Raw genomic sequence first — 57,671 nt, 5'->3', positions numbered from 1 at the left:
GGATCTGCCCGTCCGAAGATTAGGCGCTCGCCCTCTGAACGCAGCCACACGCCACTCTCCAGATCGAAGACCATCGGCACCCGGCGCGGCGGATGCAGGGGCCCGGTCGTGAACACCATCCGCCGCGCGGGGCGCACTGGAATGTCCAGTCCGGCCAGAGCGCCCACCTGGCCGGCCCAGGCTCCAGCAGCATTCAGAACCTGCGTGGCCCGCACGTCCCCCCGGCTGGTCTCCAGGCACCAGCCGGCCCCACCTGAAGCGCCAGGCCGAATGGCGGTGACCGGTGTCTCCGTCCACACGGTCACCCCTGCGTCACGGGCCAGCCGAACGTACTCGAAGGTCAGCGAATGGGCGTCCACGAACCCATCCGTGGGACAGAAACTGCACCCACCCAACCCCGATGGCTCGAAAGGCAGGTGGCCCTGCGCTGCCTGCGGCGTCAGGAGTTCGCTGGGCACGCCCAGCTGCTGCTGGAGCGCCACACCCGCCTGGTGCTCCACCCAGTGGTGTTCGGGTACCAGCATCAGGTAGCCTCCTGGCTGATACCCGGACTGAGGCATCGCGGCATACTCAGAGATACTTTCCTGTGACAGGCGGATGTTGGGTTCACTGGCGAACTGTGCCCGGACGCCCGCCGCGCTCTTTCCCGTGCTGCCACTGGCGGGCTGATCGCGTTCCAGAACCAGAACGTTCAACCCACGCTGCGCGAGCCGCCACGCGCACGCGGCGCCGACGATGCCTGCTCCAATCACGGCAACATCTACATCGGCCGCGCTCACGCGAGATCCGCCGGGATGACCGGAAAGCCCTCGACGGGGAAGGTGTCCACATTCGCGCTGCGCTGCTGCACGAGCACACCGCCATCCACCGCGATGAACTGCCCCGTGATGAATGCCGCGTCATCCGACGCCAGGAACAGGGCCGCGCCCACCATGTCCTCGGCCACGCCGTACCGCCCCATCGGAACCGTCTTCTCCCGGATACGCAACTGCTCCTCGGTCAGACCGTAGGTGTTGATGAAGCCTGGCACCACTCCGTTTACCCGGATGCCGTACGGAGCGAGATCAAGGGCCATCGCCCGCGTCATCGCCTCAATGCCGCCCTTGGTGGCGTCGTAAGCCACATTGCCGCGGTGGGAACGGGTGGCGCCCCCCGATGACGTGCTGATGATCACGCCCCGGCGCCGCCGCGCCATCACCGTTGCGGCGCGGTGCGAGCACAGGAAGACGCTCCGCAGGTTGACCTGAATGATGCGGTCCCACCACGCTTCGTCACCCTGAAGAAAATGCCGGGCGGTGTCGATCAGACCCGCGTTGTTGTACAGCACGTCCACATACCCAAAGTGATCCTCAGTGTGCTGGAACATGGCCCCGACCTGCGCGGCGTCCGACACGTCGGCAGGAACCGCCAGGGCCGCGCCGCCAGCGGCCGTGATGGCGGCGACGACGGCCTCAACCATGTCGGCTTTGATATCGTTCACGGCGACTTTTGCACCCTGGGCGGCAAAACGCTCAGCGACGGCGCGGCCAATGCCACCTCCCGCGCCGGTGACCAGAACCACACGGCCTTCAAAACGGTGTACGGAGCTGTTCGTCATCAGGTACTCCTCGGCATAGAATCGAAAGAAGCTTGCATGCTCCAGCGGGCGGCCCAGCGGCTCGCCGGCACGCTGACGAAAGGTTGAAACCGCACCCGCTGGTGTGGGCGCAACTGCGCAGCGCGCGGAAGGTCATCCGGGTGCAGCACGGCAGGCTTGTGGTACCCGCCGATGCGCCCGCGGTCGTTCAGCAGCAAGATGGGCTGCCCGGCGGGCGTGACCTGCACCGCTCCATGCGGCGTGGCCTCGCTGATCACCTGACCCCCAGGCACCGGCGGCCCAATGAAGCGGATGCCCATGCGGTCTTGCGTGCCCACCGTGAACACGCCGTCCGCCAGGGCACGCAGCGCCGCCTCGCTGGCCTGCGGTCCCGGCAGGAGGCGCAGCGTGATCACGTCTCCCGACAGGCCACCAGGAGGCATTGGCAACGGCGGCAGGTTCACCTCCAGCCCGGGCTGAGCCTGACCCAGCACATCCCCGCGCGCCAGGGGCCGCCCGATCAATCCGGTTCGGTCGGTGCTGCTGCTGCCCAGGAAGGGCAGGGTCTCCAGTCCGCCGGTAAGGGCCAGGTACGCGCGCACCCCTGTTGCTGATGACGCAAACGAGAGAACCTGTCCCGGCTGCAACGTGAGTCGGTTCCCAGGCTGATGGAGCTGGCCGTCGACCAGAGGCGTCATGCCCTGACCTGCGAACCCCAAGGTCAAGGGGCGCAGGGCGCGCAGGACTGGGCCAAGCAACGTGAATTCCAGGAGCGGCGCGCCGGCCGGGTTGCCCGCCTGCAGGTTCGCCTGCCAGGCGGCCGGAGCGTCCATGGGCCCGCTGCGGGCCATACCCACGTGGGCCTGCAGGAAGCGGCCGTTGTCCACCAGCAGGTCGAGGAGGCCGGGCTTGATCACCTGAATGGCTGGCGTGTGGGGAAGCGCAGGCCAAATCTCGCGCACCGCGGGCAGCACTGGCGTCGCGCCGTCGGCGGGGACGAAGCGCACCGTGTCGCCCGGAGCGAGCAGGAATGGCTCGGCGCGGTGCGGGTCGTAGATGGTGTCGAGCGCCGTGCCCAGCAGGTTCCAGCCGCCTGGAGAGGGCAACACGTACACGCAGGTCTGGGCCTGCGCCATGGCCACAGCGTTGAAGGGCACCAGGGCGCGCGGCGTGTCCCGACGGGGCAGGCGCAGGGGCGGCGCCACCTCACCCAGAAACGGAAACCCAGGTGTAAACCCCACAGCGTACACGAGGTAGTCCGCGCCGCTGTGCCCCGCAATGAGTTCGGCGCGGGTCAGGCCCAATCTCTGTGCAGCGTCATCCAGATCCTCACCGTCGTAGCGCACGGGAAGCTCCACCCGGCGGCCTTCTCCGTCCGGGCCTTCAGGCAGGGTACCCAGGACCTCGCGCACCCAGCCCTGCACCTGCTCGCGGGTGATCCGCCCGGCGTCAAACTCCACGTACAGGTTCACGTACCCGGGGTACAGATCTGTGACGCCCGCCGGCACCTGCTCTCGCAGGCGGTGGTGTAAGGCGTGCAGCCGGCGGTTCTGCACGCGGTTCAGTTCCTGACTGAACTGCACGTAGAGGCCCTCGAGGTGCATACCGATCAGCCGAGCGTGAACGGATCGCGTGTGGCCCCGGTGAGTTCCACCCAGACGGTCTTGGTGTCCAGGTACTCGCCCACGCCCTCGAGGGAGTTCTCCCGCCCGAAGCCGCTGTCCTTGAAGCCGCCAAACGGCGCGTTGAAGCTGACAGCGCGGTAGCTGTTCACCCAGACCGTCCCGGCCCGAATGGCGTGCGCGGCGCGGTGGGCCCGCTGCAGGTCACGCGTCCACACGCCCGCCCCCAGGCCATAGCGGGAATCGTTCGCCATCCGCACGGCGTCGGGCTCATCCTCGAAACTCAGCACCGACAGCACGGGGCCGAAGATCTCCTCGGCGGCGAGCTCCATGTGCGGCTGAACGTCAGTGAAAATGGTGGGCTCCACGAAGTACCCGTCATCGAGTCCCGGCCCGGAGGCCCGCCGTCCCCCGGTCACCAGCGACGCGCCTTCCTGGAGGCCACGTTCACAGCGGCGCAGGATGCCGTCGAGATGCGCCCGGAAGGCCACCGGTCCCATCTCCGTGTCGTGGGCAAGGGGATCACCAAGTTTGATGGTGCGGGCCCGCTCAGTCACGCGCCGGACCAGTTCATCGTGCACGGACGCCTGCACCAGGAGGCGTGAGCCGGCGATGCAGGTCTGTCCACCTGCCGCAAAAATGCCTGCGATCACGCCATTTGCGGCCGCGTCGAGGTCGGCGTCCTCAAAGACGACATTGGGGCTCTTGCCGCCCAGTTCCAGGCTCACCTTCGCCAAGTGGCCCATTGCCGCCTGGCCAACCTTGATGCCGACGGCCGTGCTGCCCGTGAAGGCCACCTTGTCCACCCCCGGATGCGAGGCGAGGGCCGCACCCACCACCGGGCCGCCCGTCACCACATTGAACACGCCGGGCGGGAAGCCAGCCTCCTCCACCCGCCGGGCGAACTCGAGCGCCGAAACGGGCGTCTGGTCAGCGGGCTTGACGACCACCGTGCACCCGGCCGCGAGCAGGGGGGCGAGCTTCCATGTGAGCAGCAGCAGGGGCGAGTTCCAGGGGATGATGGCCGCGACCACACCCACTGGCTCGCGGCGGGTGTAGATGAAGAAGTTCGGCTTGTCACTCGGAATCGTCTCGCCGTGCAGCTTGTCGGCAGCGCCCGCGTAGTACTCGTACCACTCCGGGAGGATGCGGCACTGTCCCTGCATCTCCCGCAGCAGTTTGCCGTTGTCGCGCGTCTCGGCCTCACCGAGCAGGTCGGCGTCGCGGGCGAGGATCTGCGCGAAGTGATGAATCAGCTTCGAACGTTGCCGCCCGGTCATGCGGCCCCAGGGGCCCTCGTCCAGCGCGTGGCGGGCCGCGCGCACCGCCGCGTCCACGTCGCGCCCGTCGGCCTGTGGCACCCGCGCCCACGCCTGACCGGTGTACGGATTGACGGTCTCCTCCTGCTGCCCGGACTGCGCCGGGAGGAACTGGCCACCGATGTACAGTCCGTACTCCGGCAGGGTCATGACGGCTCCTGCAGCACCGGACGTGAGGTGAGGGCCGGTACGTGGCCCCGGCGGTAGACGAGAACCGTCCGCCGGAACACCAGCACGCTCTGGCCATGCTGGTTGTATCCGGTGGTGCGGAAGACCATCACGCCCTGCGTGGGCCGCGAGCGTGATTCGCGCAGCTCCAGCACCTCGCTCTGGGCATAGACGGTGTCGCCCTCGAAGAGGGGGTGGGGAATGCGCACCTCATCCCAGCCGAGATTCACGGCGTTGCGGGACATGTCTGCAACCGACAGGCCTGTCACCAGCGCGATGGTCAGGCAGCTGTTCACCAGCGGGCGGCCGAACTCGGTCTGTGCGGCGTAATGCGCATCGAAGTGGATGGGATTGGTGTTGTTGGTCAGCAGCGTGAACCAGATGTTGTCGTTCTGCGTGACCGTGCGGCCCAGCGGGTGTTCGATCACCTCTCCCACCGCGTAGTCCTCATAGCAACGTCCGGTTTCATGGGCACTCATTCGTCAGCCTCCTTCAGTCCGAGTTCGGCCAGGACGGCCTGCGTGTGTTCTCCCAGCGCCGGCACACGGCCCATCCGCGGCGTGACGCCCAGGAGGTTGTGCGGTGGGAGCAGCGCTGGAATCATTCCGACGGGGCTGTCCACCTGCGTCCAGCGGCCTCGGGCCTGGAGCTGCTCGTGGTGAACCACGTCCGCCACCGTGTTCACCGCCGCGTTGGCGATGCTGGCTGTGTCCAGCAGGGCGAGCACCTCAGCGCGGGTCAGGGACGCGATGGCCGCCTCAATCTCTGCCTCCAGCACTTCGCGGTGTCTGAGACGCTGTTCGTTGCCGCGGTAGCGTTCGTCGGTCGTCAGGTCAGGACGGCGCAGCACCACCTCGCACAGCCGCGCCCACTCGCGCTCGCTTTGCACGGCGAACATCACCTGTCCGTCCGCGCAGCTGTACGCGCCATACGGCACGATCATGTTGTGGCGCAGGCCCGCGCGGACGGGCGGACGCCCCTGCCCCATCTGGACGTACATGGGCGGCGTGACCCACTCGGTCAGGCACTCCAGCATGGAGATGTCGATGCGCTCGCCCTGACCGGTCCGGGCCCGGTTCAGGAGCGCCGCCAGCACGCTGCTATGCGCGTACAGGCCCGCCGCAATGTCCGCCACCGAGATGCCCACCTTCGCCGCCTGCTCAGGTGTTCCCGTCAGCGCCACCACCCCTGCCTCGGCCTGGATGAGCATGTCGTAGGCCTTGCGGTTCACCTGCGGGCCATCCAGACCGTAGCCGCTGATCGACACCCAGATCAGGCTGGGGAAGCGCGTTCGCACCGCTTCCCAGGCAAATCCCAGTCGTTCCACGGCGCCGGGGGCCAGGTTGTGGACGAACACGTCTGCGCCCGCGAGGAGGGCGTCCAGCGCCGCGATACCCGCGTCCCCCTTGAGATCCAGCACTACACTGCGCTTTCCGCGGTTGAGCCAGGCGAAATAGGCCGACACGCCGCCCAGCGCGCCGTCGTAGCCGCGCGCCAGGTCGCCCTCGCCGGGACGCTCAACCTTGATGACGTCCGCGCCCAGATCGGCCAGCTGCCGGGAGCAGAACGGCGCGGACACCGCCTGCTCCAGCGCCACGACCTTTACGCCTTCAAGTGGCAGCATCAGTAGGACCGCGGCATTCCAAGAACCTTTTCTGCCACGAAGGACAGGATCAGGTTTGTGCTGATGGGGGCCACCTGGTACAGCCGCGTTTCCCGGAACTTGCGCTCCACGTCGTACTCGGCAGCGAACCCGAAGCCGCCGTGGGTCTGCAGGCAGGCGTTGGCGGCCTCCCAGGAGGCGTCGGCGGCGAGCAGTTTGGCCATGTTCGCCTCCGCGCCGCAGGGCTGCCCGGCATCAAACCGTCGGGCCGCCTCGAAGCGCATCAGGTCGGCGGCCCTCACGTTCACGTAGGCGCGGGCAATGGGGAACTGCACACCCTGGTTCTGTCCGATGGGACGATCAAACACCACCCGCTCGGAGGCGTAGGCGCTGGCCCGCTCAGTAAACCAGTAGCCGTCCCCCACACACTCGGCGGCGATCAGAATACGCTCGGCGTTCATGCCGTCCAGCACATACCAGAACCCCTGACCCTCTTCGCCGATCAGGCTGCTGGCTGGGATCTCCAGGTCGTCGAAGAACACCTCGTTGGTCTCGTGCCCCACCATGTTCTGGATGGGGCGCACAGTCATTCGCGTGGCGTCGATCGTGCGCAGGTCGATCAGGAAGGTGGAGAGGCCCTCGGTCTTGCGCTTCACCTCGGACAGGGGAGTGGTGCGGGCCAGCAACAGCAGCAGGTCCGAGTGCTGGAGCCGCGACGTCCAGACCTTCTGCCCCTTCACCACGTAGGTGCCGCTCTTTCTCGTCGCCGTGGTCTTGAGCTTGGTCGTGTCCGACCCGGTGGTTGGTTCGGTCACGCCGAATGACTGAAGCCGCAGCTCACCGCTGGCGATGCGCGGCAGGTACTGCGTTTTCTGCTCGGGCGAGCCGTGGCGCAGCAGTGTCCCCATGATGTACATCTGCGCGTGGCATGCGCCCGAATTCCCGCCCGAGTGGTTGATTTCCTCCAGGATGACGCTCGCCTCGGTCAGTCCCAGGCCCGCGCCGCCGTACTCCTCGGGGATGAGTGCCGCGAGCCATCCGGCCTCCGTCAAAGCCTTGACGAAGGCGTCGGGGTAGCCGGCCTTCTCGGCAGCCAGCCAGTAGGCGGTGTCGAATCGGGCACACAGGTCACGTACCGGCTCGCGCAGTTCAGGAAAACTGTTCAGGGTCATGCGGTCTCCGGGACGCTGAAAGGCGCGATCGTGACGCCGCTGGCCTCCAGGGCGGCCCGGACGGCGCGGGCGATCTCCACGGCGTTCGGGTTGTCCCCATGGATGCACAGGGTGTCGGTGCGGCACTCGAAATAGCCGCCGTCGATGGCCTCGATGCGCCCCTCGGTGACGAGCATCACGGCGCGTCGGGCCGCTTCGTGCGGGTCATGGATACTGGATCCTGCCAGCGCGCGCGGCGCGAGGCGGCCGTCGCGCAGGTACGCCCGTTCGGGAAAGGTCTCCAGAACCACTGGGACGCCCAGGGCGCGCGCCTCGGTTTCGAGCAGTGTGGCGGGAAGCACGACCAGTGGGAGCGCGCGGTCGTAATCCCGGACGGCCTGGGCGATCGCCACGGCGGTTGGGGCGTGCGTCCAGGCACGGGTGGAGAGCGCCCCGTGGGCCTTCACGTGTCGGAGTGCCACCCCTGCCGTCCGCGCCATGCCGGACACAGCCGATATCTGGTAGAGCACGTCCGCGTACACCTGTTCGGGCGTGGCCTCCAGAACCCGTCGCCCGAACCCCTGCAGATCCGGGAAGCCCGGGTGCGCCCCGATCCCCAGGTCGTGGTCGCGCGCCAGTCCAAGCGTGCGCTGGATGGTCAGTGGATCGCCCGCGTGGAAGCCGCAGGCCACGTTCACGCTGGTCAGCAGCGCCACCAGCCGCGCGTCATCGCCCAGCGACCACGCCCCGAAGGATTCGCCCACATCGGCGTTGAGATCTACCAGGCGGCTCATTCCAGCACGGCCCTGGCTCCCAGCAGGGCCGTCCGCATACGGTTCTTCAGATAGGTGGCGTCCCTGGGCGGCAGCGTCATGGGATCCGGGGTGAGAGCCACCTTCACCACCGCACACAGAGGGCCATGGTGTTCGTGGAGATCCGTGCGCAGGTCATCCACCTGTTCCATCCCGCGGACGATGACGGCCTTCGGAAACCCGCAGGCCAGGGCCACACCCGCCAGGTCAACGCCGGCCGCGGTATGGGTACGCTGGGATCCCGTCTCTCCGTACCGCTCGTTGTCCAGCACCACGAGGCTCAGGTTCGCCGGGTGCACCGCCGCAATCGTGGATAACGAGCCGAGGGCCATGAGCATCTCACCGTCACCGGTGAACACGACCACGCGGCGATGGAGCTGCGCCAGGGCCAGCCCGAGTCCAAAGGCCGCCGCGCCTCCCATGGCCCCCCACAGCGGGAAATCCAGCGCGCTGTCCGAGATGGACGCCAGATCCCACGCTGAGGCTCCCAGGCCCGTGACGACCAGCAGGTCTCCCCGCTCCCGCAGAAGCTGTCCCATCACCTCCCGCCGCTGCAGGGCGCTCATGGCTGAACTCCAAAGGCCTTGGAACCCAGCAGCTGCTGTGAAATCAGCACGGCCACCGGACTGTAGGTGCTGTACGCCAGCCGCAGCGCAGCCTCTACGGTGCCGGGAAGCTCGTCCGGTTCGGTGCAGCGCTGAACCAGGACGCCCATGGCCTCCAGGACTTTCGGCGTGGCCTGCCCCATCGGCACCTGCCAGGGGTTGAACTCCCCCCATTCGCCTCGCATGGTCACCAGCATCAACAGCGGGAACTGCCCGGTCTTCAGCAGCGAGAGCATGTTGACCGTGTTGCCCACGCCGCTCGACTGCATGAGCATGACGCTGCGCTTGCCGCCCAGCCAGGCTCCCGCTGCCAGGGCAATTCCCTCTTCTTCTGTGCTGAGCGTGATGGCCTGCATGTCCGGGTCGGCCTGACAGTGCTCAATCAGGCCGCGCAACCCACCGTCTGGAACGAACGGCACCAGCTCGATGCCACCTGCTTTCAGGGCCTGATAAACGCCCGCAGACCAGCGGCCACCCGCGTTCTGGAAACTGGATACCGGTTCACTCATGCCCGCTCCTCGCGATGGTTCTCAGTCGAGATCAGGTCGTTCAGCGCCAGGCAGGCGACCCTCATGTCAGGAATGGCGTCCAGCTGCCGGATCAGCTCCAGAGCGGACTCGGCGGCGCCACTGCTCACCTGGGCACCGACCAGGTTCAGAAATTTCGCCTCCAACAGCTCGGTGCTCACCGGGTTCTCCGCGTTCCCCCGAGGAAAGTCCCCGCCCACGCGGAGCACCTCGCCACTGGTGAGTTCCACCTCCAGGCGGTTGGGCCACGCGGCCGGATACCGCGCCGTCAATTCGGACGAGACAGTGGTCTGAACGCGTTTCAACAGCGCTGCCGCGCCGGGCTCCAGGACGCCCGCCGGGCCGAAGCGCTCGGGGGCGAACTGCTCCAGCCCCACCGCTCCTTCCAGCAGGGCGACGCAGACCACGTAGGCCAGACTGAATTTCGCCTGGTACGGGGTGGTGGGATTCGGCTCGCTCACGATGGCCCAGCCTGGCCCGTACGTCTCCAGGCGGATCTCCCGGATGGTCGCGAGCACCTGGCCCGCGTCCCAGTGGCGCGAGGCACGTAAGTCCAGGGCGGCGTCGATGGCTGTATGGGTGTGTCCGCAGCAGGAGTACAGCTTGTATCCGTTCTCGCTGACCTTCCACACCTCACCCAACCGGTCGGTCACGCGACTGGGGTCACTCTCGGCAGCGGTGGCCTGGAAGAACCCGCGTGATCCCTCGAGGATGGCGGGCGCGCCCGAGAATCCCAGACGGGCCAGGTCGGCAGACAGAACGCCGTTCATGGCGGCCTTGCCGGGATGCAGGGTCTTGCTCATGGCCCCGCTGGCATTGAATTCCCACAGCCCCGCCGCCTGTGTGCCCGCGCTGCCCAACGCGTCGAGCATCTGACGCTCGTCCAGACCCAGCAGGGCGCCGGCCGCCACCGCCGCACCAAAGGTGGCGGCCGTGCCGGTGGGGTGCCAGTAGCGGTAGTGGCTGGGATTGACAGCCTCCCCGACCCGCAGGGCCGCCTCGTACCCCAGGGCCACGGCCCGGATGAAGGCCGCGCCGCTCGCCCGCTCACGCTCGGCCACGGCGAGCGCCGCCGGGATGACCGGGGCCGCCGCGTGAATGGTCGAGCCCTTGTGGATGTCGTCCAGTTCCAGCGTGTGGGTCGCCACGCCGTTGGCGAGTGCGGCGCCGGCAGCGCTCGCCCGGCCTGCACTGAAGACGGTCGCCTCGTCACTGTGGCCCAGACTGTGCACCACCTGCTGAACCATGCGCGCCTGGGGCGTGACCGATCCGGCCAGCAGGCAGCCGAGGCCGTCCAGAATGCTGCGCTGGGTGTCCTCCAGGGCGGTCTGGGGAACTTCGGGGGGATGCGCGGCGAACGAGGCGAGGGCGGCACTCACAGCAGGCTGGCTCACTGGTATCTCCTTGAGGTGGCGAAACAGCCCTAATTCTCGGGAGTTGCGTCGCTGAAGTCTTGAGCATTCACCCTGACGTGATGCGGATTTCGGCATAACGCTGGAGCCCGGCGGTACGCTCTCAGGATGACGAGGCTCCCCGATGGGCTGCCAATTGCGCTGGTGGAAGCGTTGCTCGACCACGCGGCAGACACCATGTTTTACGTCAAGGACACGGCCCTGCGGTACGTAAGCGTGAACAGTACCCTGCTGCGCCTCAGCGGACGCCGGGACAAACGTGACGTCCTCGGACAGACGGCCACGCAGGTCTTCGGACGGCCGTACTACACGGCGCAGGATGAGCAGGTCATTCGCACCGGCGTGGCCCTCACCGGACAGCTGGAACTGTACCTGCGCCCCGGGGGACAGACGGGCTGGTGCCTGACCACGAAGCTCCCCCTTCTAGGCCCGTGTGGTTCTGTGATCGGCCTGTGCGGGATCTCACAGGTGCTCCCGGTGACTCGCGATCCGGGCGCCCGGTACCCCCGCCTGGCTGAGGCGTTGGATACAATCCAGCAGCGGTATGCTGAGCCCCTGCGCGTGCGCACCCTGGCCACCAGCGCCGGCCTTTCCGAGGATCAGTTCTCCCGCACCATCCAGCGCCTGTTCGGCCTGACGCCCAAACAACTGCTCATGAAGACGCGTATGGGCGGTGCGTCCACCCTCCTGCTCACCACGAACTTGGATGTCGGCGAGATTGCTACCGCGTGCGGGTACGCCGACCACAGCGCGTTTGCCCGCCAGTTCCAGAAGGTGGCTGGCCTGACGCCCAGTGAGTTCAGGGCGGCCGGCACCGCGGGAGACCGCCGCCCACTCCTTAAACGTCAGGCGTGATTCCAGGACGACATTCGCGCGAAGACCGCACTTTCCTTGGGCTTGGTGTGCGGCCAAGTTCAATCGATAGCACGTCGTTTAGGCCTCCGACGATTCCGCGCTGATGTCCTCTGAGACGACAAAAATGGAGCCGGTATGTGCAGATACCGGCTCCACCACAGTTTAGGCCGTCGTCAGGTGATCCGAACGCTTCACCGATGGGCACGACGACATTTCAGCGACCACAAGCGCTGTGCCCATCAGAAGGTCAGGGTTGTGGCAAGTTGTTTTGGTAGGTTGGCACGGTGTTGAGCAGGCAGAAGCTTCCCGGCTACCGGTTCCCGCTTGAGGTCATCGGGTACGCCATCTGGCTTGACCACCGATTCACGTTGAGCTATCGGGACGTCGAGGAACTCTTACTGGAGCGCGGCATTGCCGTCACCCGCGAATCCATTCGCACGTGGTGCATCAAGTTCAGTGATCTGTTTGCCCAGGGACTGCGCCACCGCGAACCCCGGCGGGGTTCACGGTGGCATCTCGACGTTTAGGCGTGTGGAGGTCGGTGGGGTCACACACTGGCTATGGCGAGCCGTCGATGCGCACGGCATTGTCCTGGACGTGTTCTTGCAGCGTCACCGGACACGGAGGCGGCCACAGCCTTCTTCAGCAGGCTGCTGGGCCAGCACGGCGTCCCTGTCTCCCTGCACACCGACAAGCTGTGGAGGTATGGTGCGGCCCCGCGCAAACTTCCCGTGCTCCACGCCGTGGAGCACGTCCAGGTCGTGTCGACGGCGCGCTGCAATCACCTCGTAGAGCACTCCCATCGGCCCACACGCCGACAAGAGCGCCAGCAGCGCGGTTTCAGATCACGACATCGAGCTCAAGGATTCCTTGACCTGCACGCCCGCATCACGAATCTCCACCACCCGGCCCGCTGCACCGTTCCCGCTCATCACCGTCGTCAGCACCAGAAACAGGCGTTCCATCTCTGGCGCGAAGTGGTGCACCAGGCGGCCTGAAGGTCAGGCCGCCTGCGTCCTTAACGTTTCTTGGCCTCCCTGAAGGCGACAACTTGCCACAACCCTCCTTCAGCAACATCGGGACACAGAAGCTGCGAAGACCTTTCTGACCCGGCTACTGGTTGAGTACGACGTCCCAGAGGTCATTCATACGGATCAGCTCAGGAGTTACGGAGCCGCGATCCGGGAGGTCCCGAGCTTGGCTGACGTCGACCACCAGCAGGTGATCTCCACGGCCCGGTGCAACAACGTCATCGAGCAAGAACATCGCTCTACACGACGTCATGAGTGAAGCCAGCAGGGCTTCAAAAGGAGAAAACGAGCGCAGGAATTCCTGCGCTTGCATGCCCGGATCACCAACCTCCACCGTCATGCCCGGGCCAGCGTTCCCGCAACGATCCGAAGAAGCAACCAAAATCAAGCGTTCCAGACGTGGCTAACGGTCGCGGCAGGGGTGGTTCGAGACTCAGACTACCCCTGCCCTCAGTCTGCCGTGAGATCAGTTAAGGCAACACAACCGCTCAGACTGCTGTGCTGCACGTGCCGCTCCCTCAGACCCGAGCAGCGTCCAGAAGTCTTCCCCGCTGGAGACCCGGCCGCGTTCCCACAGCTGGAGCTGGTGACGGTAGAGCGACTTCCCACCAAGCCAACACTGCCCTTCGCTCACCACGGGCTGGAGTGCATGTAGCCGCGTGAGGGCGGCGCTCACCGATGACCATCCAGTCACCCAGTTGGGGTGGTGTGGTACCGCAGGCTCACCTATCCTCCGTATGTCAGCTCCGTGTCAGGCTTGCCGGGTGGCCCACCGCCGATCCCGGCCTGACGCGTACCACAGGGAGACACCCACACATGACCACCCAGCCCATCCCCCCGACCACCACGCCATCCCTACCCTCCCCCCACACCATCGGCACAGCACGCCCCGCCAGCGACGTGTCGGCTCTGCCCGTGCCGCTCAACATCACCGCCTCAATCCGCGCACTGATCATCGGGACACTCGTCGTGATCGCTCTGGGCATCGTCAGCCGCATCGCGTCCGGCATCAAGACTGACTTCCCGTTCCGTGACCTGATCGTCCCCATGTTCGCCCTCGGCAGTGAAGCCAATATCCCCACGATGTTCTCCAGTTTCCTGCTGGGGACAGCGGCGCTCCTGGCCTTCGTGATCGCGCTGGCCAAACGGCAGCAGCGCGACCACTTCCAGCGGCTGTGGATGACGGTCAGCGCAGTGTTCGTGTACCTGTCTATTGACGAGGTCGCACAGGTGCATGACCGGGCCACCATGGGCGTGCGCAAGATCGTGGGTGATTCTGCCGTGTTGCATTACGCCTGGGTGCTGCCGTACGCGGTGGTGGTGGTGGCGGTGATTGTGCTGTTCGTCCCGTTCCTGCGGCATCTGCCGCGGCGCACGGCCGGCGGGATGATGCTGGCGGGCGCGCTGTACGTTCTGGGTGCGATGGGGCTGGAAGTCATCGAGGGGATGCTGGAGTTCTCTGGCCAGTTCTACAGCGTGGCCATGCCCATCCTGGTCACCCTCGAGGAGTCCCTGGAAATGGGAAGTGTGGTGCTGTTCATCTGGGTGCTGCTGACGTACCTCCGTCAGCACCTGTCCGGAGTGCATCTCGACCTGTTCGTCACGGGTGGCCGCGCGCCCTGACCCGTCATCACGTGCTCGCCATGGCCTCCAGCATGACGGGTCTGACCAGGTAATCACCCGGAAGGAACCACCTCCCGCACCCTGCATTGGGATCTGCTCCGGATCCTTCGCACCGGCCGGGTACCGAACCAGGGGTGTGCTCGCCCAGGTTGTGGCAAGTTGTTGGCGCCAGGGCAATGAAGGAGACCCAGTGAAGCAGGTGGCCTGAAGTTCAGGCCACCTGCTTCACGACGTCGCGCCAGAGCACGAATGCCCGTTGTGGGTGGTGACGACGATGATGCGCGGGAACGGTACAGCGGGCCGAGTGGTGCAGATTCGTGCTTCTGGCGTGTAGGTCAAGGCATCCCTGAGCTCGATGTCGTGACCTGAATCCTCGCTGCTTCTTGGGCAGAATGGACGCCCATGAGGACGCCTGCCCGCTGCCGCTCTTGTCGGCGTGTGGGCCGATGGGAGTGCTCTACGAGGGTACTGCAGTGCGCCGTGGACCCGACCTCAACGTGCTCCACGCTGTGGAGCACGGGAAGCGTGCGAAGGGCTGCCCGGTACCTCCAGAGCGTGTCGGTGTGCACCGTGAGCGGAACACCATGCTCTCCCACCAGCCGGCTGAAGACGGTCTTGGCCGCCTCTGTGTCACGGTGGCGCTGAAGGAAGACGTCCAGCACAGCGCCATGCTCCAGGGCGGCTCGCCACAACCAGGGGTTGACGCCTCCGACATCCACAAGCCCAAACGTCGAGATGCCACCGGGAACCCCGTCGGGGTTCCCGGTGGCGCAGGCCCTGGGCGAACAGGTCACTGAAGGTGATGCACCAGGGGCGGATCGCTTCCCAGGTCACGCAGATCCCACGTTCCAGCAGCAGTTCTTCGACATTCCGGGAGCTCAGCGTGAACCGGTGATACAGCCAGACGGCGTAGCCGATGACCGCGAGGGGGAACCGGTAGCCACGAAGCTTTTGACCGCTCAGCACCGCGTTACCCTACCCCAACAACTTGCCATAACCGTCCGGAGATCTTCGGCAGCGTGGCACTCAGGCCGCTGGCCCTCAGATCCGGCAGCGTGACGCTGAACTTGCCCGTCGTGTCCAGTCGGGTGCCAACCTGAATGACGGATTGGTCATCCAGCCAGTCCATCAGAAGCTGCACGGTGCCGCCCGTACCGGCCGGCCAATCCACAACCGTGCCCGTGAGCGTGCCCTTGATGCCAACTGCATCCGTGGAACCGAGGCATACCAGCAGTACGATCCACTAAACGTGCAGTCTGTCCATGTGCCCTCCAGGATCCGGGTTCTCATGACCCGATCTAACGATTTCTCCGTACCTAGGATGAACGGACACGAGCAGGATCCATCCCTATCGAGCGTTCTCGTCATCTCCGTTCGTCTCCATCGACAACGCCATGAAGACCCAGTGCTCCCGTAGTTCTTCCGGGATCTCGCTCTCTGCATACGGCTCCGTGTCGTGAAAGCCCAGCCGCCGGTACATCCGGTGGGCTTCGTGCATGTACCCAGCACTGTCGAGGCGGATCAGATGACGACCGTCCCGCCGGGCTTCGTCGATGATCCGGGCCACCAGCGCTTCCCCGATGCCGTTGCGGCGCCACGACGGCCGCACATACATTCGCTTCAACTCGGCCGTCCCATCGGCATGCACTTTCATCGACAGCACGCCGACGGGTTGTCCCTTCACGGACGCCAGGAGTAAACGACCGGTAGGCCGCATGAACTGCTCGATGGTCTCGCGGTCATGCTCCAGCGTGGCGTGAAGGTCCCATTCAATGCCGTAGTGGCGAAAGAGCTCGTCCTTATTCCAGTTCAGGTACTCGCGGAAGAGCTCGATCGCGGCCACACGCTGCTGAAGGGTCGACACTTGATCGATGGAAAGCATCATGACCTCCTCAACCATGACGGTCAGGCCACTTCTCCATCAGGGGGAGAGCTGGGACACGCGCAGGTAAGCGAAATGGGCCGGGTACCCGGCGCCGGAGAGTGCGACCAGCCCGACCCTCGCCTTTCCACCCGGGTCGAGCGTCCACGTACCGCCCCGCTCCCAGTTCCGGCTATCCGTGCTCACGTAAGCCGTGTACTGCCCCTCGCCCTTTACCGTCCGCTTCACGATGCGCAACCACGTGGTGGGAGAGGCGGAACCGGCCAGCCCATAGCTGATAGACGGGAACCCCCGGTCTGTTCCAGCTGTGGTCGCCTTGTAGAATGCCGCCACACGTACCGTGCCCAGGGCGCCGACGGTCAGCCGCACGAAATTATGGTCATCCCAGTACACCACCAGGCCAGCCTCGACTCCGTCCGGAGCGGCGCCTTCAGGAAGCGGAAAATTCAGCCGCGTCTCAACCACGTAGTCGCCTGTGGGTGCAGTCTCCAGCAGGGCAGGCGCCGTCCCATCCATGAGGTCACCCGGCGTACTCGTAAGGCTAAATGCCCCTCCGGCCACGCTGAAGCCGGCTGGCGCGGGTGGGCGCACCCACCGCCACTGCGGGCCAAGGCGGGTTCCTGAGAATTCATCCGAGCGCGCGGAGATGGCGGCACCTGGCCGGTCAGGCCGCAGAGGGGCAGAAGCCTGGGTCTCGAGATCTCCCGGCCTGACCACTGGAGCTGGCTGCGGGCCGTCCGAGGGGCCATGCCCGTTCCGCACGGTCGGCCACCCGCCGACCCAGTCCACGGGGTCGAGCATCAGGTGCCGCTTGCTGATCTGTGTCTGCTGCTCAAAGTACGGCTCGCGCTGGTCGATGGCGTGGTAGAGCAACCAGTCGCGCCCGGCAGCGTCACTGAAGACGCTCCCCATCCCGGGGCCGACCCAGCGGCCACCGTTGTTCAGTACGACTGGTGTGCCCCCTGCCCAAGTGGCGTTCAGATCCCGTCCCGTCCTGTCGAGGAAGGGGCCGGTCGGTGAGGTGGAGCGGCCGACAAAGACGCCGTTTCCAGTCATGGGCCCGGCGCAGCAGGGACTGCTCGCCCCGAAGAGGTAGTAGTAGTTCCCGTGCCTCACGACCTCTGGGCCCCCGAATCCGGTTGGGCCGGAGGGGGCGGCCACCCGGATCTGGGTCTTGGGATCACTGCGTAGGCCGTCGGGGGACAACTCGCGGACGGCTATTCCGCTCCGGAAGGAGCCGAAATACAGGGAGTGCCGCCCGCTGCTGCCTGCGACTACCGCCGGATCCAGCACCGCTAATTCTCCCTGAGGCTCCACGACCGGGCGACCGCTATCGACCCAGGGGCCAGTCGGGCTGGCGCTCACGGCGACTCCAATGGCCGAGCCACCGCTCAGCGTCTGGGACACGGCGTAGTAGAGGTGGTACGTGCCGTCCGGCCAGGCGACGATCTCTGGCGCCCAGAGGAACGCCTGGTCTGACGCCCACTTCAGCTTGTCAGGAAGCGCGTCCCCTATCAATTCCCAGTGGGTGAGGTCGGCACTGCGTAACATCGTGATGGGGTGAATGGGGTAATTTCCAATGCCGTTGTTTTCGGCGTCGCTGTGAGGATCACTCGTGCAGTAGGCGTACCAGTGGGTGTCGCCAGGGATACGCGAACCGAGGATGGACGGGTCGGGGCAGCTAACGACCTCTTGCGGGCCGCTGACGTCGAGTGGGTTCGTGTAGGTGCGAGGCCCCGATCCGCCCCCAGCGTGCCCGCTGCCGGGCAGCGTTAGGGTCAGCAGCATCGTGGTGGTGAGGAGGGTGGGAGCGGTGCAGCAGCGTTTCATATGATCCTCCAGATCGGCGGCATAGCTTCGTCCTCTCCCGCAGCTCACCTCGTCACCCCTGCCCCCGCTAGCTGCGCGGCCACCACCGAGATCCTGAGGTGTGTTGGCTCGCCCACGGTATTGAGCAGGCCGAAAGCAATACCTGCAGGAATCACCTGTGTTTCACCCGCGGACATGGTGCGGCGATCTCTGGTGAACACCACGCTGATCTCACCGCTGATGAGCTCAACGCGGTGTTCACCGAGCGCCATGTCCAGCCGGGCCCAGGCTCCTGGTGCCACCAGAACGTCAGTCATTGCCGATGAGGCCGTTGATCGGGCCTCACTGACGCCTGGTTCGAGTACCATCCGCCCGGCGAGCGTGGGCCTCCCCAGGCTTAGGACAAGCACCACACCCATCAGCACGCTCCGTCCGTACCGTCCATGCATCGTCGTTCCCCCTTGCGATCCGTGTCCCAGCGGGCATCGCTGTGGTTCAGACCGGTGTCTGTACGCTAGGTGGCACATTCCCTACGGCGCATCGGGAGCATGCGGGGGGCGGTGCGGCCCCGCATGGGGAGAATCAGGGGGTCACGTGATGATCGACGGCCCAGCGGGTGAGTTCCACGCGGTTGTGCAGCTCCAGTTTGCCAAGCAGGCTGGCCACATGCTTCCCCACGGTACCCGGACTGATGCCCAGTACCTGCGCGATCTTTTTGTCGCTGCTCCCCTCGCTCACCCTAATCAGTACCTCCAGTTCACGGGGAGTCAGGTGATGCGTCGGCAGCGCGCTGGGCACCGCCGCCTGCATGGCGTCGTCGAGATCGGCAGCGACGGTTTCGGGGCCGGCGTGTGTCCCTGCCTCCCACGCCGCCGTGAACTCGGATTCAGAGATTGCGGCGCGCAGGTCGGCCATCAGGGTCGTGCGTTCGCGTTCATAGGGTGTCGGCATTCGAACATCGGAGCGCCGCTGGAGGGCAACACTGGCTGCCGCCAGCCGCACTGACAGGATCAGGTGGCCCCGCCGCTGGGAGAGCAGGGCCGCGATATACAACAAGCGGACGTCAAAGAAGCGGTCATTTAACTCCCGGCCCACCTGCCAGCTGCGCTGCAGGCGGATCCGGCCAGCCTCCAGGTCACCGTTCAGGGCGTGCAGCCGCGCGCTGAGGGCACTGGTGTAGGCCTGACCGAGCGGTTGCTCCAGGGCCGTGTTGATCTCCAAGGCCCGATCGAGGTGTTCTAGGGCGGCGGCGTACTCACCGATCTGGCCGAGCGAGACGGCCACGTTGTGACGCGTCTGGGCCTCCAGGTTCAGGTCGTTGTGCACCTGGGCCAGGGTCAGGGCCTGCAGGAAGTACCGGACGCCTTCAGCGGTCTGTCCCTGACTGGCGAGCATATCGGCGAGCGTGGCGAGGGCGGAGGCTTCCCCAGCTGTATCCCCGAGGGCCTGCCACGTGCAGAGACCTTCCCGAGCCCAGGTCTCCGCCGGGCCGAACTGGTGGTCGCGGATCGCCAGCCACGCGGAGAGCTGGAGTACTTCAGCTCTCCGCGCCGTGTGGCCCTCGCCTGGCAAGGCCAGTACCCGACGGCAGAGGGTCACGGCACTGGACAGACCTCCCTGGCCCGCCCAATGGTTGCTGAGGGCCTGGACGAAGCGCTGCGCCTCCTCAGTCGCACCAGAGGTGATGACGTGTTCCAGCGCGGCGTGCAGATTTGCATCATCTGCCTGCAGGTGCGCCACAGCGTGCGGCGTCAGACCAGTGGTGGTCAAGGTGAGCCGCTCGGCCAGGGCCAGGTAGTAGTGGGCATGTCTGTCAGCCAGCCGTTCAAATTGACCCGAGGCGTGTGCCTCCTCGACGGCGAACTCCCGCACGGGTTCCAGCAGCCGCCAGCGGGGCTCCGGCCCGACCGCGCGCTGCACCAGGCTGTGATCGACCAGCGCGATCAACACGGCCCGGGTTTCGTCAATGCCAGCCACCGCCTCGAGGGCCTCGAGGGTAAATCCACCCAGGAACGCCCCACAGGCCAGGAACACCTCGCGCTCGACCGGGGTCAGCAGGTCGGCACTCCAGCGCACGGCACTCCGCAGGGACTGCCGGCGGGGCGGGTCATCGACGGGGCCGTCTGTCAACACTTCGAGGGGAGCGTTCAGCCAGCCCAGGAGGCCATTCGGATCCACGGCGCGCAAGCGTGCAGCGGCCAGTTCCAGCGCCAGTGGCAGACCCTCCAGCACCCTGCAGATGGCGCTGAGCACCGGGGCGTTCTCGGGGGTCAAGGTAAAGTCGGGATCGACCGCCTGCGCGCGCTCCACGAACAATTGAACCGCGGGACTGTCGGCGGCGCCGGCGACTTCCCTGGGCACGGCGAGCGGGCCTAGGGGCAGTTCCTGCACGCCGCGCAAGTGGAGTACACGCCGACTCGTGATTAGGAACCGCGCGCCAGGCAGGCGTTCTGTCAGGGCGGCGAGGTCTGACTCGGGGCTCGGCAGGTGTTCGAGGTTATCGAGCACCAGCAGGATCGAGTGGTGTCCGATGGCGGCCGCGAGCTGATCCAGGGCTGGGTCTGGTGAGGCCGGCAGGTGGAGGGCCTGCACGATGGCCGGCAGGATCTGGCCCTCGCCACGCCGGATAGACAGGTTCACGAAGCACCCGCCGAGGTCGAAGGTGGGGAAAATCTCCGCCAGCAGGGCCTGGGCCAGGCTGGTCTTGCCCACGCCGCCGGGGCCGCGGAGACTGACCATCCGAAGATCTGGGCGGGTCAGGAGTTCTCGTGCTACCGCGAGCTCGTGCGCCCGTCCGACCAGTGGCGGGGGGGCCACACGGCTGGGATCCGTCCGTGGAAGGATCGTCATGACCCACTGTACACATCGGGGTGAGACGGGCCTTCACCCCGCGTCGCATGGCACGTATTAGTGCGCGGCACAAAACGTGCATAGCACGTCGCGCGCACTACCATCACGACGTGGCTCGCTCAATCACACAAGTCCTCAACGCCCTGCAATCTCTTGATCCCGTTCCTGGACTGTCGGCCGGTGAAACGCCGCTGCCACTTCGACACACGTTGACTGCACCAAGCGACGCGAGCGATCTTGCCGTGATACACCACGTCCCTGCTGCTCTGCATAACTTCTGGCTTCTGGCAGCCAGTGCTCGACTCTTTGAAGACATGCAGTACGGTCAGTGGGGCTTGGTCATCCACGATCCTTGCGCTGCGCGGCACGCCACAGACGCTTACCAACTCGCGCGGTACGATGACGCCCGTGCAGGGGACCTCGTCGTCGGCATGTTTCTCGGCGATTGTGACCTGTTGATCGTCCGTCCTGATCCAAAGGCGGACGACGAGGGTCAAGTGCTGGTCGCGCTGCCGCTCGATGGTCGTGTTGACGGTTGTGTTGCCTTAACTGGCATCACGCCATGGTGAGGGCAGGGGTGGCCTGAGATTCAGGCCACCCCTGCCGTGACCGCTGACCACGTCTGGAACGCTTGTTTTTGGTTATTTCGTCTGATGGAGGCGGGCACGCTCGCTCGTGTGTGGTGGTGGAGGTTCTCGATGCTGGCGTGTAGGCAGAGGAATTCCTGCACTCGTTTTCGTCGCTTGAACCCCTGTTGTTGCCGTTCATGACGCCGTGTGGATCGGTGTGATTGCTCAATCACATTGTTGCAGCGCGCCGTGGAGACAACCTGGACATGCTCCACAGTGTGGAGCACAGGACGTTCCCGCAGGGCAGCGCCGTACCTCCAGAGCTTATCGGTATGAATGACCTCTGGCACATCGTATTCACTCAGAAGGCGCGTCAGGAAGGTCTGTGCCGCCTTGGTATCGCGGTGACGCTGCAGCAAGATGTCGAGCACGAAGCCGTGTTCGTCGACCGCTCTCCACAGCCAGTGTCGAACGCCATTGACCGTCGTACAGACCTCGTCCATCAGCCAGCGGGAACCCCGTCGGGGTTCCCGCTGGCGCAGGTCATCTGCGAACAGGTCGCTGAACGTGATGCACCATTCGCGCAGCGTCTCGTGACTGACCTCGATGCCGCGCTGGTGGAGCAATTCCTGAACGTCTCGATACCTCAACGGGAAACGGTGGTACAGCCAGACGGCGTGCTGGATGATGGTCATCGGGAATCGGTGGCGGTAAGGGGTTGGATCAGTCACAGCGGGTCACACTACCCGGGCCTGATTAAGGCAACACAACCGAGTTGTAGAACATTTCGCTTGAACTCACCGGTATGAATTCTGCGGTTGGTCATGATGGCGCCTGTGTTCGAGGCTTATCTCCATCTACGCCAAATCGGGTCACCCGCAGATCCCAAATGGGTTCTAGCTGCGTTCAAGATCTGGCACGAGACCGTGCAGCACGCGGTGTGAACTTCATGCCGCTTACCTTTGTGACGCTCTGCTGCTTTTTTGGAGCAGACAACTTGCCACAATCCGTTAGGCGTAAGGCAGCGGTGAGAGCACCCCTGTCATGCTGAGCGTGGCATTCATGAAACCTCTTCTGCGCCAGCACTCCTTGCTTCTGCTCCTCATCGGGTGCGCCACCCTCCATCTAATGTGGGTGATGACCGGCGCTGGCCCGGAGTCTCTACGCCCCTATCTTGGCAACCTCATCTATTTCCCCATTTACGCACTTAGTGCTGCGCTCACTCTGCAGACCGCACGGCGGCATACGGGCCCCGAACGCCGGGCCTGGGGGTGGCTGGCTCTTGGGATTTTCAGTTGGGGTCTTGGACAGATGGTGTACACCTGCCTGTACATCGCGACGAAGACCAATCCGTTCCCATCCCTGGCTGACGTGGGGTATCTGGCCCTGATTCCCTGCTTCGTGTTGGGAATCGCGCACTTCCCACGCTTGATTCACGGCAGGCTGCAGAACGCCAGTTTCCTGCTTGACATCATGATCGTCGTGCTGGCGTGCGGGGACTTGCTGTGGGTACTCGATGTCCGGGCGACGGCCGAAGCCTACCAGGGACAGGCGTTCGCACTGTCGATTGCGCTCGCTTATCCGATCACGGATCTGGCCCTGTGCGCGCTGCTGCTCAGCTTGATGCTCTGGCGACCCCGGCACCTGACGGTTCGTCAACTGGGGATGCTGGCTCTGGGTCTCGGGCTTTTCCTCTTGGCGGATCTCCTTTACGCTTACCGCACCAGCAAAAACCTCTACGAACTGGGACAGCTCCTCGACACCCTGTGGTCGTGGGGCGCAGTGTGCTTCGGTATTGCTGCCTTTATGGGCCGGGTGGGCGCGGGTACCACGCATGAGGCCTCTAGGACGCGGACTGGGCCTGTGCGCACGGGCACAGAGCATCTCTTGCTACCCAACGCGGCCATAGTCGTGGTATATGCCGTGTTCTTCATGCTCCATGACCCCAGCTTGAAGAACGGGGTTGAGATCAATCCCACCCTGGCGATCGTCACCCTTCTCGTCCTCCTCCGCCAAGTGCTGGGCCTTGTGGACAATACACGCCTGCACCGCTGCCTGGCTTATCAAGCAGAACATGATCACCTGACGGGGCTGTTCAACCGGGTCAACCTCCAGCGCTACCTAGCCGAGTCAATTAGCACGGCCAGCCACCGTGAACAGCTTGTCGCCGTCCTATTCCTCGATCTTGACCGGATGAAGCTCGTCAACGATTCCCTCGGTCACCCCGCCGGAGACCACGTTCTTAAAGAGATGGCCCACCGGCTGGTTGGCACAGTCGGGGTCGGGGATATCTTGGCCCGCGTCGGTGGAGACGAATTCGTGGTGGTTCTGACGGGGCTGAGGCACGCAGATGAGGCCACACGAGTCGCTGAGCGTATCCTGAAAGCCGTTTCTCTCCCTGTAACGATTGAGGGACAGGAGGTTTTCCTGACAGCGAGCATTGGTCTCACGGTGTGCCCCACGGAGACGCACGACGCTGACATAGCCCTGAAACAGGCGGATATCGCGATGTACCAGGCCAAACGACACGGGAAGGCCACGTGGTGCTGGTACGACGAACAGGACACCCTGACGGCGGTTGAGCAAGTGCGTCTGGACACCCACCTCCGCCTGGCGCTCACCCGGGGTGAGTTTGAGGTTCATTACCAGCCCATTGTTCGACTTGTGGATGGAGTCGTGGTCGGGTACGAGGCGCTCCTGCGCTGGACGTCTCCAGTCCTTGGTGCTGTACCGCCGGCAAAATTTATTCCGGTGGCCGAAGCGCACGGATTGATTGACCCCTTGGGAGACTGGGTCTTGCACACCGCGTTGGCACAGATCAGAACGTGGCGTAACGCTGACTGGCCGACCATCTACGTTACGGTGAACGTCTCGGCCATGCAGTTCCTGCGTGAGGGCTTTGTAGCTAGCCTCGTGGCCATCCTCACCGAACGCGATCTCCCCGGGGACGCACTGGTGCTTGAACTGACGGAGAGCGCATTGATCACGGACATGACCCGTTCAGTGGCCACCTTGCGAGAACTCAGCGCCTTTGGCATCCGCGTGGCCTTGGACGATTTCGGCACGGGATATTCGAGTTTGAGCTACCTGCAACAGCTTCCGGTTCAGGTGTTGAAAGTGGATCGGTCATTCGTCAAGGCGATGGACACTCTCAACGTCACACTCGTGCAAGCCATGGTGACCATGGCACATGGGTTGGGCCTGACCGTAGTGGCCGAAGGCATCGAGGAGACCGGACAGTCCGAAATCCTGCGCACGTTGGGATGCGATATGGGACAGGGATACCTCTTTGGACGGCCACAACCGGCAATGTTGCTTGACCGGCAAAGGAGTGAGAGCGGTCGACCGGAGACCAGCGCCCTGACGCTGATGGTTCCGGTGCACCGCGATGACTGGGCTGGAGACGGCAGGTAGCTTGGCCAAGCCGTCCAGGTAGAACAGGACGGTACCACTGGTTGTGGCAAGTTGGTTTGGTAGGTTGGCGCGGTGTTGAGTGGTCACAAGCTCCCCGGCTACCGGTTCCCGCTTGAGGTCATCGGGTATGCCGTGTGGCTCTACCACCGATTTACGCTGAGTTATCGGGACGTCGAAGAACTCTTGCTGGAACGAGGAATTGCCGTCACCCGCGGATCCATTCGCACGTGGTGCATCAAGTTCAGCGATCTGTTTGCCCAGGGACTGCGCCACCGGGAACCCCGACGGGGTTCCCGGTGGTATCTCGACGAAATGTACATGGACGTCGGGGGCGTTACACACTGGTTGTGGCGAGCCGTCGATGAACACGGTGCAGTGCTGGACGTGTTCCTTCAGCGCCACCGGGACACTGAAGCGGCCAAGTCCTTCTTCGTCCGGCTGCTGGGTGAATATGGCGTCCCCGTCACGGTGCACACCGACAAGCTGTGGAGTTACGGTGCCGCTCTTCGCGAGCTTCCTGTGCTCCACGCTGTGGAGCACGTCCAGGTTGTCACGGCCCGTTGCAACAACCTGATTGAGCAGTCCCATCGTCCCACACGCCGACAGGAGCGTCAGCAATGCGGGTTCAGGTCACGACCACGAGCACAAGGGTTCCTCAACCTGCACGCTCGCATCACGAATCTGCACCATCCGGCCAGTTGCACCGTTCCCGCTCATCATCGTCCTTACCAGCAGAAACAGGCGTTCGACATCTGGCGCACAGTGGTACAGGAAGCGGCCTGAAGTTCAGGCCGCCTGCGTTTCTGACGCTTCTCTGCAGTCTTGAAGCCAACAACTTGCCACAACCCTCAGCGGAACTTGAAGTACGCGACCTGACTGCTGCCATCCTTCAGCGTCACCGTCAGCTTGCGGCACGTGTTCGACCAGCTGGGATCCGTCTTCCACACGTAGATGTACTGCCCGCCACCGGAATACGACAGGATGTAAGGGGGGATGAAAACGCACCCTTACCCCAGCGCCGTGATCAATCGCCCTTGCTCTTGGAACAGGCCAGAGGGGCGCCTGCACGTCCTCCATCACTCGAACAACGACGGCTGCTGTCCTCGGGAACTGGGCGTATTCGACTCACAGGTTCGCCGCTGCTCAGATGACGTCCCGTCTACCGGCGTGGAGCGGTGGACAGAGGAGGCTGTATGATGACACCCACCATTGGGATGATGATCTCCGGTCAGGACGACCTGGCCCGCAGCGTCTTCACCGACGAGAAATACCGGGCGCTGGCCGAAGCACTTGGCGCTGACGGGCTGCGGGTCGAATCCATCGTCTACAACAACGCCCGCGCCGAGGCGTTGCGGGCACCGCTTCAGCACCTCGACGCCCTGCTGGTCTGGGTGAATCCACTTGAAAACGGCGAGGATCGCCGCGTCCTCGATGCGCTGTTGCTGGAGGTGAGCCGGGCCGGGGTCATGGTGAGCACCCACCCCGATACCATTCAGCGCATCGGAACCAAGCGGGTGCTGTACGAAACCCGCGAGATGGACTGGGGTTCCGACGTGGAGCTCTACCCCGACTTCTCAGATTTCGTCACGCGCTTCGCGGATTCCTTCGCAGGCTCGCACAGCCGTGTGCTCAAGCGCTTTCGCGGGGACGGTGGCAACGGGATTTACAAGGTGTCACAGGTGCCGGGAGAAGACGGACTGTCGGTGCTACACGCGCACCGTGGCGCGGAGGTCGAACATCTGAGCGCCGAGGCGTTCTATGCCCGGTTCGAGAACCTGTTCGCCCAGGGTCAGCCGCTGATCAACCAGGCCTGGAATGCCAACATCACCAACGGCATGGTGCGCTGCTACCTGTGCGGCGACCGGGTGGCCGGGTTCGGCTACCAGGAAATCATCGCCCTGTACCCGAGCGGCGCCGTCCCCGTGATGCCCAGCCGGCGCCACTACTATTCTGCGCAGTGTGGCCTGTTCAGCGATTTGAAGCGGCTGATGGAAGAACGCTGGGTGGGTCAGCTCATGCAGCGCTGCGGGGTCGAAGCGGATGCGCTGCCCGTGCTGTGGGACGCTGATTTCTTCATTGATGATCCGTATTCGCGGTATCCTGACAAGTACACCCTGTGCGAGATCAACGTGAGCTGCGTCTCGCCTTTTCCTGACAGCGCCATTCCCGAAATCGGACGCGAGGTGCGGCGGCGCGTTTCCGGCATCTAGGCCCGATCTGCCGCTGGGGAGCTGCGACCGCGCCCCTGCATTATCCGCGCCTACCCATGTGGCAGCGTAGCGCCGGTTCAGTCGCTCACGGATGCCGGCCTGAGGACGAGATCCCCTCTCGTCCGCTCCATGCCCCGGCGTACCGAGGCACTTTGCCTCAGTCCGGTCAGTCTGGCTTGCGGGCCAGGTACATGTACCGGGAGAGCCGCCGTTCAGCGGTCAGGGCGTGGACGCACCACAGGAAGTCCTGAAGGCCAGCAAACTGCCGCTCGCCCTCCATGGCCAGGGTTGTGGCAAGTTATTGCCGCCAGGGCAATGAAGGAGACCCAGTGAAGCAGGTGGCCTGAAGTTCAGGCCACCTGCTTCACGACGTCGCGCCAGAGCACGAATGCCCGTTGTGGGTGGTGACGACGATGATGCGCGGGAACGGTACAGCGGGCCGAGTGGTGCAGATTCGTGCTTCTGGCGTGTAGGTCAAGGCATCCCTGAGCTCGATGTCGTGACCTGAATCCTCGCTGCTTCTTGGGCAGAACGGACGCCCATGAGGACGCCTGCCCGCTGCCGCTCTTGTCGGCGTGTGGGCCGATGGGAGTGCTCTACGAGGGTACTGCAGTGCGCCGTGGACCCGACCTCAACGTGCTCCACGCTGTGGAGCACGGGAAGCGTGCGAAGGGCTGCCCGGTACCTCCAGAGCGTGTCGGTGTGCACCGTGAGCGGAACACCATGCTCTCCCACCAGCCGGCTGAAGACGGTCTTGGCCGCCTCTGTGTCACGGTGGCGCTGAAGGAAGACGTCCAGCACAGCGCCATGCTCCAGGGCGGCTCGCCACAACCAGGGGTTGACGCCTCCGACATCCACAAGCCCAAACGTCGAGATGCCACCGGGAACCCCGTCGGGGTTCCCGGTGGCGCAGGCCCTGGGCGAACAGGTCACTGAAGGTGATGCACCAGGGGCGGATCGCTTCCCGGGTCACGCAGATCCCACGTTCCAGCAGCAGTTCTTCGACATTCCGGGAGCTCAGCGTGAACCGGTGATACAGCCAGACGGCGTAGCCGATGACCGCGAGGGGGAATCGATACCCTGACAACTTCTGATCACTGAGCACCGCGTCACCCTCCTCGAACAACGTGCCATAACCGAGCCGGTGGCACTTGAGTCGCTTTGGACTCGGCGCGAAATTCTCTGAAGTGTGAAGCCCTTCATCGCGGATACCCCGTACAGGAGTCGGCTTTTCGTTCAGGTCACCACTGTTGACTGGTCGTCAGAATGCGAGGAGTCGGCTCCTGGATGCCTTCATACTTTTCGTTCAAATCAAGAATTTTGCAGGATCGTCTGTCGTCCATGATGTAAGGTTGAGCCCAGGAAAGATGATCCCTGCGTCTCCGTTCCTTGGCGCGCCAAAGGAACGTATGAGTCACGCTCAGGCATTTCAGCTTCATCACGCAGCACTCGACGCCGTCCCTTCCGCTCTGGCTGTGCTCGACCATGGCGGTTTGATCGTTGAAGTCAATCAAGCCTGGCACCGGTTTAACCACGACAATGGCCTGTTGCCCCCTCACGCTGCAGTGGGCAGCAATTACCTGCAGGCCTGTGAAACAGGCCAATCAACGGATGGACAAGCGGCAGCGGAGGGCATACGCAAAGTCATTTCCGGCGAGATGGCAGAGTATTTCCAGGTCTATCCCTGCCATTCCACCCACGAACACCGCTGGTTCCGACTGTGTGTCACGCCCTTTACCGATGCCCCCCTGTTAATGCTCATCCATGAAAACATCACTGAACTGCACTGAGCCGATCCCAGAATTGTGGCCAGGTCAGGTTGGCGGGTCTGACGGGCGAAGGGTCGAGGCAATCCTGGCTCGATATGCGCTGGGCGCAAGATTTTCCAGCGAGGAGTGCGGCCTGAGGTCATTATAGTCGCCCCTCCAGGTTTCGATCTTCTCCGCTGCGTCGTCCAGCGACAGAAACCAGTGGATATTCAGGCATTCATCGCGGAAACTCCCGCCCAGCGACTCAATGTGCGCATTATCCTGAGGCAGTCCAGGACGAGAAAAATCTAAGGTCACGCCATTCTGGTAGGCCCAGAGATCAAGCACCTTGCTGATGAATTCGCTGCCGTTGTCGACCTGGATCCGCGCCGGCACCCCGAGGTGCCGGCTGACTTCTCGTACGACCTCGACGACCCGCTCACCTGTCATGTTCGTGTCCACATGAATGGCCAGGCATTCCCGCGTGAACACGTCCAGGAGGGTCAACGTCCGAAACCGCTTCCCGTTAAAGAGCGCATCTGACACGAAGTCCATCGACCACACTTCATTGGGCTGTTGTGGTGGTGGCTGTGCGGCACGACGTGCCGCACTCACATGGCGTCGGGGTCGCTTCATCCGCGCCCCTCAGGCCCGCCAGCTGGTACAGCCGAAAGAAACGCTTGTGGTTGATGTGCCAGCCCTCACGAGCCATCAGTACGTGAATCCGCCGGTACCCATACCGAATTCGGGTGTGCCCGATCTCGGTCATCCTTTTCAGGAGAAGTTGCTCTTCTGGCCGAGGTGTTCCTCGATACCGGTACACGTTGCGCCACCCGTTCAGAACGGCGCATGCGCGCCGTTCACTGCCAGGGTAGCCCGACTGCAGGTGATCGACCAGCACGCGCCGCTGGGCCGGCTTCAGAGCTTTTTTTGAATCACGTCCTGGAGCATGACCTTGTCCAGGCTCAGATCGGCCACCAGCTGCCCCAGCTTGCGGTGTTCCTCTTCGAGCTGTCTCAGCCGGCGTAACTCGCTGACCCCCAGCCCACTGAACTTCCGCTTCCAGTTGTAAAACGTCGACTCGGCGACGCCCATCTTCCGGCAGACGTCCGGGACGGAGACACCAGTTTCGGCTTGTTTCAGGGCGAAAGCGATCTGTTCCTCGGTGAAGCGTTTTCCTCGCATGGCTGGCCTCCAGGGGGGATGCCCCAAGTGTGCCAGACCCTGCATTCTCACGTGGACAGGTTTTCCGGGTTCAGGTCAGCACAACTCTCAACACCAGACACTGACGAACGCCACACTCATCCAGAACATCCTGGAAAGCGTTCAGGAAGCCTGCCTCTCGGTGGACAACGAATGGCGCCTGCTGTATGTCAACTCTCGGATGGCCGCTTTCCTGGGCCAACCCAGTGAAACGCTGCAGGGTCAGAGCCTCTGGACTGTCCTCCCAGAACCGCTAGAGACCCTATTGTCTCCTCACTTTCATGCGGCAGTACGTGAACAGCAAGCTGCGTCCATAGAGATATTTGGCGAAGTCCAACGGGAATGGTTCGAGATTCGGTTCTATCCTTACGCTGCTGGCCTCACCGTGTATTCGTACAACATCAACGCCAAAAAAGTGGAAGAGCAGGCCCAGAGTGACCGCAACGAAATCCTGGAGATGACAGTCCAGGGAAAAGACCTGAATGCCATTTTGCAGCAGACCGCCGCGATGCTCGAACGGCAGTGGCCCACCTATGCCTGCACCATCCTCCTCAATGACAAAGGGCGGCTCTACACCTGTGCCGCTCCCAGCCTTCCGGCTGCGTTTCGGCAGGCCATCGATGGCCTCGACATCAGCGGGGGCGAAGGCATCTGTGGGACAGCCGCCTTGCACGCCGAACTGGTGGTCGTCGAGGACGTGACGACGAATCCCAGTTGCGCCGACCACCTCAACCTGCTGATCACCAACAATTTACGCGCCTGCGCTTCGCTTCCCATCATCGACGGCGCCAACATCGTCCTCGGCACGATGGCGCTGTACGGCCAGCGTCCAGGTGCCTTTCCAGAGCAGGTGCTGCAGGATTTGAACAAAGCCAGTCGCCTCGCGGCCGTGGCGATCGAACACCACGTCCTGTCTCAGCACCTTGTCTACCAGTCCAAACACGACGCCCTGACCGGGTTGGCCAACCGAGTGCTGTTTGGGGAACACCTTCAAGAAGTCATTCAAGTGGCACTCAAGGCCGAAAGTCCGATGGCCCTGTTGTACATCGATGTCAACGACTTCAAGGGCGTCAACGACTCGCTGGGTCATCTGGCAGGCGATCAAGTGCTGGTCAGTCTGGCCCAGCGCCTGCTGGCATGCGTGCGACAGGGTGACCTTCTGGCGAGAATGAGCGGCGATGAATTCACAGTCATTCTGCCGTTCACCAATCAAATGAACGCGATGCAGGTGGCGCAGCGTTGCCTGGACAGCTTCGCCCTTCCCTTTCTGGTCGCAGAGCGGGAACTCTACCTCACCGCCGCCATTGGAATCAGTTTGACGCCCGAAGGTGGTCGTGACAGCGAAACCCTACAACGCAACGCCGATCTGGCGATGTATCACGCCAAGAGCAATAAGCAGAACATAGCGGTGTATGAAACCGTCCTGGGTCGGCACGCCTACGACCGATTTCAGTTGATCACCTACTTGCGCCGGGCCGTCGAGAAGAACGAACTTGAACTGCTGTACCAGTCCCAGGTTCAGCTGGCGGGCCAGACCCTGATCGGGGTCGAGGCCCTGCTGCGGTGGAGGCATCCGCACCTGGGCGTGGTGTCGCCGGCTGATTTTATCCCCCTCGCCGAAGAAACGGGTCTGATCATCCCGATCGGAGAGTGGGTGATGAGGGAAGCCTGCCTCCAGGGGGTGCGCTGGCGAGCGGCCGGGCACCCGCCTGTCCGGATCGCGGTGAATGTCTCATCGGTGCAGTTCCAACACGCTGACTTCGTTCAGATGGTGGCTGCCTGCCTCCACGAGACCGGGCTTCCTGGGGAGCAACTGGAATTGGAGCTCACGGAGCGGTTGGTGATGGATGACGTTGCCACCTCAGTGGAGCGAATGCATGAGCTTCGTCGTCTGGGCGTGACCATCTCGATCGATGACTTCGGGACTGGGTTTTCGAGTCTGAGCTACCTAGTGCAATTTCCAATCAACCTGTTGAAAATCGATCGCTCGTTCGTGACGGGCTTAAGCGATACGTCGGTCAACTTTCCGGTGGTCAAGGCGATTATTGACCTGGCTCACAGCCTGAAGCTGGGGGTGATTGGCGAGGGCATCGAAACTCGGGAGGAGAGCGAGGCGCTTGAGCAACTCGGCTGTTCTCTGGGACAGGGGTACCTGTTTGCGCGGCCCAGGTCTGCGAGCGAGATCTTTCTTCCGGCGGCCAGCGGCAATTAACACCCGTTATGGATAGTAATCGGTCAACAGGCAGAGGTAGGTTCGCTCACTGGTGTGGCAGCGCCAACCAACCGCGCCTGTCCTGAAGAAGATGAATCGATCCGTACTCTGCCTTGCTTTCGCGATCCCCGCCCGTCTTCCCAATGGTGGAACCGCCCATCAACCCAGGCTCAGCGTCCCGTATCTGATCCACGCCTGTTGGCTGGCCATCGCCAGAACATCACGATGGCCATGCATGCCGCCACTGGTCACTTCGCCGTCGGCGGCTCACGCATCGTGTAAGAACGCTTGCAATCTAAGGGGTCTGAACGATAGAACAACGCATGATACCCGCTCGATAGCGAAGTTCCGGAGATTGCAGGTCGATGACGTACGCCTTCCTACACTTATGGAGCTTGCATGAGCAAGAACACTCGATGGATGTCGACAAGCCTGGTGGCTGGACTCTGGGTTCTTTCTGCTTTTCTGGGGGCCGCTTCGGCACAGGCTGCTGCCGATGGCGGTACACTCCGCATCTCGTTCACCGCGCTCCGTCAGCTCGATCCCTACAAGACCGGAGGCAGCAACGACGAAGGGAATGTCGATGGACTGGTCTTCGACGCCCTGGTCTACATGGATGTCAAGGTAACGCCCCGTCCGCTGCTGGCGACCAGCTGGAAAACGACCGACAGCACCACATGGGTGTTTACCCTACGCAAGGGCGTGAAGTTCCAGGATGGCAACGCGGTGTTCGCCAAAGGCCAGGGCCGCGAGGTGACAGCCGCTGACGTCGTGTACTCGGTCAACCGGTTCACCAAGGTGAGCAACGCCTACTCGATCGGGGACATCGCCAGCGTGAAGGCCACCGACAAGTACACCGTCGAGATCAAGACCGCCAAGCCCAATCCGTTCCTGGTGATCGACCCCAACCAGCTCGCCCAGGTGGCGATCGTGCCGCACGAGGCCATCGAAAAGCTGGGCGAAGAGGGTTTTGCGCGCACGCCGGTGGGTTCTGGGCCGTTCAAGGTGCAGTCCTTCACGCCTAACCAGACGCTGACGCTCACGCGCAACGACAGTTACTGGATTCCGCCGAAGCTCAAGCAGGTGCAGTTCATCTACCTCCCGGATCCGACCGTCGCCACGCTGGCCGTGCAGAGTGGCCGGGTGGACGTGGTGCCCTACTTGCTGGACGTCGATTCCGCCACGCAGCTGGCCAATCAGCGCAGTGTGAAGCTGGTTCAGGGTGCGGGCTCATACCGGGGATTGGGCTTCAACGTCAAAACGGCGCCCTTCGACGACCCCAACGTGCGCAAGGCCATCTCCATGGCGATTGACATCGACAGCGCGTACAAGGCGGTGCTGGGGCCGCACGCCATCCGGGCCTATGGACAGGTGCCGCCCTGGGTGCCTTTCGGCTACGATCCGACTCTCAAGAACCTGTGGTCGTACAACCCGGCCGGGGCCGCCGCGCTGCTGACCAAGGCGGGTTACACCAAGAACGACCAGGGCCAGTACGCCAAGGACGGCAAGCCGCTCACGATCAGCCTCAAGACCATCGCCGGATCGCAGGTACGGGTGCTGACCATCCTCGCCACCCAGCTCAAGGCTTTCGGCATCGACACCAGCCTCCAGCAGCAGGACGTGTCGGTATGGGCCGACGACCTGCTCAAGGGCAACACCGGAATGTTCTTCGACTTCAGCTACGCCGGCACCACTGGCCTGTACGCGCTGTTCGGCGGCAACAACATCGGGGCCAGCAATACCCACCAGTACAAGAACGCGGGGGTTGATGCGCTCTTTGCCCAGGCCCTGCAGACGGTCGAGCCCGCGAACCGTAGCCTGCTGTGGAAGCGCGCCCAGCGCGCCATTTTCCGCGAGACGGTAGGCATTCCTCTGTACTTCGAGAACGGTTACGCGGTGGTCGGGGCCGGGGTGCAGGGTTTCGTGCCCGCCTACGGTCCGATGAAGCTGGTGGCGCCGACGACCAACGTCATGTTCGGCCCCTAAGCCAGGGCGCCCGGTGCTCCCGTTTCTCGTCCGCCGTGTATTGCTGATGGTGCCGGTGTTGGCCGGCATCATTTTCATCACTTTCGGCCTCCTGGCCTTCGCGCCGGGCAGCTACATCAGTCTGGCGCTCAGTTCAGGCATCTCCAACCCGCAGGTGCTCGAGCGGGTCCGTCAGCAGCTCCGACTCGACGAGCCGTGGTACGAACGCTTCGGGCACTACCTGTGGGACGTGCTGCACGGTGACCTGGGCCAGTCGATCGTGGCCGGGCAGCCGGTGATCTCGCAGCTGTGGGCGGCGCTGCCAAACACCCTGATCCTGACCATCTCCTCGCTGCTGTTCGCGGTAGTGGTCTCGCTGATCGCGGGCAGTCTGGCCGGGGCGCGGCCGAATACCGCCGCCGACTACCTGGCCTCAGGCATCAGCGTGCTGGGGGTGGCGCTGCCCAGCTTCTGGCTGGGCCTGATGCTGATCCTGCTATTCAGCTTGAAGCTGCGCTGGCTCCCGCTGGGCGGGGGCGGCACCGGCAACCTGAGCCAGGGGCTGTGGCCGTTCCTGAGCTACCTGATCCTGCCGACCGTCGCGCTGGGCAGCGAACTGACCGCCATCCTGACCCGTCTGACGCGGGGCGCACTCCTGGACGTCCTTTCCGAAGACTACATCCGCACGGCGCGGGCCAAGGGCGTGTCGCCTGGCCGGGTGCTGTACCGGCATGCCCTGCGCAATGCGGCCCTGCCCCTGATCACCACGGCTGGCATCCAGTTCGGGGGCCTGCTGGGGGGCGCTGTAGTGGTCGAGACCATCTTTTCCTGGCCAGGAATGGGACTGTTAACCGTGAGCGCCATCCAGCAGCGCGACCTGCCGATGATCCAGGGCAGCGTGCTGGTGTTCGCCACGCTGTTCGTGGTTTCGGTGCTCATTACGGACCTGCTGTACACCCTCGTCGATCCGAGAATCCAGTATGACTAGGCCGCGACATGACTGACACGCTCAAGACTACATCCGCCGCGTCGCGGCGCACTTCCCGGCGCTGGCGGGCCTTTACCCGGAACCGACTCAGCGTCGTCGGGGTGGTAATTCTGGTGGTCTTCTATCTCTCAGCGCTGCTGGCTCCCTGGATTGCCCCACACGACCCTCTCGCGCTCGACCTGCAACACCAATTCCTGCTGCCGGGGCAACACGGTTATCTGCTCGGCACTGACAACTTCGGTCGTGACCTGCTCTCGCGCTTGATCTACGGCTCACGCATCTCGCTGACGGCGGGGCTGGGCGTGGTGCTGATCGCGGCGGGCCTGGGGACAGGGCTGGGCCTGCTGGCCGGCTACTTCCGGGGCTGGATCGACACCCTGATCATGCGGCTGGTGGAGATCTTCTTCGCCTTCCCGTTCCTGGTGCTGGTGATCGCGGTGATCGCGGTGCTGGGCTCGAGTGTGCTGAACGTGGTGTGGGTGCTGGGGCTGGTCAGCTGGCCGATCTACGCCCGGCTGGTGCGCGGCCAGGTTCTCAGCCTGCGCCAGCGCGACTTTGTCGAGGCCGCCCGGGCCAGTGGCGCGAGTTCCGGACGGATCATGTTCCGCCACATCCTCCCCAACAGCCTCACTCCGATCATTGTGGCGGCCACCTTCGGCGTGCCGCAGGCAATCCTGGCGCTGGCGGCACTGGGTTTCCTGGGGCTGGGGGTGCAGCCGCCCGCGCCGGAATGGGGCACCATGGTCAGCGAGGGCAAGAACTTCCTGCTGCAGGCCCCACTGCTGATCGTGTGGCCAGGCGTGGTGATCGCGCTGGCCGTGATGGGCTTTAACTTCCTGGGCGACGGGCTACGCCAGGCGTTCGACCCGCGCAACGCCGGCTGAGGCCGGACGAGGCTTCCATGACAGATCAGAGCATCACTCCAGAGATCCTCGACCGCTGGCTCCGAACGGTGCCGGACTACACGCGGTTCCTGACGGTGGACGAGCTGTACGCCCAGGCGCGCGCTGTGGCCCGTGACCACCCGGATCTGGCCGTACTGCGCGAGGTGGGGCATTCCACCGACGGCGAGGCAATTCCGATGGTCAGCATCGGCGACGGTCCGGTGCCACTGCTCTTCTACGCCTGCCCCCACCCCAACGAGCCGGTCGGCGCGATGCTGGTCAGCTACCTGCTGGACGAATTAATCCGCTCTCCGGAACTTCGGAGCGGCTTTACGTGGCACCTGCTACCCTGCGTGGATCCCGACGGCACCCGCCTGAACGAGGGCTGGTTTGCCGGGCCATTCACGGCGCGCCACTACGCGCAGGAATTCTACCGGCCTCCCGGCGTCGAACAGGTGGAATGGACCTTCCCGGTGGCGTACAAGGACTTCCATTTTGACGCTCCGATCCCTGAGACGCGGGCCTTGATGGACGCGCTGACTGCCGTACGCCCGGCTTTCATCTACAGCCTGCACAACGCGGGCTTCGGGGGCGTGTACTACTACATCAGCCGGGACGTACCGCAGGTGTACCCAGAATTCTACCGGGTGCCCGAAAGCCTGGGCCTCTTCTTGGCCAAGGGTGAGGCCGAGATGCCGTGGGGCGTCGAGTTCGCGCCCGCCATCTACAAGACGTCATCCATCGCTGAGGCCTACGACTATTACGAGACCTACACCACGGAAGCTCCGGCCTCCATGATCGGCAGCGGCGGCTCCAGCGGCGATTTCTTGGAGGCGATGGACGGCCAACGCGCACTGACGCTGATCACTGAACTGCCGTACTTTCAGGCCGCAGCCGTGGCTGATGAAACCCTGAGTGGGCAGACCCGCCGGGAGGTGCTGCTCGAAGGGCAGGACAAGACCTGGGCGCTCACCCAGGCCGTCGACGCGTTGTATGCTCCAGTCGCCGGTCTGATGACCCTGGATTCGCGCCTTCACCGGGCCTTTCTGCTCTTCCACCAGCACTACCTCAAGGCTGGCGTGCAGCGTCAGGCGATCCTGGCCGACCCGGCTACCCAAGAGGGGGCCAGTATGGCCCAGCGCACCGACGCGCTGTACGTCTCGCCCTTCTACCAACTGCTGATCTACAGCATGCTCCGCCGGGCCTTCCAGGCGCAGCGCGCCCGTACGGACGACCCGGCACTCGCAGCGGCGCAGGAGCATCTGAACCGTCTTCTGGATCAGGGCTTTACCGACCTCGAGACGCACCTGGAGTATCAGGCGATTCCCATCCGAAAGGCGGTGCAGACTCAGCTCGGGGCCCTGCTGGCGCTGTTGCCACACCTGCGAGGCAGTGTATGAACCTCGACCCGGAGTTCCTGGTGCAGTCGGACACCGACCTCGCCGGACTGTACCGGCCGCCCAGCACTCTGGTGATCCGCAAGGTGATGAACTACCTCGACGCCGACTTCCAGCGCATCATCGCCGCCGCGCCGCTGGTGCTGCTGGCGACCCACGGCGAGACTGGCGTGGACTGCTCGCCGCGCGGCGACCCCGGGCAGGCAGCGTTCGTGGACGACCCGCACACCCTGGTGCTGCCGGATCGCCCCGGTAACAACCGCATCGACAGCATCCGCAACATCCTGCATGACCCGCAGGTCGGCCTGCTGTTCCTGGTACCGGGAGTCAACGAGGGCTTCCGGGTCAATGGGGTCGCGCGGCTCACCCGCGATCCGGCGGTGCTGGAGCGGTACGCCTATCTCGGCCGGCCGCCCGTCACCCTGATCGTCGTGGAGGTGCACGAAGCGTTCTTGCACTGCGCCCGTGCCCTGCTGCGCTCCGACATCTGGAATCTGGAACGCCGCTCCGGGCCGGTGCTGCCGAACTTTGCCCAGATGCTCAGCCAGCAGGTGCAGGCAGCGGTGAGAGATCAGGATCTGGCGGTAGAGGACGATCGGTAGGGATCCTAAGACATGATGTTGTACCCCGACGCCCGCGTGCGATGCCGCGTCTCTCCGGCCTAGGGGCTGGTTATGCCTTGCGCCTCGACCCTTAACCTGAAGTATTGAGTACGCACGACTGGATGAAACCCAGGAGGAGCCCCGCGCTGGCAGGGGGGCGGTGGAGCTCCAAGAACACAAGGTGCTGGCGACGCTTCCGCGGGGGGAGCCGGCTCACTCATGCCAGGGCCCAGGTGTGGAGCAGGGGCGTTGGTTGAACTGATGGCGTTACCTGATCGGGGGCGAAGGCTCATCTGCCGTCCAGTGCGGCTCGTAGCGCAGCTGGCATCCTTGCCAGCCACTTTTCGACGTCACGCTGATCCTTCTCCGGTAGAGCATCCAGCCATCGGCGGCGGCCCAAAACCTGGGCCACCCGGGCCGCCTGCGGCCTCTCCCCTGCTCCGCCAAGACGGGTAACTTCGGCTGTCAGTTCTTCACGTGAAGAACCAGAACGCAGCATGACCAGAAGCCGCTCCTGGTGAGCCTCTGGGGCGCGACCGATCAGTTCGACCAGTCGGCGCGGCAGACCCTCGCGCAGGGCCGCCAGCAGGGGCTCCGGCCAGTTCAGGATACGGAGCTTATTCTTTGCGAAGCTCTGCCAGGTCTCCCCCAGTCCGGTGAACATCAGGTCGAGGCGATCAGCGTCCTCTCCCCCATCTGCGGCCTTAAGAAGCTGCATCAGGCGACCCCGCGCCTCACCTACTCTTGTGCCCAGGCCCAGCGCCACAAGCTCGAGTTTGCCCTCCACCTCATCGATGACGTTCAGGTTCTCGCGCTGCAGGTTCTCAATCAGCGCCGCAGCCCGCGCCTGGGTGTCGTCGAGCTCCCGGATCAGCACGGGCACTTCGGTCAGGCCGGCCAACTGCGCGGCCCGCCAGCGCCTCTCCCCTGCCACGATCTCGTGCCCACCCTCGACTGGCCGCACCAGCAGCGGCTGCAGGACGCCCTCTGCACGAATGGAATCCGCGAGCCTGGTCAGGCTGGCCTCGTCGAACGACCGCCGGGGCTGGAGCGCCGAGGGGTGGAGGTCAGTGACCGGCAGGGTGCCGGCCGGCTGGGGCCGGGTCATGGCGGCCGTGCTCCCCAGCAGCCCTTCCAGACCGCTCAGGCGCGGTGCGCGGCTCTTCTTGCCGGTCATGCGCTCAGCCCCAGCGCGGCTGCCACCCGGCTCGTCAGACGAAGGACGTCTTCATGTACCGGGCTGCCCTTGGCGAACACCCCGACTGGCTCGCCTGCCAAATTGCTGTCGATCCACACCGCTGCCCGATCCGGAACCGGTTCCGCCAGCGGGCTCAGGTGTGCCTGTAGGGTCTCCAGGACCTCACGGTCATGCGAGCGTCGCGCATCATAGAAGGTCGGGACGTAGAGGGCGACCTCCAGCTCCGGACGCAGGCGCCGGTACAGACCCGTCGCTTTCTGCAGGCCGGGCAGCGCGTGCAGGCCCTTGGCCCGCGTGGGAATCGGCACGATCAGCCGGTCGGCGGCTGCGGCGCCCAGGATCGCCAACTGGCCTACGCTGGGCGGAGAATCAATGAGAACCAGATCGTACCGATCACGCACCGTTTCCAGGGCCTGCCGCAAGAACAGTTGGGAGCCAGGCACGCCCAGCATGCCGGTCTCGGCGAGGGCCAGATCCACCTGGCTGGGAATCAGGTCGAGACCGTGGACGTACATCGGCGGAGGCAGCGGCTGACCATCGGTAGCCACCGGGTAGACCGTGCCGCTCAGGGCTACGTCCTGCACCGGAATGCCCAGCCAGGTCGTGAGGTTTGCCTGCGGATCCAGGTCGATCAGCAGAACCCGGAGGCCCGTCAGGGCAAGTTCATAGCCGACGTCACGGGTGAGGCTGGTCTTCCCTGCCCCGCCTGCATGGTTGAACACGGTCGCGGTGATCACGCTCGCAGGATACGGCGCGCAGCCCTCACGTCAGAGGTGGATCCTGCCTGTCCTGCTGGGCGTTCCATTCCTCCAGGGTCTGAACCATCACGACCCTGATGCGATGCGCACAGGCCACCGCGTCCTCCTGGGTCGTGAACGGGGCCAGTGGGATCAGGAACTGCCGGCCGAACAGGGTGCGCCAGCCAATCATCCACGTGCCGTCGTCCTGGGGATGCAGATCAATTCCGATGCAGTCCCTGAGCATTACGTTGGGGCCCGGTGTGCCGTCCAGCTCCAGGGTCTGCATGTGCCTGATCCGGATCTCCAGACGAACCTCAGCTTCGTCGAGCGGCATACCGCTTATGGTGCTGCCTGCGGGGCCGTCGCACCGTGGACTGGGCACGCCGCCGACCCCGGCATGCCCGTGCGGACTCCAGGGTCGCGAAGTGGCCGACCGTGCGGGCCATCGCGAAGGAGAAGGCCACCGGCCAGACCCACCAGGGCAGGGCACGCAGCACTGCACTGCCAGCGGCCGCCGCCACGTGGAGGGCCTGCTGGCCCATCCCAGCCAGCACCATCTGGAGGCCATCCATGCCGCGAGTATCAGCAGGTGGTTGTACGGCGCTATGACAGCACATCCAGATGAAGAGTGCCGGGCCATTCCCAACGAAGGCTCCGCCCCGGCGGTGGCCAGGACGGGGCGGCTTTCACGTGGTCATACCCTCCAACGCCAAGACCACGCCCCGAGCAAGAGGGGAGCCTGTTCGAGAAACGGACAGGCTCCCAACAAATCATTTCAACACCCTGGCGACGTCACCTTGCCGAATGGCTGACCGACCCTCTCGCTTCCCGCGTCCACTCCAACAGGCACAGATTGTTGCCGTCCGGATCCTTAAGCAGGGCGACCCGCGCGCCCCACGGCTCATCCACCGGCGGACGGCTGAAGGCAATGCCCCGCTTCAGAAGTTCCGCGTGTATCCGATCCACGTCCTGTACCTGCAGGGTGAGGTGATCGAAGCCCGGCGCGTTGTAGATCAGCGCAAATCCACGGGTCTGGGCATGGGGCTGCGGATGGTGCGTCTCAAACAGGAGGAGCCGCGCACGCCCTGCCCGCAGCGCACACCCCCGGCCGTCATGGGAGAGAGGCTCGAACCCAAGTTGCCGGTAGAAGGTGAGCGCGCGCGCGAGGTCGGTGACACAGAGACCGACACTGTCAATGCTCTGAATGCTCGCCATAGACGACCTTCAACGCCTGGTGGGGCCGCCTGCAGCGGTCACAAGGCATCGCGCCGCTGCAGGGAGAACTATTGAAAGTGTCACTGCCCTTCGGCGGTTAGGATCCAAGGAGATTCAATCCGGCCGGCGGAATCACGGAGCCCTGCCCCCAACACACCACGGTACCGTCCACCTTCACAGCGCATGAACCCTGGCCGCCCACGCTCAACTGCACGACGCCCGCGAGCCCGGCGGGGACGTTCAGCTGGCCCTGACTGTTATCCCCCCAGCAAACGACAGTTCCGTCCCCCTTGAGGGCGCAGGTGCTGCCGCCGCCCGCACTCACCTGGGTGACGCCCGAGAGCCCGGCGGGCACGTTGAGCTCGCCCTGGCTGTTATCCCCCCAGCAAGCCACGGTGCCATCGTTCTTCAGGGCGCAGTTGTGGATGTCGCCCGCGCTCAGCTGGGTGACGCCTGAGAGCCCGGCGGGCACATTGGCCTGGCCGTAGAAGTTGTCTGCCCAGCAGGTCACGGTGCCGTTCCAGATGAGGGCGCAGACGTGGAATTTACCCGTGTCCACCTCCGCGACACCCGAGAGCCCGGCGGGGACATTCAGCTGGCCATAGTTGGGGGCGCCCCAGCAGGCCACGGTGCCGTCGCTCTTCGAGGCGCAGGTGGCCCAGCTGCCCGCGTCCAGCTGAACGACGCCCGAGAGCCCGGCGGGCACACTGGTCTGGTTGTCGGTTCTGTCCCCCAGGCACGCGACCGTGCCGTCGTTCTTGGAAGCGCAGCTGTGGTAGATTCCCAAGCTCGCCTGGGTGACGCCCGAGAGCCCGGCCACGTTGAGCTGCCCAGCGTCGTTGTTCCCCCAGCAGGTCAGGGTGCCGTTGGCTTTTAGGGCGCAGGCCTGGTTAAAGCCCACGCTCACCCCGGCGAAACCCTGGAGTGGGAAGCCGGTCTGGACGTTGGCGGCGTACACGGTGGCCACCGCGCGACGGTAGGGGCCAAGGGCCGACGAACTCAGCGGGAAGGTGGCCGACGTCTGGCCCTTGGGGATGGTCACTTTGGGCGGTACGGCAACCCTCGCGTTGTTCGAGGAGAGCGGGATGTCCGTGTCGACAGGCGCGGGAGTGGCCCGGGTGACTGTGCCGGTGGCCGGCTTGCCGAGCACAAGAGTGCGGGGGGAGAAGGTAAGCGAGGTGAGTCCGACCCGCGTGACCGTGAGCTGGCTCTGGGCACTCCCAGCCGTGACGATTGCGACAGCCTTGGCACCGTAGGCGAGACCCGTCGCGTTCGTCGCGATGGGGAACGTGGCAGAACTCTGCCCAGCCTTCACGGTCACCGAGGCGGGCACGGTCACATTGGGGCTGTTCGAATCGAGGGGAACCACGGTGTCCACGGCCACCGTCCCGGTCAGACCGACCGTGCCGGTCACGGATTGACCCGGCTCAACCGAGGTAGAGGAGAGGGTCAGCGAGGCGTTGTTGACGTTCTGGATGGTCAGCTGGGCCTGGTAGTTCTGTGCGGAGAAGGCCTGGATGGTGGCGACACTGCTGCCACCGGTGGCGATGCCGTTGGTGTTGGTGAGCACCTGGAAGGTGGCCGAGGTCTGTCCCTGCTTCACTGTGACGCTGGGCAGCACAGTCGCGTTCTGACTGTTGGAGGACAGGTCGATGCGGGTGTCAATCTTAGCGGCCTTACTCAGGGTCACGGTGCCAGTAACGCTTGTGCCCCCCTGTACAGGATTCGGACTGAACGTGATCGACTGGATTGGGGTGGGCACGACAACACCGAGGTCGAAGCTGAGCCCCTGCATGTACTGTGGAGAGTAGTCTTGAAAGTTATAGAGACCTTTGGCCGAATCGCAGATGACTCCACCGTTTTGTGCGCACCCTACATCCAGCAGCTCGTACCACGTCCAGTACGAGAACCCGGCAGGGCCGTCGATCACCGATGGGGTCTTCCAGACCGACTGGGTATAGAGCTTAAGGGCGCCTCAAGCGAGATCGTTTGGCAATTGGCCCAGATAGCATCCGGTGGTGCGAATTGCTGCGGTGCAATTCGGCTGATAGTTTCCGTCTACCGGGTTCTTGCTCATGTACATCCACTGGGTCTCGGTATTGGTGGCCAAGTTGCTCACGGCCCAATCTGAGATGTCCCTGGACTGAGAGTTGGAGTAGGTGAAGGAGCCCGAGCCATTCGGGCCATCGGCATTGGCGCCGAACTGCACGTTGAAGCTCACGCCAGTGGTGACATTCGTGGTGCCGTTCACGGTGTCGGGCGAGGTGGACACCAACGTCCAGTCAGTGGGGTTGGCCGAGAGGCTGAGCTGCATGCGGTTCTGCGCCCAGCCTGCCTCGTCGTAGCTGCCGATGACCCAGTCGCTGTCCCACTTGGTTCCCATCGCAATGAATGGTTCGCTCGAGAGCTTGGGATTGGCCGCCGCGTCCTGTTCGAGCAGGACGTACTGGAAGTCACCCTGGGGGTTGTTCTTGTTGTTGAGGTACACCGTGAAGGTGCGGTTCACCGTGTAGTTGGGGTGCTGGGTGCCGGGATAGCCTTTGAGGGATCCGCTGAGCGGCTGGTTGAAGGTCTCCGTGAAATAGAAGTTCGCGTAGATGAGGTCGTTTGGAATAGTCGCCGGGGTGTCCTGACGGACGAGCGGGGTCGGCTTGGCGATCGCCTCGAGGAGCGTTCGGGCGAACACTTGGGGCGATCCTGGATCTGGTTTTAGGCTCTGACTGGTGGCGCTTGCCGTGCCCTCGCACGCCTGCTGGCCCGGTTTGGTGGGTTTGGTGGCTGGCTGGGGTGTATCCGTCCTGTCAGTCGGCAGTCGCGTTTCCTTCGGCTGACTTTCCGCGCGGGAGGGTTCGATGATGTGCGCCTGGAACCGCCCGTGGGCGTCGTAGCCAGTGTGAAACGCGAAGGCCGTACTCGTGCCGCACGTGGACGCGTGGAGAAGTCCCTGGATGCCCTGCTTCTTGTGGGCTTCGGTCAGATCCACGCCCAGCACCCATTTGCCTGCGCGCAGGGCCTGGGCCAGGACTGGGTGGGCGGCAACGTCCGTTGGTGAATTGGCATCGCCGTCAAAGAGCACCAGGTTGTAGTCCTCAGGCTTCTGGCTGCCGGTGTATTGAACCATGTTCAACGAGGGCTTCAGCGCATCAACGTACGTGCTCTGCACCGCTCCGATCACCAGGGTGTCGAGGCGGTCGGGGGATGAAGCCGGCGGGGGGGCAGGCTTGGTGCCTTGACTGCAGGCGAGGAGCGTGAGCCCTAGCAGCGGCGTGAGGCAGCGCTGGCGCCAGCGCCGGTGGGCGAACGGCTGGGCATTCACGGTGATGCCTTCTTTCGGGTGACCGGTTCTTTGGGACTTCCCTGACGCCTGACCTGCGGACAGTGAGCTGGTTTCACCTTCGCCTCCTCGTCCCCCACTCAGGGGCACGCGAGCACGGTGACAGTGGGGCGTCCCGTCGGCGTCCCATGGGCGTCCCGCCAGCGGCACCCGGCGTGCGGTGATCAGGGCAAGGGGCCGAGGAGTGTCGATACGACGTGAGAAAGAGCTGGGGGGAGATCGGAGAGAACGAGAGGTGTGGGAGTCACCTCAGCGCGCATCCGTTGCGTGAGGTCCCGATCCACGCTCTTGGTGGCCGGGTGACGCGTCACGAGGTCAAGGAGGACTCCGGCCCGTTCGGGCCCACCGCGGGCGAGCCACCACCTTGCCCAGCGGGCCAGGGCGCGCAATACCTGGGGCAGTTCGCCCAGGTGCCACAGGACGGCCAGCCCGTCGCGGAGGTGCTGCTGCGCGCGCTCCAGATTCCCTGCTGCTGTCGCCGTATGGCCCAGATCGACGAGGAGGATGCCCTCCAGGCGGCGGTCGCCACTGGCGCGTGCCAACGCCAAGGCCTCGGCGGCGGCCGCCTCCGCGCTGGTCAGGTTGCCCTGCTCATGGGCCGTCTCGGCGAGGCTCGACAGGAGCTGGGCCAACAGCCGTGGGAGACGGATGTCTCGTGCCAGGGCCACGCCCTCACTCAGCAAAGCGACGGAGGCCTCGAGGTGCCCCTGGTACGCGGCCAGGCACCCCAGATTGTTGAGCAGCCGCACGACTTCGCTGGGGTTGTCCAGCTCACGGTGCAGGCCAAGGGCAGATGCATAACGCTGCTGTGCCGCAGGCAAGTCGCCGCCGTCCAGGTCGACATTGCCCAACAGGTTCAGGGTTTCGGCAAGCGCGGCCTGATTCCCTCGTTCCTGCGCCAGGCTCAGGGCCTCGTTGAGGTGGACGGCGGCCTCGGCGCGGTCACCCCGCCGCCAGGCCAGGTCGCCCAGCAGGGTGAGCCCGGCCAGGGCCTCGCCCGGTTCGCCCAACTCGCGGGCCAGGGCGAGGCCGCTGGCGGCCCAGCGTTCGGCCGCGTCGCGCTGTCCCAGCCGGGTGAGCAGGGGCGCGCCCTCCACCCGGAGCTGACACAGGGCGGTGCGGTGTCCGCGGTCATCATCTGGCAGGCTCGCCTCGGCCTGCGTGAGCAGTTCAGCCCCCTCGCGGTAGCGGCCACGGGCCATGTGGTAGGCAGCCAGAGGAGCAGCACACCGCCCCAGCTCGGCCGCGCGATCATGGGCTACAGCCCAGTTCCAGGCAGCATGCACGTTGTCCAGATCCTCGTCGAGCCGCGTGAGCGCCTCCTTCTGCCCGGCACCCCGCAGGGGCCCACCGAGATCCTGAAGGAGACGCAGGAAATATCCGGCGTGACGAACCTGGGCCTCGTGTTCCTCCTCAGGGTTGGACGCCAGCTTCTCGCGGGTGTAACCGTACAACAGCGGGTGGCGGTGAAAACGCCCTGACGGCAACGCGCGCAGGAGCGATTTATCCACCAGGCCCGCCAGCAGCGCCAAGGTGGCCCCCGCGATTTCGCGCGCTGCTCCCGGCCGGAAGCCACCCTCGCAGACCGAAAGCTGGCGAAGGGCGGCCTGTTCGGCCTGATCAAGCAGGCGCCAGGAGTGCTCGAAGGTCGCGCGCAGACTGGCGTGCCGGGAAACCGCGTCCCGCGAATCGGACGCGAGGAGATCGAGGCCCTCGGCGATACCGGCAGCGATCTCCCTGGCAGGGACGGCCCTCATCCACGGCGCCGCAAGTTCAAGCCCCAGGGGGAGTCCCCCCACCAGTCGGCAGATCTCCAGCACGGAGGAAAGCTCCTCCACGCGCAGCACGTAGGTTGGACGCACCCGGATCACCCGATCCACGAACAGCCGCACCGCGTCGTACATGAGCGACTCCTCCAGACCCGTGCCGGGTGGGGGGATCGGCAGCCCGTCGACTGGCAGGAGCCATTCGCCCGCCAGGCGCAGCCGCTCGCGGGAAGTAACGAGAAGCCGCAGTTCCGGGCACTCCCGCAGCAGTTCTGCGACCAGGGGTGTCCCCTCCAGAAGGTGCTCAAAGTTGTCCAGAACGACCAGCACGCACTTGTCACGCAAGTACCGGATGAGCTGATCCACAGGTTCATCCGGGCCCTGGAGGTTCAGGCCGATGGCCGCGGCGAGGGTGGCGGGGACGAACGCAGGGGCCGCCAGGGATTCGAGCGGGACGAACCGTGCGCCGTCCTGAAATTGGGGCGCGAGGGTATGGGCCACCTCCAGGGCCAGCCGCGATTTGCCCGCGCCGCCGGGCCCGGTGAGCGTGAGGAGGCGGCACTCAGGCCGGGCCAACAGGTGGGCCACCTCGGTGAGTTCAAGTTCGCGTCCCACCAGGGGGGTCAGCGGCGCAGGCAGACGCCAGGGGGCGGAACCACTGGGCTCCGCCCCCTCCTCGCCGTCCCGGATCGTGCGGGCGAGCTGCTCGGTCGCCGGGGCAGGGGACAGCCCGAATTCGCGGCGCAGGCGGTGCGCGAAGGCCTCATAGGCCTGCAGCGCTAAACTTCCTTGCCCAGCGCGCGCCGAGACCCGCATGTACAGGCTGAGACTGTCCTCGTCGAATTCGTCGCCGCTCAAGAGGGGTGTCAGGAGGGCTGCCGCTCCACTGGCGTCACCCGCTGCTTCCAGCTCACCAGCCCGCCGGCGCAACGCGTGATGCCACAGGCCGCGCAACCGCTCCCGCTGGGTCAGGAGCCAGGTTCCTAACTCCCCGGTTCCTTCGCCGTCAAAGCCATCAAGCAGGGGGCCTCGGTAAATGTCCAGGGCCTGCCCCCAGTGCCCGTCAGCCACCGCAACCTCAAATGCTCGGACATCAGTCGCCACGGCCCAGGACAGTCGTCTCTCCTCCACGACCACGGCGGGGAGCCAGTCCAGCTCACGCGTGCGGTGCAACAGTCGACGCAGATTCCGGCGGGCGATCGATTCAGGCTTGTCTGGCCAGAACAGGAACGCGAGGTGGTCGCGCCTCGTCCAACCTCCCTCAACGGCGAGGTGCGCCAGCAGGTGATGGCGTTGATCGGAAGGAAAGGGCCGGACTCCGGAAGGGAGCCATACCTGTGGGATCCCGAGCAATTGGATGAAGACGGTGATGGCGTCGCCCACGAGCTCCCCTCAAGTTCACCAGTGGCTGTGGTGACGCCTGGATCCAGAGCGGATCTCCGGGGGAACGGCGTGCACCTCCGCGGGCAACACCGCCCACTGGACGATTGTAGTGGCCTCGCAGAAGAGCAAAGTAAGCTGGCCACCGAGAGGCACACTGAGTCGTGAAAGGCGGGTCTATGCTTCCGCATATGCTCCCCGTCACACCTACAGCCCTGTCGGTGCTTGGCATCGTTGAGGTTCCCCGCTACCGGATCGACGCGTTTGACGGCAAACTTCTCGTCCTTACGCCCGAGGACACGACGTTGACCATCGATCTGTCTCAGGTTCCGGTTGTGTTGCCTTAACCAGGCCCGGGTAGTGTGACCCGCTGTGACTGATCCGACCCCTTACCGCCACCGATTCCCGATGACCATCATCCAGCACGCCGTCTGGCTGTACCACCGTTTCCCGTTGAGGTATCGAGACGTTCAGGAATTGCTCCACCAGCGCGGCATCGAGGTCAGTCACGAGACGCTGCGCGAATGGTGCATCACGTTCAGCGACCTGTTCGCAGATGACCTGCGCCAGCGGGAACCCCGTCGGGGTTCCCGCTGGCTGATGGACGAGGTCTGTACGACGGTCAATGGCGTTCGACACTGGCTGTGGAGAGCGGTCGACGAACACGGCTTCGTGCTCGACATCTTGCTGCAGCGTCACCGCGATACCAAGGCGGCACAGACCTTCCTGACGCGCCTTCTGAGTGAATACGATGTGCCAGAGGTCATTCATACCGATAAGCTCTGGAGGTACGGCGCTGCCCTGCGGGAACGTCCTGTGCTCCACACTGTGGAGCATGTCCAGGTTGTCTCCACGGCGCGCTGCAACAATGTGATTGAGCAATCACACCGATCCACACGGCGTCATGAACGGCAACAACAGGGGTTCAAGCGACGAAAACGAGTGCAGGAGTTCCTCTGCCTACACGCCAGCATCGAGAACCTCCACCACCACACACGAGCGAGCGTGCCCGCCTCCATCAGACGAAATAACCAAAAACAAGCGTTCCAGACGTGGTCAGCGGTCACCGCAGGGGTGGCCTGAATCTCAGGCCACCCCTGCCCTCACCATGGCGTGATGCCAGTTAAGGCAACACAACCGGTGCGGGCCAGGACGCAGAGGGAGCTGCCCTGGTGATGGCCACGCTGCGCGAAGAGCGAGCTCGCCAGTCCGTGGCGCGGCGCCGGTGGTTTTCGCGTCTCCTGGGATATCGGCGGTACCGGGGCCCAGCGCCTGCCTCAGGGGACCTGGATGTGGATGGTAGCCGTGCCCAGCGTTGACGCGTACCTGGACGCCACCCGGCGCATCCCGATGACCGCTTCATACGGCCGGGCTGCAGCACCCCGAGGTCCCCTGAAAGGACGAGCGTAGCCCTTCTGGCTCCGCCAGGACGTACTGCTACGCGCAGCGCCGGGAATAGTGCGGATAGTCGACAGGCGTGGCCCGGGGATGGTTCATGGGATGATGTCGTGTCAGGGCTGGTCGCCGGGAAGTCAACCCCAGTTATCCTGTTGCTGATGAGTTGGTTCGCCTGACCCCTGACTCCCAGCGGACACTGTCCTCCGACCTCGTGCTGACGCCACGCCAGTTGCAGGCCGTCATCGATGCCAACGGCGACTGCATCAAGGTGCTCGATCTCGACGCACGAGTGCTCACGATGAACTCCGGTGGTCAGCAGGTCATGGAGATTGATGACTTCCAGCAGTGCCACAACGTCGTCCTGACGTCCTGGTGGGACGGAGACGACCGCGCCCAACTCGAGGCCGCGCTGGACGCCGCCCGCGCCGGAGAGACCCGCACCTTCGTCGGGAGCGCCCGCACATTCAAGGGCACATCCAAGCGGTGGTTCGTGACCATCTCCCCGCTGCGCGATGACCACGGCCAGATCACGCACCTGCTGTCCACGTCCCGCGACATCACCGCGCAACACCGGGCCGAGGAGGCCAGGCAGGCTGCGCAGGCGCAACTGGAACAGCAGGCCCAGGTGCTGGAGCAGAAGGTTCAGCACCAGACCCAGGAGCTGGAGGAGCGGGCCACCGCGTTGGACGCCTTCGTCCGCTTCACTGAAGCCGTCGGCACCGAGACGGATCTGCACTGTCTCGCGCACCAGGCCGTCACGGTCGTGCAGGCCATTGTCAGTGACCTCAGCGTGGGCTATTACGAGCTGGACGCCGCCGCCGGCATCTGGCGGGGCTTGGTGTGGTCCGATGACGTCAGTCCGGAGATCGTGCAGCAGATCCGGGCGGGCGTGCCCCTGGACGCCCCGGACTTTGCCGAGGCCGTACGCCGGGGCGAGCCCGTCTTCGTCGGAGGATGGGACGCCGCGGACAACTCCCTGTCCGAAGCCGCGGCCTACGGCGTCGCTGGTTTCGTCCCGCTGCTGATCGACGGCGACGTGCGGGCGATCTTCGCCGTCGGCAAGCAGGCCACCACCCACTGGTTCGCCCGGGATGAGGCCATGGTGCGTGCCGTCGCGCGTGGGCTCGGCCTGGCCATGGAACGCGCCGTCCAGGCGCAACAACTCCAGCAGCAGCGGGATGACTTGAACCGCCGCACGCGGGAACTGGAGACCCTGCTGCAGCTGACCGGGAACCAGAGCGAAACGGCAGACTCTCTGGCCGTGATCAAGCGCGCCCAGGGCATGGTGCTCGAGCTCCTGCCGCCAGGATTCGCGGCGTACTACGAAGCGCAGGGCGGGCGGTGGCGCGTGCGCGTCCAGACGGGAGCGGTGAGGTCAGCCCTCCTGCAGGCGCACATGGATGCCGGCTTCCCCGTCGGTCACACGCCCAGCTTCGACTCAGTGGCCCAGACGGGTGAGCCGGCCTTCGTCGAGGTATACGACGCTGGAACCGATGTCGATCCAGAAGTGGCGCAGGACGTCGCGGCCCATGCCACGCTGCCCGTGATCATCGGTGGGCAGGTGCGTGGCCTGTTCAACGTGCCGCTGTACGAGACGCGGTCGTGGACTGCACCGGATCAGGCCGTGCTGATGACGGCTGTGCACTACCTGGCGGCCATCATCGAGCGCGTGGAACGCAGCCTCCAGCTGATCCGGTCGAATACGGAGCTGCAGGCGGCCAACCAGGAACTGGAGGCTTTCACGTACAGCGTCTCACACGACCTGCGCACCCCCGTTCGACATGTCGAAGGGTTTGCGGCGCTGACGGCGAAGGAGTTGGCCCAGGGGAACCTGTCCCGGGCTGAGCGCCACGTCGGCGTGGTCAGGGACGCGGCGAAACGGATGGAGGCCCTGCTGGACGCCATGTTGACCCTGTCCAGGGCGGGCCGGGCGATGCTGAACATCCGGGCGGTGCCCCTCGTAAGCCTGGTTGACCAGGCTCAGCATGACGTGACCCTGCTGTTCCCGGATCGCCCCGTGGTCTGGAGCATTGATCCGTTGCCGACGGTCCAGGGCGACGCAGCGACCCTTCAGCAGGTGGTCACCCACCTGCTGGAGAATGCGGTGAAGTTCAGCCCAGGCCATGCGGAAGTGCACGTCTGGGCGGAGGAACGCGAGCAGGAGTGGGCCATCTTCGTGCAGGACAAGGGGGTTGGTTTCGATCCCCAGTACGCGGGAAAGCTGTTTGGGGCGTTGCAGCGCCTGCATCTTCTGCAGGAGTTCGGGGGGGCTGGCATTGGGTTGGCGACCGTGAAGCGCATCGTGGCGCGGCATGGCGGGCAGGTGTGGGCGGACGGGAGCGTCGGGCAGGGCGCGACCTTCGGGTTCTCCCTGCCGAAAACGGTTGTGTCCTGAGAAGCCGCGATGTCATCCATGCTGTCCGGCTAGGGGCTGGTACACGGAAACCTGTTCCTCCGTGGTTCGCGCTCACGTTCATGCGCTTGTTCGCGGACGGGTAAGCCGAGGGGCGTCCCGCGCTGTTGCGGGCGAGCTCCGCAGGTGCCAGAGAGTGGCGTCAGACGACGTTCAGGCCCACCACCCGGCCGCTCGCGAGAGGCACTTGCACCCAGTCCTGGCGAAACCCCGGCAGGTGGATGACCATTGCGAGCTCGCGCACCGGCGTCGGCCAACGGGCAGATTTGCTGGTGTCTACCGTGGGCATGCGCCCAGCCCCAGCGGTTGCCGAAGGAGGTGCGGAGGCCCGACCGCGCTCAACGACTGGGTAAAAAACCTGGCGACGCTAACCGGCCAGCACCTGGGCGATGCGATCCAGGGCCCAGTCGAGATCCTCGCGGCTGGTGACCAGCGGTGGCGCGAGCCGCAGGGTAGTGACGTGCGTCTCTTTGCACGGTTGTGTTGCCTTGACTGGCATCACGCCATGGTGAGGGCAGGGGTGGCCTGAGATTCAGGCCACCCCTGCCGTGACCGCTGACCACGTCTGGAACGCTTGTTTTTGGTTATTTCGTCTGATGAAGGCGGGCACGCTCGCTCGTGTGTGGTGGTGGAGGTTCTCGATGCTGGCGTGTAGGCAGAGGAATTCCTGCACTCGTTTTCGTCGCTTGAACCCCTGTTGTTGCCGTTCATGACGCCGTGTGGATCGGTGTGATTGCTCAATCACATTGTTGCAGCGCGCCGTGGAGACAACCTGGACATGCTCCACAGTGTGGAGCACAGGACGTTCCCGCAGGGCAGCGCCGTACCTCCAGAGCTTATCGGTATGAATGACCTCTGGCACATCGTATTCACTCAGAAGGCGCGTCAGGAAGGTCTGTGCCGCCTTGGTATCGCGGTGACGCTGCAGCAAGATGTCGAGCACGAAGCCGTGTTCGTCGACCGCTCTCCACAGCCAGTGTCGAACGCCATTGACCGTCGTACAGACCTCGTCCATCAGCCAGCGGGAACCCCGACGGGGTTCCCGCTGGCGCAGGTCATCTGCGAACAGCGCGCTGAACGTGATGCACCATTCGCGCAGCGTCTCGTGACTGACCTCGATGCCGCGCTGGTGGAGCAATTCCTGAACGTCTCGATACCTCAACGGGAAACGGTGGTACAGCCAGACGGCGTGCTGGATGATGGTCATCGGGAATCGGTGGCGGTAAGGGGTCGGATCAGTCACAGCGGGTCACACTACCCGGGCCTGGTTAAGGCAACACAACCCCGCCGTTTGATCTTGCCAGCGTCCAGCAGTGCCTCAAACATGAGCATCTCGTTCCGCTGCCCAGCGGTCAGCAGGACGGCCATCGGCCGTCCCCGGCCGTCACACTTCAGGTGGATTTTGGTTCCGAAGCCACCTTGCGAGCGGCCGAGCGCTTCGTCGCCGTCCCCTTTTTTACCCCTGCCGCGCTCTGATGGGCGCGCACGATCGTGCTGTCGATCATCTGGACGTCCCAGTCAACCTGGCCGGCATGATCGGCACGCTCCTGCACTCGGGCGAGCACCTGCGCCCAGAGGCCCTGGTGCTGCCATCGGTAGAATCGGGAGCTCACCGTCTTCCAATTGCCATAGCGCTCGGGCAGATCACGCCACGCACTCCCAGAGCGCTTGATCCAGAGGATGCCGTTCAGAACGGTACGGTGGTCCAGCGAGGGACGTCCTGTTCGCTGGCGTTGCGGTGGGAGCAGTGGAGCCAATTGGCTCCACTGCTCATCGGTCAGTTCATAGCGCCGTACCACACGTCATTCTTGCCCATCGAGGACACTTTGCGGACACTACCTAGAGCCCGTTTGGGAAATTATAGGTCCCTCACGCACTCTACCTACTGTTGAAGAATGCCCAGTGGAACGTATCCGAGCGATCTCACAGATCGCGAATGGCAGCTCCTCCAGACGGTTCTCCCACCACGCTCTGGACGGGGTCGGCCGCCCACCTGGCATCCGAGGCTCATCCTGGATGCCGTGTTCTCCGTGCTGCGCGGCGGTATCGCCTGGCGTGCCCTCCCGGTCGATGTTCCCCCGTGGCAGACGGTCTATTTCCACTTCCGTCGGATGCGGCGTTCAGGCGTTTGGGAGGACGTGAATCGCCAGCTCCGAGAGCAGTACCGCGTGAGCATCGGGCGAACGCCCGATGCTCACGCCGCCATGATCGATAGCCAGAGTGTCAAAACCGCAGAAAATGGTGGCCCACACGGCTTTGATGGTCATAAACAGGTGAACGGCCGTAAGCGCCACATCTTGGTCGACACGTGAGGACTGCTCCTGAAGGTCGTGGTTCATTCTGCCGGTCTGGTTGATCGGGTGGGCGGGAAAGTGTTGCTCCAGGCCGTAGACGGTCATTTCCCTGGCCTCCAGAAGATTTGGGCGGATCAGGGCTATACGGGCAAGTTCAAGCACTGGGCCAGTGAACTTCTCCACCTCGATTTCGCGGTGGTCTATCCCTGGTGGCGCCAACGAAGGCGGTATCTGCCGGAAACGCTGGAAGCCCAAGGCTTCAATCCGCACGGATTTCACGTCCTTCCACGGCGTTGGGTGGTGGAGCGCTCATTTGCGTGGCTGGGACGTCACCGACGGCTCGCCAAGGACTATGAAACGCTCCCATGCTCGGAGGAATCGTGGTGCTATGCCGCGATGAGTCGCCTGCTACTGAGACGCTTAGCAAGCGCATGAAAACGACGTCCAGCACGCAACATGAAGATGCCAAACGGGCTCTAGTCCGACGCCAGTGCCCTTGAAGACATTCTGGCCTTGCAGCCTCCAGCTTTAGGCCGTACAGAAACGTTCATTCAGGGCTCGTGGATTTGCAGAGCGTCTGGTACGCCGTCCCGAGAATCCACAGGCGCGCGTCCGGCCAGCCCTGGGGTGCGGTGGCCGCCTGACGCACCATCGCCAGAAACGCCTTCTGGACGTCCATATCGGCACTGGTCGTGCCGACCCTGAACGCCAGCGCATACACCGCCCGGCCATACCGCCGGTGCAGTTCCCGCACCGCCTCCTCATCTCGCGCGGCCAGCGCGCGGATGACGTCATCGTCGGTCGCCCCGGCCCAGCGGGTGGGAACCGGGGCAGGATCTGCAGACGCCGCCATGCTGGGCTCCACTCAGCGCAGGCCGTTCGCGCGGGCCCAGTCGAGGATCGCCGTGTTCGCCGCCCCGGCCTTCTCGTAGATCGCGGCGTGCGCCGCGCCGGGAATCAGCACCAGGGTGCTGCCCGCGATGTTCTGCTGCATCTTCATGGAGAATTCCGGTGGATAGACCGTGTCCTCCACGCCCTCGATGATCAGGGTGGGCACCGTGATGGTCTTCAGGGTCGGAATGGAATCCGGCCGGGTCGCCAGAACCACCGCGCCCGCCACGTCGCCCGCCACGGACGCCTGGTTTACGATACCCGTCAGGAAGGTCGCGTCCGCCATGCGGTGCAACCGGGTGTCACCGGTCAGCATGTCCTTGAGCAGTTCCGGCGCGAGGGCCTGCGGGCCGTAGGTGCTGGCTTTCTGGGCCATGCCCTTCCAGATGTGCTGCTCGACGATGCCGGCCGGGTTGGCGAGGGTATCGATCAGGATCATTCCCAGGAAGCGCTCGGGGGCCATGCGGTACATCTCGAAGGTGATCGGGCCGCCCATGCTCATTCCGCCGATGATCGCCTTGGGTACGTTCAGCCTGTCCATGACGGCCAGGGCGTCCATGGCGTAGGTCTTGAGGCTGCCGGGATCACTGGCCGGCGCGACGCTGTTGCCATAGCCCCGGTGGTCGATGGTGATCACGCGGTAACCGGCGGCCGCCAGGGCGTCGCGGTTGCGGGAGAACAGCTCGCCGCTCAGGGGATAGCCGTGCAGCAGCAGGATTGGCGTGCCCGTACCCTCGGAGACGTAGTGAATCTGGGCGCCGTTCACGGCGAGCAGGCCCTGCTGCATCGGCATCCCGGCTCCCCCTGCCTGTGCGAGTCCGGCAGTCATCACCAGAACGAGTGCCGTCATCTGTCCGTACTTCATAGGTGCCCCCTGTGCCGCGCCCTCTGGGGCGACACGTTCTGTTCTCAGTCAACCTTCTGACTGACCATAGGGGAAGCGGCACTCCTGTGGCTCAGCGGGGCTTCATGACATCTTGGCCTCAGGAGGGCCGGCCCATGTCAGGAAAACGCGAACACGTCGTTCAAGCCGCTTTGCGGCTCTACCGCAGCCAGTCGATTGGCCGCACGACCCTGAAAGACGTCGCCCAGGCCGCAGAAATGCCGCTGGGGAACCTCTACTACTACTTCAAGTCCCGTGAGGCCCTGCTGCTGGCCGTGCTGGACGAGTGCGAGCGCGAACTTCAGGCACTCCTGTCCCGTCTGGAGTCGCTTTCCCCGAGACCCTGGCTCGCCGCTTACTTCGAGTGGCTTCTCCACGACGCCGAGGAGCGCCACTCCACCAGCTGTCCGTTCGGCAGTCTGGCCACCGAACTGCGCGCTGTGGGAGAGGCCGCCGTGGGCCGGGCAGCGGAGATTGTGGAGTGCTACCGGGCTGAAGTCACGGCGCGCGTGGCCGCGCTGGGGACGTCCGAGCCAGACGCCGTGTTCATGGGCGTCCAGGGAGCGCATGCGGTGGCCACCATTTTGGATGATCCGGCCCTGTTCCGGCGCAGCATCCAGCACCTGGAGGCCCGCACGTTGGCCGTTCCCTAAGAGGCCTGTCGGGAACTCAGTGCGCGCCTCCAGGTGGCGATGGTGGAGGCAGTGGTGAACACGTGGCATCACGCACCCTGAACCGGAAGGACGTTCGGAGAGCCCCAGTAACCCTGATGATGCTTCAGAAGAGTTCCTCTGCCAGTGCGACGATGATGCCCGCCGGACCCCGCACATAGCAGAGTCGGTACTTGTCCTCGTACTGGGCCACCTCACCCAGGAGTTCGGCGCCAGTGGCGCGCAGGCGTGCCACGGTATCGTCGACACTCTCGACCGCAAACATGATGCTCCGGAGGCCCAGCGTGTTCGGCGGTGCATGGGCCGGTTGGCTGGCGACGAGTTCCGGATGGCGAAACTTCGTCAGCTCAACCTGCCCGTGTCCGTCCGGGGTTCGCATCATCACGATGTCGACCTGGACGTGTTCAATGCCGTTCACACGATCCACCCACGGGCCCTCGACTGGCCCCTGTCCGCCAAGCGTCATGCCGAGCGCGGTGAAAAAGTCGATGGCGGCAGGAAGGTCGTCCACGACGACGCTGACGTGATCCAGTCTCTTGATGGTCATGTTCCTGGCATCTTAAAGGGCCTCAGTCCTCACGACAGCGCGCGCACGCCCGTCTCTGACCAGTTCAGGGCCATCACGCAGTCTTCATGGACGTCGCGGTGTCTTGAGCAACCGTTGGTGTGATGCCCCCGGTGTGACGGAGGACAGTACGGTACCAGGATGTACGAGGAGCCCGTCCCACTCACCGAGGTGCTCCTGGCGCTCTCGGTGCATGACGGCAAGGGCATCATGCGCGCCCTGCGCTTCGGCGCCACGCTCAGCTGCCGCCGGCTCCACCGGCCTGACGGCGTGACGTACGTCCTGCACGGACACGTCGACGACGACGTGGTCATCACCAGGGAACACCGGAAGTTGGGAACGGACATCGTCTCCGAGCTGAGCGTCCGGCTTGAACCGCATCTCCGTCGTCAGGTGCTCTGAACGCCCTCAGAGCGTGAGCCCCTCTGGACGTCCAGGGGGACTCACCTGTGTCCAGCGCACCGGGTGGGTGGGGTGGCCTCCCCTCACCCCTTCACCGTTCCCCGCTGTCAGGCACCGTTGAGCGCGCGCAGACCATCCTGACGGCATGGCCCTGATTCCGCTCACCCTTCCCCAGGTGGCCTCCCTGCTGCCGCCCGCCAGCCGAGTGCAACTGGCCCGGCTCGACGGGCTGTGTCTGGACATGCTGTGTCTGATCAGCGACGAGAGCGGGGAGCCCCGGTTCGCGCTGGAGGTCTTCATCGGCGGTCAGGTCATGCGAACCGCCGCGCATCCCCGGATCGATGCGCGGTTGGTGGACGACCTGACCAGCGTGATGGAAGGAGCCTTGGGCCACGCGATCTGACCGCCAGGCGTGCTGTGCCCTCCACCGGAACCGGAGCGGTGCTCAGGCCCAGGGATCGAGGACGACCTTGATGCAGCCGTC

The 57,671-nt window shown here is 64.6% G+C and carries 50 protein-coding genes and 7 pseudogenes (1 of these 57 running past the window's edge); 23 read left to right on the top strand and 34 right to left on the bottom strand.

Annotated elements, in window-relative coordinates:
- The 11 genes in view from E7T09_RS15955 to E7T09_RS15905 are tightly spaced (at most 5 nt apart) and all read right to left on the bottom strand, a layout consistent with a single transcriptional unit that may run on beyond the window.
- Positions 1–779: the 5' portion of an FAD-binding oxidoreductase gene (locus E7T09_RS15955; protein ID WP_136390193.1), read on the bottom strand. The gene continues 352 nt to the left of window position 1, outside the view; the window shows 779 of its 1,131 coding nt (coding positions 1–779); its start codon is at positions 777–779; the stop codon falls past the left edge of the window.
- A complete protein-coding gene (locus tag E7T09_RS15950) occupies positions 776–1,597 on the bottom strand; it encodes an SDR family NAD(P)-dependent oxidoreductase (RefSeq protein WP_136390192.1) in 822 nt (273 codons plus the stop codon). The genes E7T09_RS15955 and E7T09_RS15950 overlap by 4 nt, the downstream gene beginning before the upstream one ends.
- Positions 1,597–3,180: an urea amidolyase family protein gene (locus E7T09_RS15945; RefSeq protein WP_136390191.1), complete on the bottom strand. Its 1,584-nt coding sequence runs from the start codon at positions 3,178–3,180 to the stop codon at positions 1,597–1,599. The genes E7T09_RS15950 and E7T09_RS15945 overlap by 1 nt, the downstream gene beginning before the upstream one ends.
- A gap of 5 nt (positions 3,181–3,185) precedes the next feature.
- The gene (locus E7T09_RS15940) at positions 3,186–4,667 is read right to left on the bottom strand and encodes an aldehyde dehydrogenase (RefSeq protein ID WP_136390190.1); all 1,482 of its coding nucleotides are present in this window, start codon (positions 4,665–4,667) and stop codon (positions 3,186–3,188) included.
- On the bottom strand, positions 4,664–5,164 hold the full coding sequence (locus tag E7T09_RS15935; protein WP_136390189.1) for a MaoC family dehydratase: 501 nt from the start codon (positions 5,162–5,164) through the stop codon (positions 4,664–4,666). The genes E7T09_RS15940 and E7T09_RS15935 overlap by 4 nt, the downstream gene beginning before the upstream one ends.
- Entirely contained in the window at positions 5,161–6,309 is a 1,149-nt protein-coding gene (locus tag E7T09_RS15930; RefSeq protein ID WP_136390188.1) for a CaiB/BaiF CoA-transferase family protein, read from the bottom strand. The genes E7T09_RS15935 and E7T09_RS15930 overlap by 4 nt, the downstream gene beginning before the upstream one ends.
- Positions 6,309–7,460 (bottom strand): acyl-CoA dehydrogenase family protein, encoded by a 1,152-nt coding sequence (locus E7T09_RS15925; protein WP_136390187.1) that lies wholly within the window; start codon positions 7,458–7,460, stop codon positions 6,309–6,311. The genes E7T09_RS15930 and E7T09_RS15925 overlap by 1 nt, the downstream gene beginning before the upstream one ends.
- Complete coding sequence (locus E7T09_RS15920) at positions 7,457–8,233, bottom strand: LamB/YcsF family protein (protein WP_136390186.1); 777 nt, start codon at positions 8,231–8,233, stop codon at positions 7,457–7,459. The genes E7T09_RS15925 and E7T09_RS15920 overlap by 4 nt, the downstream gene beginning before the upstream one ends.
- Complete coding sequence (locus tag E7T09_RS15915) at positions 8,230–8,817, bottom strand: thiamine pyrophosphate-dependent enzyme (protein WP_136390185.1); 588 nt, start codon at positions 8,815–8,817, stop codon at positions 8,230–8,232. Before E7T09_RS15915 ends, E7T09_RS15920 begins: the two co-directional genes overlap by 4 nt.
- Complete coding sequence (locus E7T09_RS15910; protein WP_136390184.1) at positions 8,814–9,365, bottom strand: thiamine pyrophosphate-binding protein; 552 nt, start codon at positions 9,363–9,365, stop codon at positions 8,814–8,816. Before E7T09_RS15910 ends, E7T09_RS15915 begins: the two co-directional genes overlap by 4 nt.
- Positions 9,362–10,777, bottom strand: coding sequence for an MmgE/PrpD family protein (locus tag E7T09_RS15905; protein WP_168734886.1), 1,416 nt, complete (start codon positions 10,775–10,777; stop codon positions 9,362–9,364). The genes E7T09_RS15910 and E7T09_RS15905 overlap by 4 nt, the downstream gene beginning before the upstream one ends.
- Positions 10,778–10,903: 126 nt before the next feature.
- On the opposite strand from E7T09_RS15905, the gene E7T09_RS15900 reads away from it, so the two are divergent.
- The 5 genes and pseudogenes from E7T09_RS15900 to E7T09_RS15880 all read left to right on the top strand — a co-directional run bounded on the left by E7T09_RS15900 (position 10,904) and on the right by E7T09_RS15880 (position 14,304).
- The gene (locus E7T09_RS15900) at positions 10,904–11,650 is read left to right on the top strand and encodes a helix-turn-helix domain-containing protein (RefSeq protein ID WP_136390182.1); all 747 of its coding nucleotides are present in this window, start codon (positions 10,904–10,906) and stop codon (positions 11,648–11,650) included.
- 135 nt (positions 11,651–11,785) lie between these two features.
- Positions 11,786–11,899: pseudogene (locus E7T09_RS15895) on the top strand (IS982 family transposase); the annotation flags it as partial.
- 38 nt (positions 11,900–11,937) lie between these two features.
- Positions 11,938–12,648, top strand: a pseudogene (locus tag E7T09_RS15890) (IS6 family transposase).
- Positions 12,649–12,709: 61 nt separating this feature from the next.
- Positions 12,710–13,072: pseudogene (locus tag E7T09_RS22270) on the top strand (DDE-type integrase/transposase/recombinase); the annotation flags it as partial.
- A gap of 425 nt (positions 13,073–13,497) precedes the next feature.
- Positions 13,498–14,304 (top strand): hypothetical protein, encoded by an 807-nt coding sequence (locus E7T09_RS15880; RefSeq protein WP_136390181.1) that lies wholly within the window; start codon positions 13,498–13,500, stop codon positions 14,302–14,304.
- Between the two features lie 211 nt (positions 14,305–14,515).
- Here E7T09_RS15880 and E7T09_RS15875 read toward each other — a convergent pair.
- The 6 genes and pseudogenes from E7T09_RS15875 to E7T09_RS15850 form a co-directional block, all read right to left on the bottom strand.
- A pseudogene (locus E7T09_RS15875) lies at positions 14,516–15,267 on the bottom strand (IS6 family transposase).
- Between the two features lie 7 nt (positions 15,268–15,274).
- Positions 15,275–15,475 (bottom strand): hypothetical protein, encoded by a 201-nt coding sequence (locus tag E7T09_RS15870; protein WP_136390180.1) that lies wholly within the window; start codon positions 15,473–15,475, stop codon positions 15,275–15,277.
- 177 nt (positions 15,476–15,652) lie between these two features.
- Positions 15,653–16,189: a GNAT family N-acetyltransferase gene (locus tag E7T09_RS15865; protein ID WP_168734885.1), complete on the bottom strand. Its 537-nt coding sequence runs from the start codon at positions 16,187–16,189 to the stop codon at positions 15,653–15,655.
- A gap of 36 nt (positions 16,190–16,225) precedes the next feature.
- Positions 16,226–18,016 carry a family 43 glycosylhydrolase gene (locus E7T09_RS15860; protein WP_136390178.1) on the bottom strand — a complete coding sequence of 597 codons (1,791 nt, stop codon included), beginning with the start codon at positions 18,014–18,016 and terminating at the stop codon, positions 16,226–16,228.
- A 44-nt stretch (positions 18,017–18,060) separates the two neighbouring features.
- Positions 18,061–18,312 (bottom strand): hypothetical protein, encoded by a 252-nt coding sequence (locus E7T09_RS15855; protein WP_136390177.1) that lies wholly within the window; start codon positions 18,310–18,312, stop codon positions 18,061–18,063.
- 265 nt (positions 18,313–18,577) lie between these two features.
- Positions 18,578–20,845, bottom strand: a complete 2,268-nt coding sequence (locus E7T09_RS15850; RefSeq protein ID WP_136390176.1) for a LuxR C-terminal-related transcriptional regulator — start codon at positions 20,843–20,845, stop codon at positions 18,578–18,580.
- 110 nt (positions 20,846–20,955) lie between these two features.
- Here E7T09_RS15850 and E7T09_RS15845 point away from each other — a divergent pair, with 110 nt between their 5' ends.
- A complete protein-coding gene (locus E7T09_RS15845) occupies positions 20,956–21,414 on the top strand; it encodes a hypothetical protein (RefSeq protein ID WP_136390175.1) in 459 nt (152 codons plus the stop codon).
- Positions 21,415–21,434: 20 nt separating this feature from the next.
- Here the strand turns inward: E7T09_RS15845 and E7T09_RS15840 are convergent, their stop codons facing one another.
- A complete protein-coding gene (locus E7T09_RS15840; protein ID WP_136390157.1) occupies positions 21,435–22,145 on the bottom strand; it encodes an IS6 family transposase in 711 nt (236 codons plus the stop codon).
- A 406-nt stretch (positions 22,146–22,551) separates the two neighbouring features.
- On the opposite strand from E7T09_RS15840, the gene E7T09_RS15835 reads away from it, so the two are divergent.
- Together E7T09_RS15835 and E7T09_RS15830 are read left to right on the top strand one after the other, a co-directional pair.
- Positions 22,552–24,828, top strand: a complete 2,277-nt coding sequence (locus E7T09_RS15835) for a bifunctional diguanylate cyclase/phosphodiesterase (protein ID WP_168734884.1) — start codon at positions 22,552–22,554, stop codon at positions 24,826–24,828.
- A gap of 75 nt (positions 24,829–24,903) precedes the next feature.
- Entirely contained in the window at positions 24,904–25,611 is a 708-nt protein-coding gene (locus E7T09_RS15830; protein WP_136390173.1) for an IS6 family transposase, read from the top strand.
- A 65-nt stretch (positions 25,612–25,676) separates the two neighbouring features.
- Here the strand turns inward: E7T09_RS15830 and E7T09_RS22115 are convergent, their stop codons facing one another.
- Entirely contained in the window at positions 25,677–25,808 is a 132-nt protein-coding gene (locus E7T09_RS22115; RefSeq protein ID WP_255578443.1) for a PxKF domain-containing protein, read from the bottom strand.
- 213 nt (positions 25,809–26,021) lie between these two features.
- Between E7T09_RS22115 and E7T09_RS15825 the strand changes: the two genes are divergently transcribed.
- Positions 26,022–27,038, top strand: a complete 1,017-nt coding sequence (locus E7T09_RS15825) for a Cj0069 family protein (RefSeq protein ID WP_136390172.1) — start codon at positions 26,022–26,024, stop codon at positions 27,036–27,038.
- A 350-nt stretch (positions 27,039–27,388) separates the two neighbouring features.
- On the opposite strand, the pseudogene E7T09_RS15820 reads toward E7T09_RS15825, so the two are convergent.
- Positions 27,389–28,143: pseudogene (locus E7T09_RS15820) on the bottom strand (IS6 family transposase).
- A gap of 304 nt (positions 28,144–28,447) precedes the next feature.
- Here E7T09_RS15820 and E7T09_RS15815 point away from each other — a divergent pair.
- Complete coding sequence (locus E7T09_RS15815) at positions 28,448–28,828, top strand: PAS domain-containing protein (protein WP_168734883.1); 381 nt, start codon at positions 28,448–28,450, stop codon at positions 28,826–28,828.
- 24 nt (positions 28,829–28,852) lie between these two features.
- On the opposite strand, the pseudogene E7T09_RS15810 reads toward E7T09_RS15815, so the two are convergent.
- Positions 28,853–29,971, bottom strand: a pseudogene (locus E7T09_RS15810) (IS3 family transposase).
- On the opposite strand from E7T09_RS15810, the gene E7T09_RS15805 reads away from it, so the two are divergent.
- The 6 genes from E7T09_RS15805 (at position 29,970) to E7T09_RS15780 (ending at position 38,037) form a co-directional block, all read left to right on the top strand.
- Positions 29,970–32,201 (top strand): EAL domain-containing protein, encoded by a 2,232-nt coding sequence (locus E7T09_RS15805; RefSeq protein ID WP_136390170.1) that lies wholly within the window; start codon positions 29,970–29,972, stop codon positions 32,199–32,201. The pseudogene E7T09_RS15810 and the gene E7T09_RS15805 sit on opposite strands and share 2 nt — an antisense overlap.
- 420 nt (positions 32,202–32,621) lie before the next feature.
- Positions 32,622–34,187: an ABC transporter substrate-binding protein gene (locus E7T09_RS15800; RefSeq protein ID WP_168734882.1), complete on the top strand. Its 1,566-nt coding sequence runs from the start codon at positions 32,622–32,624 to the stop codon at positions 34,185–34,187.
- A gap of 13 nt (positions 34,188–34,200) precedes the next feature.
- Positions 34,201–35,154 carry an ABC transporter permease gene (locus tag E7T09_RS15795; RefSeq protein WP_136390168.1) on the top strand — a complete coding sequence of 318 codons (954 nt, stop codon included), beginning with the start codon at positions 34,201–34,203 and terminating at the stop codon, positions 35,152–35,154.
- Positions 35,155–35,162: 8 nt separating this feature from the next.
- A complete protein-coding gene (locus E7T09_RS15790) occupies positions 35,163–36,038 on the top strand; it encodes an ABC transporter permease (protein ID WP_136390167.1) in 876 nt (291 codons plus the stop codon).
- 17 nt (positions 36,039–36,055) lie between these two features.
- Positions 36,056–37,438, top strand: coding sequence for a M14 family zinc carboxypeptidase (locus E7T09_RS15785; protein ID WP_136390166.1), 1,383 nt, complete (start codon positions 36,056–36,058; stop codon positions 37,436–37,438).
- Positions 37,435–38,037 (top strand): MSMEG_1061 family FMN-dependent PPOX-type flavoprotein, encoded by a 603-nt coding sequence (locus E7T09_RS15780; protein ID WP_136390165.1) that lies wholly within the window; start codon positions 37,435–37,437, stop codon positions 38,035–38,037. The genes E7T09_RS15785 and E7T09_RS15780 overlap by 4 nt, the downstream gene beginning before the upstream one ends.
- Before the next feature lie 289 nt (positions 38,038–38,326).
- Here the strand turns inward: E7T09_RS15780 and E7T09_RS15775 are convergent, their stop codons facing one another.
- The 7 genes from E7T09_RS15775 to E7T09_RS15745 form a co-directional block, all read right to left on the bottom strand.
- Positions 38,327–39,214, bottom strand: a complete 888-nt coding sequence (locus E7T09_RS15775) for a ParB/RepB/Spo0J family partition protein (protein WP_136390164.1) — start codon at positions 39,212–39,214, stop codon at positions 38,327–38,329.
- Entirely contained in the window at positions 39,211–39,972 is a 762-nt protein-coding gene (locus tag E7T09_RS15770; protein ID WP_136390163.1) for a ParA family protein, read from the bottom strand. The genes E7T09_RS15775 and E7T09_RS15770 overlap by 4 nt, the downstream gene beginning before the upstream one ends.
- Positions 39,973–39,997: 25 nt before the next feature.
- Positions 39,998–40,309, bottom strand: coding sequence for a hypothetical protein (locus tag E7T09_RS15765; protein ID WP_136390162.1), 312 nt, complete (start codon positions 40,307–40,309; stop codon positions 39,998–40,000).
- Positions 40,310–40,767: 458 nt separating this feature from the next.
- A complete protein-coding gene (locus tag E7T09_RS15760; RefSeq protein WP_136390161.1) occupies positions 40,768–41,190 on the bottom strand; it encodes a VOC family protein in 423 nt (140 codons plus the stop codon).
- Between the two features lie 97 nt (positions 41,191–41,287).
- The gene (locus E7T09_RS15755; protein ID WP_168734880.1) at positions 41,288–42,880 is read right to left on the bottom strand and encodes a hypothetical protein; all 1,593 of its coding nucleotides are present in this window, start codon (positions 42,878–42,880) and stop codon (positions 41,288–41,290) included.
- Between the two features lie 285 nt (positions 42,881–43,165).
- Positions 43,166–44,506, bottom strand: a complete 1,341-nt coding sequence (locus E7T09_RS15750; RefSeq protein ID WP_136390159.1) for a hypothetical protein — start codon at positions 44,504–44,506, stop codon at positions 43,166–43,168.
- 182 nt (positions 44,507–44,688) lie between these two features.
- Positions 44,689–47,673 carry a BTAD domain-containing putative transcriptional regulator gene (locus tag E7T09_RS15745; RefSeq protein ID WP_136390158.1) on the bottom strand — a complete coding sequence of 995 codons (2,985 nt, stop codon included), beginning with the start codon at positions 47,671–47,673 and terminating at the stop codon, positions 44,689–44,691.
- Positions 47,674–47,861: 188 nt separating this feature from the next.
- Here E7T09_RS15745 and E7T09_RS21975 point away from each other — a divergent pair, with 188 nt between their 5' ends.
- From E7T09_RS21975 to E7T09_RS15735, 3 genes are all read left to right on the top strand, one after another.
- Positions 47,862–48,017, top strand: coding sequence for a hypothetical protein (locus E7T09_RS21975; RefSeq protein ID WP_168734879.1), 156 nt, complete (start codon positions 47,862–47,864; stop codon positions 48,015–48,017).
- A 25-nt stretch (positions 48,018–48,042) separates the two neighbouring features.
- Positions 48,043–48,753 carry an IS6 family transposase gene (locus E7T09_RS15740; RefSeq protein WP_136390157.1) on the top strand — a complete coding sequence of 237 codons (711 nt, stop codon included), beginning with the start codon at positions 48,043–48,045 and terminating at the stop codon, positions 48,751–48,753.
- A 526-nt stretch (positions 48,754–49,279) separates the two neighbouring features.
- Positions 49,280–51,463 (top strand): ATP-binding protein, encoded by a 2,184-nt coding sequence (locus tag E7T09_RS15735; RefSeq protein ID WP_240741830.1) that lies wholly within the window; start codon positions 49,280–49,282, stop codon positions 51,461–51,463.
- A 385-nt stretch (positions 51,464–51,848) separates the two neighbouring features.
- On the opposite strand, the gene E7T09_RS22470 is transcribed toward E7T09_RS15735, so the two are convergent.
- From E7T09_RS22470 to E7T09_RS15725, 3 genes are all read right to left on the bottom strand, one after another.
- Entirely contained in the window at positions 51,849–51,980 is a 132-nt protein-coding gene (locus tag E7T09_RS22470; RefSeq protein ID WP_255578447.1) for a hypothetical protein, read from the bottom strand.
- A gap of 33 nt (positions 51,981–52,013) precedes the next feature.
- Complete coding sequence (locus tag E7T09_RS15730) at positions 52,014–52,724, bottom strand: IS6 family transposase (RefSeq protein WP_136390156.1); 711 nt, start codon at positions 52,722–52,724, stop codon at positions 52,014–52,016.
- 148 nt (positions 52,725–52,872) lie between these two features.
- On the bottom strand, positions 52,873–53,280 hold the full coding sequence (locus E7T09_RS15725) for an IS5 family transposase (RefSeq protein WP_136390155.1): 408 nt from the start codon (positions 53,278–53,280) through the stop codon (positions 52,873–52,875).
- A gap of 96 nt (positions 53,281–53,376) precedes the next feature.
- Between E7T09_RS15725 and E7T09_RS15720 the strand changes: the two are divergent.
- Positions 53,377–54,210 (top strand): annotated as a pseudogene (locus E7T09_RS15720) (IS5 family transposase).
- 112 nt (positions 54,211–54,322) lie between these two features.
- Here the strand turns inward: E7T09_RS15720 and E7T09_RS15715 are convergent.
- Positions 54,323–54,628 carry a hypothetical protein gene (locus E7T09_RS15715; RefSeq protein ID WP_136390154.1) on the bottom strand — a complete coding sequence of 102 codons (306 nt, stop codon included), beginning with the start codon at positions 54,626–54,628 and terminating at the stop codon, positions 54,323–54,325.
- Between the two features lie 12 nt (positions 54,629–54,640).
- Entirely contained in the window at positions 54,641–55,531 is an 891-nt protein-coding gene (locus E7T09_RS15710; RefSeq protein WP_136390153.1) for an alpha/beta fold hydrolase, read from the bottom strand.
- A 134-nt stretch (positions 55,532–55,665) separates the two neighbouring features.
- On the opposite strand from E7T09_RS15710, the gene E7T09_RS15705 reads away from it, so the two are divergent.
- A complete protein-coding gene (locus tag E7T09_RS15705) occupies positions 55,666–56,202 on the top strand; it encodes a TetR/AcrR family transcriptional regulator (RefSeq protein ID WP_136390152.1) in 537 nt (178 codons plus the stop codon).
- Between the two features lie 124 nt (positions 56,203–56,326).
- Here the strand turns inward: E7T09_RS15705 and E7T09_RS15700 are convergent, their stop codons facing one another.
- Complete coding sequence (locus tag E7T09_RS15700; protein WP_205747035.1) at positions 56,327–56,767, bottom strand: VOC family protein; 441 nt, start codon at positions 56,765–56,767, stop codon at positions 56,327–56,329.
- 159 nt (positions 56,768–56,926) lie between these two features.
- Between E7T09_RS15700 and E7T09_RS15695 the strand changes: the two genes are divergently transcribed.
- On the top strand, positions 56,927–57,187 hold the full coding sequence (locus E7T09_RS15695) for a hypothetical protein (protein WP_136390151.1): 261 nt from the start codon (positions 56,927–56,929) through the stop codon (positions 57,185–57,187).
- A 145-nt stretch (positions 57,188–57,332) separates the two neighbouring features.
- Positions 57,333–57,590 carry a hypothetical protein gene (locus E7T09_RS15690; RefSeq protein WP_136390150.1) on the top strand — a complete coding sequence of 86 codons (258 nt, stop codon included), beginning with the start codon at positions 57,333–57,335 and terminating at the stop codon, positions 57,588–57,590.
- Positions 57,591–57,671 lie beyond the last annotated feature (81 nt).

Origin of the sequence: Deinococcus sp. KSM4-11, assembly GCF_004801415.1 — a bacterium.
In the GTDB taxonomy this organism is placed as follows: Bacteria; Deinococcota; Deinococci; order Deinococcales; family Deinococcaceae; genus Deinococcus.
The sequence above is the reverse complement of the archived record's forward strand: the minus strand, read 5'-3'. Positions and strand labels throughout refer to the sequence as shown.

Coding starts and splice junctions, on each gene's coding strand:
- E7T09_RS15805 (WP_136390170.1), top strand. CDS start 29,970: ATGGCTGGCCTCCAGGGGGGATGCCCCAAGTGTGCCAGACCCTGCATT.
- E7T09_RS15775 (WP_136390164.1), bottom strand. CDS start 39,214: ATGACCGGCAAGAAGAGCCGCGCACCGCGCCTGAGCGGTCTGGAAGGG.
- E7T09_RS15695 (WP_136390151.1), top strand. CDS start 56,927: ATGTACGAGGAGCCCGTCCCACTCACCGAGGTGCTCCTGGCGCTCTCG.
- E7T09_RS15835 (WP_168734884.1), top strand. CDS start 22,552: ATGACCGGCGCTGGCCCGGAGTCTCTACGCCCCTATCTTGGCAACCTC.
- E7T09_RS15900 (WP_136390182.1), top strand. CDS start 10,904: ATGACGAGGCTCCCCGATGGGCTGCCAATTGCGCTGGTGGAAGCGTTG.
- E7T09_RS15710 (WP_136390153.1), bottom strand. CDS start 55,531: ATGAAGTACGGACAGATGACGGCACTCGTTCTGGTGATGACTGCCGGA.
- E7T09_RS15765 (WP_136390162.1), bottom strand. CDS start 40,309: ATGCCGCTCGACGAAGCTGAGGTTCGTCTGGAGATCCGGATCAGGCAC.
- E7T09_RS15825 (WP_136390172.1), top strand. CDS start 26,022: ATGATGACACCCACCATTGGGATGATGATCTCCGGTCAGGACGACCTG.
- E7T09_RS15850 (WP_136390176.1), bottom strand. CDS start 20,845: ATGACGATCCTTCCACGGACGGATCCCAGCCGTGTGGCCCCCCCGCCA.
- E7T09_RS15715 (WP_136390154.1), bottom strand. CDS start 54,628: ATGGCGGCGTCTGCAGATCCTGCCCCGGTTCCCACCCGCTGGGCCGGG.
- E7T09_RS15945 (WP_136390191.1), bottom strand. CDS start 3,180: ATGCACCTCGAGGGCCTCTACGTGCAGTTCAGTCAGGAACTGAACCGC.
- E7T09_RS22470 (WP_255578447.1), bottom strand. CDS start 51,980: ATGCCAGTCAAGGCAACACAACCGTGCAAAGAGACGCACGTCACTACC.
- E7T09_RS15920 (WP_136390186.1), bottom strand. CDS start 8,233: ATGAGCCGCCTGGTAGATCTCAACGCCGATGTGGGCGAATCCTTCGGG.
- E7T09_RS15930 (WP_136390188.1), bottom strand. CDS start 6,309: ATGCTGCCACTTGAAGGCGTAAAGGTCGTGGCGCTGGAGCAGGCGGTG.
- E7T09_RS15915 (WP_136390185.1), bottom strand. CDS start 8,817: ATGAGCGCCCTGCAGCGGCGGGAGGTGATGGGACAGCTTCTGCGGGAG.
- E7T09_RS15925 (WP_136390187.1), bottom strand. CDS start 7,460: ATGACCCTGAACAGTTTTCCTGAACTGCGCGAGCCGGTACGTGACCTG.
- E7T09_RS15815 (WP_168734883.1), top strand. CDS start 28,448: ATGAGTCACGCTCAGGCATTTCAGCTTCATCACGCAGCACTCGACGCC.
- E7T09_RS21975 (WP_168734879.1), top strand. CDS start 47,862: ATGCTCCCCGTCACACCTACAGCCCTGTCGGTGCTTGGCATCGTTGAG.
- E7T09_RS15950 (WP_136390192.1), bottom strand. CDS start 1,597: ATGACGAACAGCTCCGTACACCGTTTTGAAGGCCGTGTGGTTCTGGTC.
- E7T09_RS15785 (WP_136390166.1), top strand. CDS start 36,056: ATGACAGATCAGAGCATCACTCCAGAGATCCTCGACCGCTGGCTCCGA.
- E7T09_RS15940 (WP_136390190.1), bottom strand. CDS start 4,667: ATGACCCTGCCGGAGTACGGACTGTACATCGGTGGCCAGTTCCTCCCG.
- E7T09_RS15935 (WP_136390189.1), bottom strand. CDS start 5,164: ATGAGTGCCCATGAAACCGGACGTTGCTATGAGGACTACGCGGTGGGA.
- E7T09_RS15910 (WP_136390184.1), bottom strand. CDS start 9,365: ATGAGTGAACCGGTATCCAGTTTCCAGAACGCGGGTGGCCGCTGGTCT.
- E7T09_RS15790 (WP_136390167.1), top strand. CDS start 35,163: ATGACTGACACGCTCAAGACTACATCCGCCGCGTCGCGGCGCACTTCC.
- E7T09_RS15705 (WP_136390152.1), top strand. CDS start 55,666: ATGTCAGGAAAACGCGAACACGTCGTTCAAGCCGCTTTGCGGCTCTAC.
- E7T09_RS15865 (WP_168734885.1), bottom strand. CDS start 16,189: ATGATGCTTTCCATCGATCAAGTGTCGACCCTTCAGCAGCGTGTGGCC.
- E7T09_RS15860 (WP_136390178.1), bottom strand. CDS start 18,016: ATGAAACGCTGCTGCACCGCTCCCACCCTCCTCACCACCACGATGCTG.
- E7T09_RS15880 (WP_136390181.1), top strand. CDS start 13,498: ATGACCACCCAGCCCATCCCCCCGACCACCACGCCATCCCTACCCTCC.
- E7T09_RS15780 (WP_136390165.1), top strand. CDS start 37,435: ATGAACCTCGACCCGGAGTTCCTGGTGCAGTCGGACACCGACCTCGCC.
- E7T09_RS15760 (WP_136390161.1), bottom strand. CDS start 41,190: ATGGCGAGCATTCAGAGCATTGACAGTGTCGGTCTCTGTGTCACCGAC.
- E7T09_RS15855 (WP_136390177.1), bottom strand. CDS start 18,312: ATGACTGACGTTCTGGTGGCACCAGGAGCCTGGGCCCGGCTGGACATG.
- E7T09_RS15700 (WP_205747035.1), bottom strand. CDS start 56,767: ATGACCATCAAGAGACTGGATCACGTCAGCGTCGTCGTGGACGACCTT.
- E7T09_RS15800 (WP_168734882.1), top strand. CDS start 32,622: ATGTCGACAAGCCTGGTGGCTGGACTCTGGGTTCTTTCTGCTTTTCTG.
- E7T09_RS15690 (WP_136390150.1), top strand. CDS start 57,333: ATGGCCCTGATTCCGCTCACCCTTCCCCAGGTGGCCTCCCTGCTGCCG.